This window comes from Pseudomonas baltica (assembly GCF_014235765.1).
In the GTDB taxonomy this organism is placed as follows: domain Bacteria; phylum Pseudomonadota; class Gammaproteobacteria; order Pseudomonadales; family Pseudomonadaceae; genus Aquipseudomonas; species Aquipseudomonas baltica.
On record NZ_JACMYH010000001.1, the window covers coordinates 627,005 to 683,340 of the forward strand.

The following is a 56,336-nucleotide window of genomic DNA, read 5'->3' on the forward strand; positions in this document are numbered from 1 at the left end:
CGTGGGTGTAGAGCGGCCAGCCGTAATTGGCGCCGCGCTCGATGATGTTCAGCTCGTCACCGCCACGGGCGCCGTGCTCATGGGTCCAGAGGGTGCCGGTCCACGGGTTCAGCGCAGCGCCTTGCTGGTTGCGATGCCCGAATGACCAGATTTCCGGACGCACGCCCTTCTGCCCCACGAACGGGTTGTCCTTGGGCACCTTGCCGTCGGCGAAGATGCGCACGACCTTGCCCTGCAGCTTGTCCAGGTCCTGAGAAGTGGCACGCTCGTTGTTTTCGCCCAGGGCGATGAACAGGTAGCCGTCGCGGTCGAAGACCAGACGGGAACCGAAGTGATTGCCGACCGACAGCTTCGGCTCCTGGCGGAAGATCGTGGTGAAGTTTTCCAGATGAGTCAGGTCTTCGGACAACCGTCCACGACCCACGGCGGTGCCGCCCTTGCCATCCTGGCCCTGTTCGGCATACGACAGGTAGACCATGCGGTCGGCCTTGAAGTCGGGTGACAGCACCACGTCGAGCAATCCGCCTTGATTCTTCGCCCATACCTGCGGTACACCGCTGATGGGTGAAGAGATTTTGCCCTCGGCGCTGACCACGCGCAGATCACCCGGTTTTTCAGTGACCAGCATGCCCTTGTTGTCCGGCAGGAAGGCCAAACCCCAAGGGTATTTGAGGCCTTCGGCCACGGTTGTCACGGTGATCTGGCCCAGTTCGCTCGGGTAAGTGGTCACCGTTGCCGCCGAAGCGGCCAGTCCGTAAAGCGCAAGGCCGGCGCAAGCCGAGGCCAAAAGGGTTTTCTGCAGCATGGGCTTATCCTTCAGCAAGAATGGAGTGATCAACGCGTGCCAGGGGCGGTGCGGGGTTGTTGGGTGCCGTTGGCCGGGCGGCGCAGGTTCTCGCCGTTGCCGATGCCGCGGTTTTCGAGCGTCGGCGGTCGCGGATTGTCGGTGCGCGGCGTCGGCTGGCGCAGTTGCGGATTGGGCGCGGTAGTGCCCTGGCGGCTGTTCGGATTGATCCGTCGAGTGGGGCTGTTGTAGGGATTGGACGTATCGTTGGCGGCTACGGTGATTGGCTGACGCGGTTGCTCGGTGGTGATCGACACGTGGGCCATCGCCGAATGAGACAGAATCGTGCCAAACATCAGAGACGCCAGTAGGGACAACTTCATGGGTATCTCGCCCTCGATCACGGTGGATTCAGGGATTTGAGGATGAATTGTCCCTGACGTTCGCCGCGGCATGGCCCGGCGAGCTCGTCGAGGTGATTCACCATGTTTCAAATATCGACCTGCACCACTCAAGGTTGGGTCAGGCCGAGCCTCTCGTGCCACTGCGCAAGCGACTCGTCCGGGTACTGTTGAAACTGCCGATCGTGCTTGCCGGACTGCACCTCGACCCAGCTCGCCTTGGAATCGAGCAGCAGGTGGGTGTGTTCGGGCGGCACCGGCAACTCGCTGTCGATGGCACTGGCGAATGGATGCACCAGCTCCGGCCAGGCCGGATCGAACAACCACAAGGCGCTACCGCACAGATGACAGAAATGCCGCTCGGCAGTGCTGGGGTGAGTGCCTCCGCCACTCTCGTCGGGCAACCTGGCATGGTAGACGGTGATATGACTGCGACCCTGCACATTGAGACTGGCCGCCTCGCCGCCCAGGTTTATGGCATAACCGCCGCCGCCCTGGGTCTTGCGGCAGATCGAACAGTAGCACCGCTGATAAGGGTATGGATGGGCGCTGTGCAGGCTGAAAGTGACGGCACCGCAGTGACAGGATCCGTGCAGTTGCATGGCTGAACTCCGTATCGAGTGGCGATCAATGAGCGGTTGATGAACGTTCAGCGTAGACCCTGCACGGGCCGTTCAGTTTCGCAGGTAGCGCCCGCTGGCCGCGACGAACAAGAGCAGAACGATCAGCACGCCCAGGGCAATCGACAGGCTGCTGGCGTGGGCCACGAAGCCGATGAAAGCCGGGCCTACCAGGATGCCCGCATACCCCAGGGACGTCATGGCAGGAATGGCGGCGCTCTGCGGCATGGTGGTCTGGCGCCCGACCGCGGTGAACAGCACCGGGACGATGTTCGAGCAGCCTGCGCCGATCAAGGCATAGCCCAGCAATGCCGCCGGCCACGCCGGAACGGCCAGCGACAAGGCCAGACCGATTGCCGCGCAGAGCCCCCCGTACAACGTGACCCGGGCGCCACCGAAACGCGAGACGATGGCATCGCCGGTCAGGCGCCCGATGGTCATGGTCGTGGCGAAGGCAGCGTAGCCAAGCCCTGCGTAGGCAGGTTGCATGTCGCGCTCGGAAACCAAGAATACAGCACTCCAGTCGAGCATGGCCCCCTCGGTGAGAAAGACGATGAAACACAGCGCCCCGAGGAACAGCACGATCCCACGTGGTACGGCGAACAGCGGGCCATCGCTTTCATTGCCATAGGGCAACAGATGCGGCGCCGCCTTGAATACCGCGACAAGGGTCAGCGCTACCACGCAGGCCACCGCCAGCAGCGGCGTCAGGCCGAGCGCAAGCAAAGCGGTCATGCCGCCCGCTCCGAGGATGCCACCCACACTGAACAAACCGTGGAAGCCGGACATCATCGGCCGGCCACTGGCCTTCTCCACCAGCACCGCCTGGATGTTCATGGCGCAATCGATGGCGCCCATTCCGGCGCCGAACACCAGGATTGCGGCAATCAACAGCGGCAGGGTCGCCACGCTGGCCAGCAGCGGCAACGTCAGGCAGATGAGCAAGGCTGCACCGACGATGACGCGTCTGCAGCCCCAGCGCGCGCAGAAATAACCCGCCAACGGCATGGCCAGGATGGAACCTGCGCCCAGCCCAAGCAGCAGCAGGCCCAGGCTGCCGTCGCTGAGTTGGGCCCGCGCCTTGGCCAGCGGCACCAGCGGCGCCCAGGCGGCCATGGCGAAGCCGGCGATGAAGAAAGCGATACGGGTGGAAAACTGCTCTTGCCGACCCGGCGTGGCGGTGGCGAAGGTGCTGCTCGACGACATGATCAAAGCCTTGGATAAAGAGTTTCATGCAGCCGCGCGCACCGCTCGAGCGACACGCGACTACCTTGAATGCAAGATGAACAATCGCGACAAATGCCGTGGATCGGCGAACTTGCAGGTAAAAATTCACTCAACGACTGGTGTACCGATCAATAGAGCGACCCGCATTGTGTTCAGTTCCCCGGCGAAAATCCTCCTCCCCCTGCTGTTCCTGCTGCTGACTTCCACCTTGCAGGCCGCTGAAGCCCCGGCGGCCGATGCGCCTGTCGAAGAACCAGCACCGCTGGTGCAAGGCGGCTTGCTGGGTGCCATCAGTACCGGCATCGACGACGTGCAGAAGAAGCTCGATCTCGACGAACATCTGCTCGACACCTGGCGCCTGCGCACCGACCGCGCCGCCAGCGAGGTCGATAAGTTGATCAATCGACACGCCCACTCGGCACTCGACCTGGCAACGGATTTCATTCTGCTGTCGGTGTGCTGGATGGCAGCGTTTCTGCTCGCGCATTTTCTCGGGCGCTTCATCGTTGCCCGCAGCGGCCACCGTCGTTTCGTCCGCGAGCGTCCGCGCCTGCACAACCTGTTGGGCTACATCCTGCCGTTCACCTTGCCAGCTATCATTGCCCTGCCGGTGACGCTGTATGCCAGTCACTCGCTGGACGCATCCATCGCCAGGGCCATCGGCATGTCGCTGGCCTACGCCACCAGCAGCGGCATTTTCTCCACCTCGGTGATCATGTGCGTGATCACGTTGTTCGACAGCGGTCACAAGCGGGCTGCGGTTACGGTGCTGCGTCGCTACGCGCCGCGCCCGCTGTTCATGATCGGCTTTCTGGCAGCCCTGAGCGACGCCCTCACCAGCCCGCAGATCGCCCGCCAGCTGGGCACCAACTTCACCGCCAGCCTGGCGGTGGTCGCGGGCCTGTTCGCCACCTTGTCCTTCGCGGTGCTGGTGGTGCGCATGCGTCGGCCGGTGGCCCATCTGATCCGCAATCGGCCACTGGCGCAGCGCCTGCAGCACCGCGGAGTGCAAGAGTCGCTGCGGCTGTTTTCGGCGCTGTGGTACCTGCCCATCCTGCTGATGATTCTGGTCTCGGCGGTGCATCTGATCGGCGCCGGCGAGGAAAGCCAGAAAGCCTTGCAGAACGCCCTGCTCACCACCGTGCTGCTGATCGCTACGGTGTTCCTCAGCACTGTCATGCAACACCTGTTCAAACCCGCCGCTGCCGCCACTGCCGCACCCCGCCTGCGGCCCTATAAAGAGTTGCTGCGCAACCTGGGCCACGCCGTGGTGCGCATCGTCATGGCCATCGCCTTCATCGAACTGCTGGGACGCATCTGGGGCGTGTCGATGCTCGAATTCGCCGCCAGCAACAGCATGGGCCGGGCGATCAGCGATTCACTGAGCAGCATCGGCTTGATCCTGCTGGTCACCTGGCTGTTGTGGGTGGTCCTGGACACAGCCATTCAGGAGGCACTGAAGCCGTCGGTCGGCAAACGCGCCTCGCGCCAGCCGAGCACGCGGGTGCTGACCATCCTGCCGATGCTGCGCAACGCCATCAAGATCATCCTGCTGGTGATCTGCACCATCACCACCATGGCTAACCTGGGCATCAACGTTGCGCCGCTTCTGGCCGGTGCCGGCGTAGTCGGCCTGGCCATCGGCTTTGGTTCGCAACAGCTGGTGCAGGACGTGATCACCGGCCTGTTCATCCTCATCGAAGACACCATCGCCATCGGCGACTGGGTGGTACTCGACTCCGGCCACGCCGGCACGGTGGAAAGCCTGACCATCCGCACCCTGCGCCTGCGCGACGGCAAGGGCTTCGTGCATTCGGTGCCGTTCGGGCAGATCAAGGCAGTCACCAATCAATCCCGGCAATTCGCCTACGCGTTCTTCTCGGTGCAGTTCACCTACGACAGCGACATCGACACCGCCCTGGACCTGATCAGGCAGGCGGGGCAATCCATCGTCGAGGACGTGATGCTCAAGCACAACCTGCAGGGTCCGTTGCAGGTGTTCGGGGTGGACAAGATGGACCTCAATGGCATCGTCCTGACCTCGCAATTCCGCACCGTGTCCGGCGGTCAGTATGGCGTGGGCCGGGCATTCAACGAGCGCCTGAAGAAGCTGGTCGACCAGCATGACAACGTGCGTTTCGCCCAGTACTACCCTGCCCTAGGCCTGCCCGCCCCGACTCCGACCTGAATCACCCGCCGCAAAAAAACCTCGGCACCGACGTTCACAGGGTGCGTGAACGTCGGTGCCGAGGTGTGCGTCGATGGTGAGGGAGCGGGCGGATCAGCTACCGGCGCCGCCGTGGGCTTCTTCGAAGAAGTAGTCTTTCCAGTTGTCTGCCTTGTTCTTCAGCACACCCAGCTCATGCAGGCGCTGGGCGTAAATGAAGGTGCGTTGCGGCACCACTGTGAAGTCGATCTCCGGGTCCTGGACGATCTTTTCCACGAACGCCTCGCTCAAGGTCGATTTCTCCACGCGAATATAGGTCTTGGCTGCGGCGACCTTGTCGGCCTTGACGATCTGCGCGGCTTCCACCAATGCGTCATAGAACGCCTTGTAGGTCTTCGGGTTGTCGTCGTGGAATTTCTGCGTGGTGTACAGCACATTGAAGGTCGCCGGGCCGCCGAGGATGTCGTAGCTGCTGAGCACCTTGTGCACCTTGGGGTTTTCCAGGGCCTGGTACTGGAACGGCGGGCTGGAGAAATGCGCGCTGATTTCCGAACCGCCTGCCATCAGCGCCGAGGTGGCGTCCGGGTGGGGAATGCTCACCGAGATGTTATCGAATTTCTTGAATTCCTTGTCGCCATAGAGTTTGGCCGTCTCCAACTGCAAGGTGCGAGACTGGAAGCCAACCCCTGCGGCGGGCACCGCGATGCGGTCCTTGTCGGTGAAGTCCTGCAAGGTCTTGACGTCAGGATTGTTACTGAGCAGGTAGTTGGGCATCGAGCCCAGCGACGCGATGGCCTTGACGTTCTGCCGACCCTTGGTGCGGTCCCAGACGGTGAGCATCGGCGGCACGCCGGCCGATACCACATCCAACGCACCGGCGAGCAATGCCTCGTTCATCGCGGTGGCTCCGGAAATGCTGTTCCAGTCCACTTCGATGTCCACGCCTTGCTGCTTGCCGTGTTTCTCGATCAGCTGCTGGTCACGCACGACATCGAGGATCAGGTAGCCGATGCCGAACTGCTGGGCGATGCTGATTTTGCCTTCGGCGCTGGCGCCGCTGGCCAGCAGTGCGCCGGCCAGGCCGCAGGCCAGGGATAGCTTGCTTGCAAATACCATGATGAAGTCTCTGGACTAAAGGAAATGGACTCAGCGCTGCATGCCCCAGCGCTTGATGGTGAGGCGTTCGAACGTGTTGAACAGCAGGTTTTCCACCAGCAGGCCGATCAGGATCACCGCAGCCAGGCCGGCGAACACCTTGTCGGTGTACAGCTCGTTGCGATTCTGGAAGATGTACCAGCCCAGGCCACCCTTGCCCGACGAGGCGCCGAACACCAGCTCGGCGGCGATCAAGGTGCGCCAGGCGAACGCCCAGCCGATCTTCAGGCCTGCCAGGATCGACGGCAGCGCGGCCGGAATGAGGATGTACCAGACGAATCGCAGCCCTCTCAGGCCGTAGTTGCGACCTGCCATGCGCTGGGTTTCCGACACGCCGAGGAAGCCTGCGTAGGTGTTCAGTGCCAATGCCCACAGCACCGAATGCACCAGCACGAAAATCAGGCTGTTCTCGCCCAGGCCGAACCACAGCAGGGACAGGGGCAACAGCGCGATGGCCGGCAAGGGGTTGAACATTGCCGTCAAAGTGCTGAGCAGGTCGCGCCCCAGCTGGGTCGACACTGCCAGCGTGGTCAGGCCGAAGGCCAGGACGATGCCGATCAGGTAGCCCTTGATCAGTACCGTCAGCGATATCCAGACCTTGCTCAACAGCTCGCCACTGGCCACACCGTCGATGAAGGCATGGGCGGTCTGCATGAAGCTGGGCAGCAGCAAGTCGTTGTTCTGCCAACGCGCGGCCAGTTCCCAGATAACCGCCAGGGCGAGCAGGATCACGCCCTTGCGCACCCAGGCCTGTTGCCAGATCCGCTGCGCCAAGGAGATGTCGCGCACCAGTTCGGCTTGGGTGAACGGCTCCAGGACGACTTCGTACTCCTGGCGTGCGGGTGGGGAAAGGCTCATGTCGTTGCTCCGAATGCGGCGAGATCAGTAGGCGATGCGCAGGCGCTGGAAATCCACCGGACGGTCCAGCTCAGGCGCTTCGCCCTCGTCGAACAGCAGGCGATGGATGCGCTGGGCGCTGGCCTGGAAATCGACGCCGCCCAGGCTGCTCAGGTCGAACTGGTGGCTGTTGATTTCCGCCCGCACCCGGCCCGGGTGCGGCGACAGCAGCAGGATGCGGTTGCCCACCACTAATGCTTCCTCGATGGAGTGGGTGACGAAGAGCAAGGTGAAGCGCACTTCCTGCCAAAGTTCCAGCAGTTCTTCCTGCATCTTGCGCCGCGTCAGTGCGTCGAGCGCCGCGAACGGTTCGTCCATCAGCAGGATCTTCGGCTGCATGGCCAGCGCGCGAGCGATGGCGACCCGCGCCTTCATGCCGCCAGACAACGTATGCGGGTAGGCATCGGCGAAAGCACTGAGGCCGACCTTCTCCAGGTAGTGACGGGCGCGCTCGTTGGCTTCGGCGCGTTTCAAGGTGCGCGACGCCAGCAGCGGGAACATCACGTTCTCGATCACGGTTTTCCAGGCGGGCAGTTGATCGAACTCCTGGAACACCACGATACGGTCCGGGCCTGGCTCTTCTATGCGCTCACCGGCGAGGCGAATCTGCCCTTCGCTGGGCTTGATGAAGCCTGCCACGGCTTTGAGCAGGGTCGATTTCCCGCACCCGGAGGGCCCCAGCAGGACAAAGCGATCGGCACGGTCCACTTCGAAGCTGACCTGATGCGTTGCGCGCACCACCCGTTCGGAGGTGCGGTATTCGAGGCTGACGTTGTCCACCTGCAGCAGGGTCTCGGCACTCGGCCGTTGCCCGGGTACACCTGCGATATCAGCGCTGGCCGTGTGGCCTGGCAGTGCAGCGTTCATGCAAGACTCCCTATCAAAACGGCGCATCGCCCTGGATGGTGGTGCGGTACAACTTGCGCCGCAGGTGGTCCGGACAGCCGGCCGCGAGGTGTACCAACGAGCGGTTGTCCCAGAACACCATGTCGTGTGGCTGCCACTGATGACGGTACACATGCTCATCGCGCACGCTGTGGGCATAGAGCTGTTGCAACAGGTCGCGGCTTTCATCTTCGGGCAGGCCCACGATGTGCGTGGTGAAGCCTTCGCTGACGAACAAAGCCTTGCGCCCGTTCTCTGGATGGGTGCGAACCACCGGATGGGTCACGGTGACCACCTGGGCCAGCTGTTCGGCACTCAGGGTCGGTCGCCAGTTGGCGGCGTTCTTGCCCTCGCTGTAGCGCGCGGTATAGGAATGCACGGCGTGCTTGCCCTCAACGGCCTGGCGCAGTGCTGTGGGAAGAGTGTCCCAAGCCCTGTGCATGTCGGCGAACAAGGTGTCACCGCCTTCGCTGGGTAATTCCTGCGCATGCAGCATGGAGCCCAGGCTCGGCAGTTCTTTATAGGACAGGTCCGAATGCCAGTATTTGCCGGCGTCACCCAGCCCGACCGGCTGGCCGTTCTCGACAATGTTGGAAACGATGAGGATCTCTGGGTGCCCTGCGAGCAGGAACTGCTTGAGCACATGGATTTGCAGCACACCGAAACGACGGCTGAAGTCGATCTGTTGCTCAGGGGTGATGCGCTGATCGCGAAACACCACGACATGATGGTCGAGATGGGCGCGGTGAATGCGGGTGAAGTCTTCGTCACTCAACGCCAGGCGCAGGTCCAGGCCGACGATTTCGGCACCGACATGGCCGGCCAGCGGACGAACTTCGAATGCTTGACGTGAGGTTTCAGGAAGGACGGCGGCCATGATGTGCTCCGACTCTGGCTATTGAGTACGAGGGGATAGCCAGACTGTAGAGCTATAAGAATAGAATTTTAAATATCGTTATCGCATAACGATATCGCTGTCGGGACTTTCAGCTGGTGGAGTCTCGTCGGATGTCTCTGATCCGCTTGAAGTTTTTTTAAACGCCGTGAAGAAAACAACAGGATTGGCTGTCAGAAACCCGCTATTGACCCTGCGCTATTGCGAAACGTCTTACAGTCAAATACTGTACGCACGTACAGCCAATAAGGAATTCTGTCGTGACCACTGCCACCCCTGCCGCGCCGAGCGCCTATGAGCGTCTTGGCGTGCGCGTCCAGAAGATCATCAATTCGCCCACCGCGCAGAAGTCTCGCGCCGCCCTCATATTCCGCCTCGAGCACGAAAGCGAGGACGATTGGGCACAAATGCTCGAGGAAATCGCCGAGAACGACAACGTCACCCTCGCCCACCGCGACGACGGTGGCGTGCAGATTTTCTGGGTCGTGCCGAAGGAAGATTGATTCGATGATGGTCCGCAGTTTTTTCATCAGCTTGATGTTGTTCAGCTTTACCGCGTATGCCGATGCCCCACGCACGTTCAGCGAAGCCAAGAAAGTCGCCTGGAAGCTGTACGCTCCGCAGTCCACCGAGTTTTACTGCGGCTGCAAGTACACCGGCAATCGGGTCAACCTTGCGGCGTGCGGCTATGTACCGCGCAAGAACGCCAACCGCGCTGCGCGCATCGAATGGGAGCATATCGTGCCGGCCTGGCAGATCGGCCACCAGCGCCAATGCTGGCAGAACGGCGGGCGCAAGAACTGCACCCGCAACGACAAGGTCTACCAGACTGCCGAAGCCGATCTGCACAACCTGGTACCGAGCATTGGCGAGGTGAATGGCGACCGCAGCAACTTCAGCTTCGGCTGGCTGCCCGAACAACGCGGGCAGTACGGTTCATGCCTGACCCAGGTCGACTTCAAGGCCAAGAAGGTCATGCCACGGCCTTCGATCCGCGGGATGATCGCGCGCACCTATATGTACATGAGCAAGCAGTACGGATTGCGCCTGTCGCGCCAGGACACCCAGCTGTACCAGGCCTGGGACAAGACCTACCCGGTGCAGGTCTGGGAGCGCCAGCGCAACCAGCAGGTGGCGTGCGTGATGGGCCACGGCAACGCCTTCGTCGGGCCGGTAGACCTCAAGGCCTGCGGCTGAAGCCAGAGAGCCCTGGCGTGCAACCGCGCTTCAGGGCTTGTCGGCCTCGCTGAAAGGCATCACCACCGATTCGATACCGCGCGAGCCCATGAGGCGAGCGCGCTCCTTGTCGGCTTCGGCCCGGCTGTCGAACGGGCCAAGGTAGACCAGGGTCTGGCCATCACGCTGGACGAAGCTGGCAACGAAGCCGTTTTCCACCAGACGCGCCGCCATGTCAGTCACCGAGCCCATGTTGCGACCCGAAACGATACGCACCTCCCAACGCTGCCCTGGCTGTTCGGCTACATCGACGGGCGCCAGCAGTTCCTCGGCGCTGCCACACACTTCGCGCACGCGAGGGTCGTTGCCATCGTTGTCGATGACCACTTCGAACCGGTCGCCATGGGGGACGGCCGCGTAGCTGCGGTAGGGTCCGTAGACGCCCTGGGCGTTCTTGCCCTTCACCTGGCCACAGTAGTTGCCTTGATCGGTGGTGCGAACATTGGTGAAGCGCGCCGTCTTGGGGTTCTCCAACAGCTGCGACACCGCCTCATGGGCTTTTTCGAACGCGGTACCGCAACCGGCCAACGTCAGCATTGCCATCACCATCATCAACTTGCGCACACGCCTACCTCCAGAATTCGAGGCGCCGATTTTATCACTATCCACCCGGCCGGCGCCCGTTCACGCGTCGACCGCCGCTGACGCCGCGGCAACGCCGTGGCATCATGCAAGCCTTACCTTTTCGAATAGCCAGCAGGGCCCCGACATGATCGCCAAAGAAGACCGCAACTCAGCCGCACTGGCGATATTCCTCGACGCCCACCCCGACTTGCGCGAGGAGATCCAGGTGCTGGACAGCCGCGAGCAGGCCGAACAGGTGCAGTGGGCCTTCGAGGACGAGGCACAGGCCCAGGGCCTGGAACCTTGGGAGCTGGCGCTGCAATTGATTGCGCAAAGCCCGGAAGAACTCAAGACCATGCGCCTCGAGGTTCACCAGGAAGTGGCCGGCGCGCTCGGGCTGAGCTGGGAAGACTATTGCGAATTCAATGCCGTCGAACTGTGACATGACCGACGGTCTCAAGCTGAATCGAACCCTGCTCGCCCATCGTCTCTCGAAAGCATGACACCCACGTCAACTTGCGAGGCATGCCATGACTATTGATCTCGATCCCATCCCGCTTATCGGCCAGGCCGGGGAATCACCTCTCGACGATGAGGTGCACAGCGATGGCGCCGCGCTGAACGACGCCGATGCAGACGAGCCCGAAGCAGACCCGGACGATCTGGACATCGACGGTGCTGACGCGTCCACCGAACCCAGCTGGGCATTGGGCATCGGTCCTGTGATTCGCCAGGGTGACATCAAGCTTGCCTTGGCGACCCTTCACGCAAGCGATCAATAGTAGTTTTTTGCCATCACCACGGAACTGGCCAATGGCCTGCATGTCTGATGCCCGGTAACACGGGAGTAAACTATGACAAGCCGGTTCACGGACTACGAGATTCGCTACGTCCTCAACGGTGAGGCCAGGCGCTTTCAGCAGCGCGATACCCACATGAGCGATGCCGATGCGTTGTACTACGCCGCGCTGCACTCGGGCATCGGGCTGGTCTATGGCGGCACCAACGCGGCAGAACACGCAGCGCAACTCAGAAGGCATGTCGAACGCCGCGGGCTGCGTGACGTACAGTGGCGACCATTGAACTGAATCTGCGCGATCGGGCGGGCGGCATTGATAGACTGCAGCAACCCGTAGCGAGGTGGCCGCGATGTTCGATCACGATCTATTGGCTTTGCATTTGATGCGCCTTCATCAGCATCAGCAGGCATACGCTGGTGCCTTGGCCGACGTGCGACGCTGCCTGCAGCGGCCCGGCGCAGGTGCGGAGGTTCACCAGGTGCTGGCTGACCTCGAACGGCGCAGTGCGGAACTGGCCACCCTTATCGAAAGGCTCGAGCACATCACCCAGTGAACGCAAAAAGGGCCCACCTTTCGGTGAGCCCTTCCAGACCGCCCAGCAGAGCGGATTTTGTTTGGTAGGCGCGATTGGACTCGAACCAACGACCCCCACCATGTCAAGGTGGTGCTCTAACCAACTGAGCTACGTGCCTGCTGTGAGGCGGCATTCTACGGATTCAGGGTTGCCTGTCAACCCCTTTCTGCGCGCTAACCCTATGAAATGCGGAATTATTTTTGGCGCGGGTGAATTCGGCATGCTGGTGAGGCAAGGGCAACTGCGATAGCATCCCGGCACAGGCGAAATCCCATCGAGCCGAGGTTGCCGGATGTCCAGCATGCAATATCCCCCGTCCTTCTACGCCGCATCTGCCAATGCAGCGCCGTCTCGCCCTGCCCTCCAGGATGATATCGAAACGGACGTGTGCATCATTGGCGCAGGCTACACCGGGCTGTCCAGTGCGCTGTTCCTGCTCGAGCGCGGTTTCAGCGTCTGCGTGCTGGAGGCGGCCAAGGTCGGCTTCGGTGCTTCGGGGCGCAACGGTGGGCAGATCGTCAACAGCTACAGCCGGGATCTGGATGTGATCGAACGCAGCGTCGGTGCCGGACAGGCGCGGTTGCTCGGCGACATGGCTTTCGAGGGCGCGCGGATCATTCGTGACCGGGTCACTCGCTACGGCATCAATTGCGACTTGAAGAACGGTGGCGTATTCGCTGCACTGACGGTCAAACAGATGAAGCACCTGGAGGGTCAACAGCGCCTGTGGGAACGTTATGGGCACACCCAGCTGGAGCTGATGGACCAGACGCGCATCCGCCAGGTCGTCGATTGCGATCAATACATGGGTGGTCTGCTGGATGTCAGCGGCGGGCATATCCACCCTCTGAACCTGGCGTTGGGCGAAGCGGCCGCGGTCGAATCGCTGGGCGGGCGCATCCATGAACAGTCGCCGGCCCTGCGCATCGAGCGCGGCGCCAATCCTGTCGTGCACACAGCTCAGGGCCGGGTGCGGGCAAAATTCGTGATCGTTGCCGGCAATGCCTACCTTGGCGAGTTGGTGCCGGAACTGGCGGCCAAGTCCATGCCCTGCGGCACTCAGGTGATCGCCACGGAGCCCTTGGGCGAGGCGCTGGCGCGCAGCCTGCTGCCGCAGGACTACTGTGTGGAAGACTGCAACTATCTGCTCGACTACTACCGCCTGACGGCCGACAAGCGCCTGATTTTCGGCGGTGGCGTGGTGTATGGCGCGCGGGATCCAGCCAATATCGAGGCGATCATCCGACCGAAGATGCTCAAGGCGTTCCCGCAGTTGGCGCAGGTAAAGATCGACTATGCCTGGACAGGCAATTTCCTGCTGACCTTGTCGAGGCTGCCGCAGATGGGCCGCCTGGGCGACAACATCTATTATTCCCAGGGTTGCAGCGGGCATGGGGTGACCTACACCCACCTGGCGGGCAAGGTGCTCGCCGAGGCGCTCAGCGGCCAGGCCGAGCGTTTCGACGCTTTCGCCGACCTGCCCCATTACCCTTTCCCTGGTGGCCGCACCTTCGGCGCGCCGCTGACCCAACTGGGCGCCTGGTATTACAGCCTGCGCGATCGCCTGGGGTTTTGATCGGAGCGCGAGCAGCCTGAAACCCTGCGGCGTCCCCGGACGCGGCTCGCGCCGCTGCTACAGGCACCGCGTTCCCCTGTAGCAGCGGCGCAAGCCGCGTCAGGGAGCGCTGTGGTGGGTCAGGCAGAACGCATACACCGCCGACGCGGCTCGCGCCGCTGCTACAGGCACCGCGTTCCCCTGTAGCAGCGGCGCAAGCCGCGTCGGCGGTATAGGCGCTTTGCCTGTCACACCGCGGCGTCCCTTTCGCGGCCAATGACCGCTCCTACAGGGGAAGCGCTCAGGAGCCGAGCGCTTTGCGGGCGCGGGCTGCGGCGGGTTCCTGGCCGGCGGCGGCGGTTTCGCCAGCGGCGTCCAGCCAGCGCTGGCGGTCGACCTTGGCCGGCAACTGGTTGGGTTGCTGAACCAGAATGGCCCAGGCACCGGCGCTCTTCCACGCCGAATCGAAGCTGTCGAAATCCATCGGCAGACGTCGGTTCATCCCCGAGCGCAGCAAAACGTGCCGTTTGAATCGGTCATAGCCCACCAACAAGGCATACCGCGGTTGCGACCAGAACGCCGAGCCCTCGCTGTAGCGCAGCAACACCGGGTTACCCGCCGCCACCTGAGTCAGCAACGCATTGAGCTGCGGATCGAGCGCATACACCAGCAAGCCATACTCGCGGGCGACCTGCGTGATGTTCTGCTGCAGGCGATCGGTTTCACCGGGCAGTTTCAGCGCCGGATCGAGCAACCCAGGTGTAATGGTAATGCCTTGTTGCGAGAGCATGCTGGCCAGCACCATCGAACCGCTTTGATTGGCGTTGCCCCGATAGAACGGTACGCCGTTGAGCTCCACTCGGTCCGCCAGGCCAGGCAGTGCCGGGCCGTTGTTGCTTGCGCAACCGGCCAGACCTGCTACCAGGCTGCACATCAGCAGTAGACCGGCCACGACGTTAGATCTGGGCTGCATCGTATTCCCTTGCTCCGTGGCGACACACACTGTGACGCCGGAACGGCCATCATAGATTTCCCGCAGCCAGCGGTATAGCGGCTGAACAATGGACGGCCGCACAGGCCCGGCCGATGCACGCAAATGACCTTTCGTCAATAGGTTGAAACGCCCGCAAACCCTCAAGGTCATCTATTACGTGACCTAGAAGACGCGAAAGCAATGGAGGTAGTGATGAGCCTTGCAATGATAATCTTCAGCCTGATTGCCGGCTGGATGGCCGTAGCGGCCGCCATGCTCTGGGGGGTGCTGCGAATCGCTCGCCGCCACCAGCACGCGCAGCCGCAGCCACGAGCAGCCAAGCGCTCTGCGCCGGCCGCACCCCGTCGCACCGGGACGCCTCAGCACGTCTGACCCGTCCGTCCGGAACGTCAAGCCAGCGAAAAATCCAAGGCGAACAAAAAGGGGGCATCCATGCCCCCTCGCTTTGTCTGCCGCCTTTACGCTTCGCGATTGGCCGCCAGCTTGCGCTGCTTGGACCTGCGCGACCACATGTTCAAGCCCTCGATCGTCGCCGAGAACGCCATCGCTGCGTAGATATAGCCTTTAGGCACGTGTGCACCGAAGCCTTCCGCGATCAGCGTCATGCCAATCATGATCAAGAAGCCCAAGGCCAGCATGACCACTGTAGGGTTGTCGTTGATGAACTTGGCCAGAGGCTCTGCGGCCACCAGCATCACGATGACGGCGCTGACCACGGCGATGATCATGATCGGCAAGTGCTCGGTCATGCCCACGGCGGTGATGATGCTGTCGATGGAGAACACCAGGTCCAGCACCAGGATCTGACCGATCGCCGAGGCGAAGCTCATGCTTACCTTGTCGCCGATTTTCGCCTCTTCCTGATCGACCGGATCCACGGTGTGGTGGATCTCCTTGGTCGCTTTCCACAGCAGGAACAAGCCACCGGCGATCAGGATGACGTCCTTCCACGAGAACCAGTGATCCAGCACGGAGAAAACCGGCTCGGTCAGTTGCACGATGTACGCCACGGTACTCAGCAGGCCCAGGCGCAGGATCAGCGCCATGCTGATACCGATACGGCGTGCCTTGGCCTGAATTTCCTTGGGCAGCTTGTTGGTCAGAATCGAGATGAATATCAGGTTGTCGATGCCCAGCACGACTTCCATGATCACCAGGGTCACCAATGCCACCCAGGCGGTGGGGCTTGAAGCCAGTTCCAGTAGGTATTCCATGTATCGTTCCTGCCCTTATCACGGTTCGCTGAATGTCTGGAGAGGCTCGGCTGGTGCCGCGCACGCTAGCAAGCCCCAACTACTGGCTCTTTGCTAGCGAGGCATTCTAGAGACACGGACACCTCTGGAAAATTCGTATTTTTACCAGTTACACTTCGGTTTTTACGAAGTGTAGGTCGCCGTGCTCAATTATCGTCAGCTTCACTATTTCTGGGTCGTTGCGCGCACCGGGAGCATCGTGCGTGCCAGTGAGCAACTCAACCTCACCGCACAAACCATTAGCGGTCAGATCAGCCTGCTTGAAGAAACGTTCTGTGTGAAATTGTTTCGGCGTGTTGGCAGGCACCTTGAGCTCACCGAGGCCGGTCGCCAGGCCCTGCCCTACGCCGAACGCATGTTCCAGATTGGCGGAGAACTGGAGGCGGTGCTGCGGACCCAACCCGATGAGGAACAGATTCCTTTTCGGGTGGGCGTAGCCGACGTGGTGCCCAAGTCGATCGTGTATCGGCTGATTGCACCGACCATGGAACTGAGCGAACCCCTGCGCATCAGCTGCCGGGAAGACAAGCTGGAGCGGCTGCTGGCCGATCTGGCGATCCAGCGTCTGGACATGGTCATCTCCGACAGTCCGATGCCATCACACCTGGACATCAAGGGCTACAGCCAGAAGCTTGGCGAATGCGGCATCAGCTTCTTCGCTACCGAGCAGCTGGCCGCACGCCATGGCGGCGATTTCCCGCAGTGCCTGCACGGCGCACCGCTGCTGATTCCCGGCCAGGAGAGCGTGCTGCGCAGCCGGCTGATGCGCTGGTTCGGCGATCAAGGGCTGCTGCCACGGGTCGTCGGCGAGTTCGACGACAGCGCACTGATGCAGGCCTTCGGGCAGTCGGGCAGCGGCATCTTCATCGCGCCCAGTGTGATTGCCGATGAAATCATGACCCAGTACCAAGTGCGGCTGATCGGGCAGACCGAAGCCGTCACCGAGTCTTTCTACGTGATTTCGGTAGAGCGCAAGGTCAAGCACCCTGGCATCGTGGCCATCACCGAAGGTGCACGCCGCGAGCTGTTCACCGCGCCGGCCTGACTCGCGGCCGCACATCGCCCCGAGGTTTTTCCCGGGGCTTGCGGACAACTATGGCAACATTGGTCATCGGCTTTTACACAAAGGGTGCCCCCATGAAGATCATCAACGCCAGGTTGCGCAAGACCGAAGGCCTGCACACCGTCACCTGCAGCGGTGCCCGCATAGCGGCGATCCAGGCACAAATCGACAGGGTCCAGGCTCATGGGGATGACATCGACGCACAGGGGCAATTGTTGATAGCGCCGCTGGTCGAGCCGCACATTCACCTGGACGCCACCCTCACGGCCGGTGATCCGCAATGGAACATGAGCGGCACCCTGTTCGAAGGCATCGAACGCTGGGGCCAACGCAAGGCGAGCATCACCCACGAAGACACCAAGCAGCGCGCCCTGACCACCATCGGCATGCTCGCCGAACACGGCATCCAGCACGTACGCACGCACATCGATGTGACCGACCCGACCCTGGGCGCGCTCAAGGCCATGCTCGAAGTGCGCGAAGAAGCGCGCCACCTGATCGATCTGCAGATCGTGGCGTTTCCCCAGGAAGGTATCGAGTCCTACCCCGATGGCCGCCAGCTGATGGAGCGCGCAGTTGCCATGGGGGCCGACGTAGTGGGCGGAATTCCGCACTTCGAGAATACTCGAGAGCAGGGTGTCAGCTCGATCAGCTTCCTCATGGACCTGGCCGAGCGCACCGGTTGCCTGGTGGACGTGCATTGCGACGAGACCGATGATCCGCATTCACGATTTCTCGAAGTACTCGCCGAACAAGCTCGCGTGCGTGGCATGGGCAGCCGGGTCACGGCCAGCCACACCACGGCGATGGGCTCGTACGACAACGCCTATTGCTCGAAGCTGTTCCGCCTGCTCAAACAGTCGGGGATCAGCTTCGTGTCCTGCCCGACCGAAAGCATTCACCTGCAGGGGCGTTTCGATACCTTTCCCAAGCGCCGCGGCGTGACCCGCGTTGCCGAGCTGGATCGGGCGGGCATGAATGTCTGCTTCGGCCAGGACTCCATCAAGGACCCGTGGTACCCGCTGGGCAACGGCAATATCCTGCGGGTCCTGGATGCGGGCCTGCACATCTGTCACATGATGGGCTTCGAAGACCTGCAGCGCTCGCTCGATCTGGTCACCGACAACAGCGCCCGCGCGCTGAACCTGGGCGAACGCTATGGCATCGCCGTGGGCCGCCCGGCCAACATGGTGATCCTGGGCGCCGAGAGCGACTATGAGGCGGTGCGCCAACAGGCCAAGGCGCGGGTGTCGATTCGCGGCGGCCGGGTATTGATGAATCGGGTACCGGAGCGGGTGGAGTTCAATCTCGGCTGACGGGCTGGACCCTGCTCGGTGCCGGTCCCGAGCCAACTGGCACCGTCGGCCGCTGACGTTGTATCTGACAGACACGTCCTACAGCACAAGGATCCTTCCTGCACTCATTACCGGACCCCCTCCTCTCTAGAGTGGCCGACGGCGGATTCTTCCCGCCGCTTGCCCATGTTTCCCAGCCCCCGAGAGGAGCATCCACGTGCAACCAGCAGCCTGCAGCACCCCTTCCTTGACCCGACACACGCTCGGCATGGCCATCTCCATGGCCCTGCTGACGGCCCTCGAACCTGCCATGGCCGATGGATTGGTGGCAATCGATGGCCCTATGGGCACCGCGTTGGTCGACAGCCAAACGCCTGCACCGGTGATTGCCATCGTTGCGCCCAATGCCCAGGGTCTTTCCCACAACCGTTGGCAGGACTACAACGTTGGCGCGGCCGGTGTGGTATTGAACAACAGCCTGTCTGCGGGACAAACCAGTGTTGGCGGGCGTGATATCACGGTTGCGGCCAACCCGCAGTTGGTCGATGTCGCCGCTCGCACCATTCTCAACGAAGTGGTGGGCACGCGCGGCTCCCGTATCGACGGCGAGCAAGTCATCTTCGGCCAGGCCGCCGACTACGTGTTGAGCAACCCCAATGGCATCGAGCTCAATGGCGCCCGCCTGGCCCTGGGTCAAGCCGACACGGCGACTTACGTGGTGGGCACAGCGGTGCTGGCAGACGGCGCGATCGCGCGCTACGACACGCGTGATTCGCAACAGCGCCTGGTGGTCGGCCAAGCTGGCGTGAACGCTGGCGCCGGCTCCGTGCAATTGATCGCGCCCAGCGTGATGGTCAGCGGCGACATGACGGCGGGTGGCGATTTGAGCTTGCTGATGGGTCGCCAGCAGGTCGATGCGCGAACGCTGGCCAGCACCGACACTACCCCGACGCAGACGGCGGTCGACGCCAACCTGCTGGGCGCCATGCACGCCCGGCGCATCAAGGTCATCAGCACCCAGGCCGGTGCCGGCGTGAACATGGGCATCACCGGCATGCACGCCGCCCAAGGTATCCAGATCGCGTCGGCCGGGGCGCTGGCGATCAGTTCCACCGCCCGCCAGAACGGCGAGCCCGCCCAGGCCACGCTCGACGCGGGTGACGAGGACGTGAGCCTGTCTGCCGCAAGTGACTTGACGCTGACGTCGCTGGCAGTCACGGGTCGACACATCGACGCACGTTCAGGTGCGCGCCTGAAGCTGGACGCCCTCGCTCACCAGACCGAAACACAGCGACCGGCGCTTGCCGAGGATCACTGGTTCACCTTGGCGCAGGGGGAATCCGACGCTCACGTCACCGAACGCACGCTGCGGCATGTGGGCAATAGCCTGATCGCTCAGGGGCGGGTGCGCCTGGACGGGGTCAACGGCATCGACATCGCTGCCAGCCGTATCGCTGGACCGGAGCACGTCGGGATCTACACGGTGCGCGGAGGCGTCGAGGTCGGGGCGAAGCTGGACACACAAGCGCGCAGTGTTCGGCTCGCTTCGTCCGAAAGCCCTGAAGACAACGCCTCTACCTACGTCGAGCAAGCCAACACCAGCCATATCAGCGGCGGCTCGGTCACACTCCCCAGCGCCAGGCTGGTGGGTGCAACAATCGATGCGAGCCATTCGCTGCACATCGGCGGGTCGGGGGCCACGGAGATCGCTGGACTGGATCTGCGCAGCACCTTGAGCCAAGGTGCCGACGTGCGGCGCGTGACCTTGACCGAGACCCGCGCCCATGAGGCCGTGCGCACCCATGCGTATCAGTTGCCGACGCAGCTGAATGCCCTCGACGGCGAGCTGTCGATCCGGGGCACGGACATCTCCATCAGCGGCAGCAGGCTGTCGGCAGCAAGTGTGGGTCTGCACAGCCAGGGCAACATCGCCATCGAGGGTTCCAGCGCGCGCATGCATCTCGAAGGTGCGCGTCCGAGCGCGGCACAGGCAGCGCGCGGCTTCGATCGCACGTCTACAGCTGTCAGCCCCAGCGTGCTGGCAGCCAGCGGCACAGTTGCACTGCGCGCGCGTCGGTCGACCTTTAGAGACGGTGACATTTCCATCGCGGGCTCCCACCTGTTGGCAGGCACTGCCCTGACCCTCGACGCCCAGGACAGCGTCTGGATAAGCGGCATCGGCGAAACGGAAGGCTTCACCCTCAGCGGGTCGCATTGGGGCCCAATGGCCGGTGCATCGCAAGGCTCCTGGAACCGTACGGGCTTCAAGGAATCCCAGGCGCGCAGCACGCTGGCCGGTGGCACCGTGCAGGTCACTGCGGGCACGATGCTCGACGTGGCTGGCTCGGAGCTGGACAGCAAGGGGGACATCAAGCTGCAGGCCAGCGATATCCAGCTTACCGCCAGCCTGGAGCCTGCGGGACCGCGCAACTGGGCGATATGGTTGGACAACGATCTGCCTGAGTATCATTTCGTGTCAACCGACGGTAATGCTCGTACGCCCGTGACGGACCGTGTGCATAACGGCTTCGCCATGAAAGCGGGCGGCGATATAGACATCTCGGCGGTGCGATTGGCCACCCATGCCGCTTCGGTCAACGCAGCGGGTCGTTTGACGATTGCCGGCAGCCTGGCATCGTTCAAGGACACCCCGGTGTTGGACAGCGATGCAATACGCAGACATTACCATGGCTACATTCCGCCGCGACGGTCGAGCTGGCAAGCCCCGACGGGTTTGCCACTGGCAGCCCTGGACGTGCAAGCGCCCAGTAAAAACGGCACGACCCGCGAGTCGGCGTTCGTGGCCGGCACGGTCGGTGCCGATACCGCCCAGCGCATCAGCGATCTGAACATCCCGCTGAGTTTGCGCTGACCCACGCAGGCGAATCCAGAACCCGACCCTGTATCCGTGTGGACGGTCAGTGACTGCGAAGCGTGCATCGCAGATCAGGGCCGGGTGCTTTGTACCAGCAGCATGATGGCGTCGCGCTTTTCCAGCAAATGCTGGCGCAGGATCGCGCTCAGGCGCTTGCCGTCGCGGGCCTGAAGGGCTTCGATCATCTGTTCATGGTCGTGCAGGGCGCGATCCCACTTGGGTGCCTGCTGGTTGGACAGGAACCGCAACGCCTGCAGGCGGCGGTTCACCGTGAGGTACATCTGGCGCAGCGCCGAGTTACGTGACGCCAGGTTGATCAGGTCGTGGATGGCGCGGTTGCGCTGATAGTAACCCACCAGGTCATGCTGGCTCTTGCTCACCACCATGGCATTGTGCAAAGCCTTGATCTGCTCCAGCTCCGCTTCGGTGATGCGCTCGCACGCCAGCTCTCCGGCAAAGGCTTCCAGGCCACTCATCAGCTCGAATGCCTCGCGAATTTCCAATTCGCTCATGCGCGCGACGCTGGCTCCGCGGTTCGGATTGATTTCGATCAGGCCTTCCCCGGCCAGCACTTTCAGCGCCTCGCGCAGAGGCGTGCGTGAAATACCCAACGTCTCACACAACTCGCGCTCGTTCAGCTTGGTCCCGGGCGGCAGCACCCCCTCGGTGATGAACCCACGCAAGTGCTCTACCACGGTGTCGTGCAGACGCTGCCGTTCGAGACGTGGCAATTGCAGCGCGGGCGTGGCCGGGGCGGCCATTGACGAAGACTGCATGCAAACTCCTTGTACCGATGGGTTAACGCGAGCTTTTCTTATTCTAAAAAGCGCGAATTTGAGCCGATATTAGCGCAATTCAGTGGTTTGACACAGCGGGCCAAACTGCTAATGTGATTTTGCATTCAAAATACAACAACAAAGGGTTGACCCATGCTCAAGCTCGACTTCCATCCTGCCGGCCGCCATTTTCTGCAGATCCCGGGCCCCAGCCCGGTACCCGATCGTATCCTGCGCGCCATGAGCTACCCGACCATCGATCACCGCGGTCCCGAGTTCGGTGAACTGGGGCTCAAGGTGCTCGAAGGCATTCAGCAGATCTTCAAGACCCGCCACCCGGTGATCATCTACCCCGCTTCAGGCACCGGTGCGTGGGAAGCGGCACTGTGCAACACGTTGAGCGCAGGCGACGAGGTGCTGATGTTCGAAACAGGCCATTTCGCCAGCCTGTGGCAGAAGATGGCCATCAGCCTGGGGCTCAAGCCCGAATTCATCGGCCTGCCAGGCATCGAAGGCTGGCGCGGCGGCGTGCGTGCAGACATGATCCAGGCGCGCCTGGAACAGGACAGCGAGCACCGGATCAAGGCGGTGTGCGTAGTGCACAACGAAACCAGCACCGGAGTGACCTCCGACATTCCCGCCGTACGACGGGCCATCGATGCCGCCGGGCACCCTGCCCTGTTGCTGGTGGACACCATCTCCGGGCTCGCCTCGGCTGATTATCGCCATGACGAATGGGGCGTGGACGTGACCATCTCCGGCTCGCAGAAAGGCCTCATGCTGCCTCCCGGCATAAGCTTCAACGCGCTGTCGCCCAAGGCCATCGAAGCCAGCCAGCGCGGTGGCCTGCCGCGCAGCTTCTGGGCCTGGGATGACATCATCGAGATGAACAAGACCGGCTACTGGCCCTACACGCCCAATACCAACCTGCTCTATGGGCTTTCCGAGGCACTGGACATGATTCTCGGCGAAGGCCTGGACAACGTCTTCGCCCGCCACCAACGCCTGGCCCAGGCCTGCCGTACCGCCGTGCAGGCCTGGGGCCTGCCCATCCAGTGCGCCGATCCCAGTGTGTACAGCCCGGTACTCACGGGTGTGATGACGCCCGAAGGCGTCGACGCCGACCAGGTGCGCAAGACCATCTACGAGCGCTTCGACATGTCGCTGGGCACCGGCCTGGGCAAGCTCAAGGGGCGCATGTTCCGCATCGGCCACTTGGGCGACTGCAACGACCTGACCTTGATGGCCACCCTGAGTGGTTGCGAAATGGGCTTGCAGATGGCCGGGGTCAAACTGGACGCCAGCGGCGTGCTGGCCGCCATGGATTACCTGGGCGGGCAGCACGTGCCCCTGCGCCGCGAGTGAACCACCGGCGCTGCCCCTGGCTGCGCCCGATGCGACTGACTATCCCGAATCAACGCCTGCGGGCGTAAACAATAAGAAACTGGAGATAGAACATGAAGCGGTTATATCTGCGCCCCACTACCATGGTGCTGGTCATGCTGTGCGCCATGTATTTCATCACGTACCTGGACCGGGTCAACGTCAGTACCGCTGCGGTCGGTTTTGGCAAGGAATTCAACCTCACCAAGACCGAGATCGGCATCGTCTTCTCGGCCTTCGCCTACCCCTACCTGGTGTTCCAGATCATCGGCGGCTGGGTCAGCGACCGTTTCGGCGCCAAGCGCACCCTGGTGGTGTGCGGGCTGATCTGGGCCAGCGCCACGGTGCTCACCGGCATGGCCGGCGGCTTCGTTTCCCTGATCGTGGCGCGGGTGTTGCTGGGGTTGGGTGAAGGCGCCACCTTCCCCGCTGCCACTGCGGCCATGTCGCGCTGGGTCGGCAAGGAGAACCGCGGCTTCGCCCAAGGCATCACCCACGCCTTCGCCCGCCTGGGCAACGCGCTGGCGCCGGCTGCGATGGTCGCGGTAATGGCAGCCTACGGCTGGCGCGAGTCGTTCTATGTCTGCGCCGGTATCAGTTTCGTCTGGGTCGCGCTGTGGGCGCTGGTGTTCACCGAACAACCCAAGGATCACCCGCGCATCACCCAGCAGGAGCTGGACGCCCTGCCTGCGCCCAAGCCCAAGAACACCATCAAGCTGCCTTGGGGACGACTGTTCCGGCGCATGGCCCCGGTCACCATCGTCTACTTCTGCTATGGCTGGACTCTGTGGCTGCTGCTGAGCTGGGTCCCCATGTACTTCATGAACATGGGCCTGGACCTGAAAGGCACCGCTATATTCGCCTCGACCGTGTTCTTCGGCGGCGTGGTCGGCGACACCCTGGGCGGCATCGTCAGCGACCGCATCTACAAACGCACCGGCAACCTCAACCGGGCGCGCAGCCTGATGGTTGCGATCTGTCTGTCGTTGACCCTGGTAGCCTTGCTGCCACTGATGTTCACCCACGACATGTACGTCTCGCTGGCCTGCCTGGCCATCGCGTTCTTCTTCTCGGAGATGACCATCGGGCCGATGTGGGCGATTCCCATGGACATCGCCCCGGACCATTGCGGTACCGCCAGTGGCATGATGAACACCGGATCGGCCATGGCCGCGATCATCAGCCCGGTGGCCGCCGGACTGCTGATCGACAAGTTCGGCAACTGGCAGCTGCCGTTCATGGTCAGCATCGTGCTGCTGGCCATTGGCGTGGTGCTGTCGTTCCGCATGCGCCCACAGAACCGCTTCGTCTACGAGCTTCCCGCAGCCGCCACGCCGGTGGCTGTCGCGGTGCCCAAGTGACTGTTGGCGCATTGACATCAGGCGCGAAACAATCCTGAGCAAGGAGTACGATAACCTGGACCGGTGAGGCGGCGGGCCGGCCTGTGTCACGCGCCCGTCGCCACGCCTCCTGCCTGGAGAAGCCTGCCATGCCTCGTTTGTGTGCCAACCTTTCGATGCTGTTCACCGAACATCAATTCCTGCAACGCTTCGCCCGCGCCGCCAAGGCCGGGTTCAGGGGTGTGGAATTCCTCTTTCCCTACGACTTCGACAGCGCCGAGATCAAGGCGCGACTGCAGCAGCACGGCCTGACCCAAGTGTTGTTCAACCTGCCACCCGGCGATTGGGATAGCGGTGAGCGCGGGATCGCCTGCCTGCCGGACCGGCGCGAGGAGTTTCGCGCCGGCGTGGCCACGGCCATCGAGTATGCCAAGGTGCTGGGCAATACCCGGATCAACTGCCTGGCCGGTATCACCCCGCCCGGCGACGACCCGCAACTGGCGCAACGGACCCTCGTCGACAATCTGCGCTACGCCAGCGACGCGCTGGCGAGTCATGGCATTCGCCTGGTGATGGAGATGATCAACACCCGCGACATGCCCGGCTTCTACCTGAACGGCACACAGCAAGCATTGGCGATTCGCGAACAGGTGGGCCACGACAATCTGTTTCTGCAGTACGACATCTATCATATGCAGGTGATGGAGGGTGATCTGGCGCGCACGTTGCAGTCGCACCTGCAGGCTATCGGCCACGTGCAGCTGGCGGACAACCCCGGCCGCCACGAACCGGGCACCGGGGAAATCAATTTCCGTTTCCTGTTCCAGCATCTGGACCGGATCGGCTATCAGGGCTGGGTGGGGTGCGAGTACAAACCGCTGAATGGAACCGAGGCCGGGCTGGGCTGGATGAAGAGCCACAACCTGGCCTGAGCCGCCGGTGCGCTACAGAGGCTGGCGTTCGTAGGCGCGGTATTCCGGCTTCCAGAAATGCACGTCGATTGCCTCGCGCAACGCGGCCTCATCCATCGGTGCAGCCACGCCGTCCTTCTGCGCTGCCAGGCCTACCGCCAGGGCAATGCGTTTGCTGACCGCCTGCACGTCGCGCAACGGAGGCAGCATCTGCCCCGCTGCTGCGCTGTCGGCCAGCGCTTGTGCCGAAGCCATGAGCATGCCGTCGGTAACGCGCGTGGCCCGGCTGGCAATGGCGCCCAGACCCACACCGGGGAAGATGTAGGAGTTGTTGCACTGCGCGATGGGGAAAGTACGGCCCAACACTTCGATCGGCAGGAATGGACTGCCGGTGGCAACCAGCGCGTTGCCTTCGGTCCACTGCAGGATGTCCTTGGGGTGGGCTTCGATCTGCGAGGTGGGGTTGGACAACGGCATGACGATCGGCGCCGGGCAATGCTGGTACAGGGTTTTCACCACTTCCTCGGTGAACAGACCGGCTTTGCCGGAAACGCCGATGAGCACACTTGGCCTGGCGTTGGCCACGACTTCCAGAAGGGTCGGCCACTGCCCGGCGAACGACCAGGACGCCAACGTCTGGCTGTCGTGGGCCAGGCGTTGCTGGAAATCGTACAGGTCGGACTGGCGGTCGGTCAGCAGGCCCTTGCTGTTGAGCAGATAGACACGGCTGCGCGCCTCTTTGTCGCTCAACCCTTCCAGTTGCATGGCAGTGATGATCTGCTCGGCGATGCCGCACCCGGCGGAACCGGCGCCGACGAATGCCACGGTCTGCTCGGAAAGCTTCTGGCCCTTGACCTTGCACGCGGCCAGCAAGGTGCCCACAGTGACGGCGGCGGTGCCCTGGATATCGTCGTTGAAGCAGCACAGCTGGTCACGGAACCGCTCGAGCAGTGGCATGGCATTGCTCAGGGCGAAATCCTCGAACTGCAGGATCGCCTCCGGCCAGCGCCGCTGCACGCCCTCGACGAACGCCTGCACGAAAGCTTCGTAGCGTTCACCGCGCACACGCTCTTCGCGACGCCCGAAATACAGCGGGTCGGCAAGTCGCTCGGGGTTGTTGGTACCCACATCGAGCACCACCGGCAGGGTGTAGGCCGGGCTGATGCCACCGCAGGCGGTGTACAGCGACAACTTGCCGATGGGGATGCCCATGCCGCCCACGCCCTGGTCGCCCAGGCCGAGGATTCGCTCGCAGTCACTGACGACGATGACCTTGACGTTGTCCTTGGTCACGTTGTTGAGGATTTCGTCCATGCGCTCGACATCGTCGATGCTGATGAACAAGCCGCGATGGCTGCGGTAGATGCGCGAGAATTCCTGGCACGCCTTGCCGACCGTGGGGGTATAGATGATCGGCAGCATCTCGTCGATGTGGTCGTCGACCAGGCGGTAGAACAGGGTTTCGTTGGAGTCCTGGATCGAGCGCAGCAGCACGTGGCGCTCGAGGTCGGTCGAGCATGCCTGGAACTGGTGATAGGCCCGCGCGCATTGCTGGTCGATGGTCTCGATCTGCTGGGGCAGCAAGCCTTGCAAATGCAAGGTGTCGCGCTCTTGCGCGGTGAAAGCGGTGCCCTTGTTCAGCAACGGCGTGGCAAGCAGTGCCGGGCCGGTGAACGGGACCTTGATCGGGCGTTTGGCGGAGCTGGTCATGCTGTCTCTCCCTTGCTTTTTGTATTTTGCATTCAAAATAGACGCCTTTGCCAAAGGGTGCCATCGGTTTTAGCGCAATCGCCGCTGCGGCGCCAGCGCTGACCGAGGGGCCGTGCCGGATAAAGTGCGCGAGAACAGCCTGCAGGCAGCGCCGCGTAAAGCTCTTCGAACCTTTGCCGATTACGGGCCGTCGTAAATGCAGGCCTCATGCACCGAGGCATCCGCATCCGAGGATCCAGACCATGCAGATCATTCACCCCAAAGCGCGCTATCAACCCTACACCTCTTCTTCCGGAGGCTGGGGATCGGCGTTTTCGGTGATGAATATCCTTTGGCGCCAGCAAGCCCTGGGCAAGGGCCCTGCCGCGCTGTTGCGGCAAAACAAGCCCGACGGGTTCGCCTGCGTCAGCTGTGCCTGGGCAAAGCCAGGCAATCCTCACGCCCTGGAATTCTGCGAGAACGGCGCCAAAGCGACCGCCTGGGAGCTGACCGCGCTGCGCACCGGTCCCGAGCTGTTTGCCAGGCATAGCCTCAGCGAGCTGCGCACCTGGAGCGACTACGAACTCGAGCGCAACGGGCGCCTGACTCATCCGATGCGCTACGACGCGCCCAGTGATCGTTATGTGACCACCACGTGGGAGGAAGCCTACCAAGGCATCGGCGAGCAACTGCGCGGGCTGGAACCGGACAGTGTGGTGTTCTACGCCTCGGGACGTGCCTCGCTGGAAACTTCGTTCATGTACCAATTGCTGGCTCGCGCCTATGGCACCAACAACCTGCCGGACAGCTCGAACATGTGCCACGAAAGCACGTCGGTGGGCCTGCAGGAAAGCATCGGGGTGCCCGTGGGTACGGTGAACCTGAAGGATTTCGAGCTGACCGACTGCATCTTTTTCTTCGGTCAGAACGTGGGCAGCAACAGCCCGCGCATGCTTCATCCACTGCAGGAGGCGCGCAAGCGCCAGGTGCCGATCATCAGCTTCAACCCGCTGCGCGAGCGAGGTCTGGAACGTTTCGTCAATCCGCAATCGCCGGTGGAAATGCTGGGCCCGGACTCCACGGTGATCAGTACGCAATACCACCAGGTAGCTATCGGTGGTGACACGGCGGCGGTAATGGGCATCGCCAAGGCCCTGCTGGCGATGGACCGCGCGGCGCATGCCGACGGCCGGCCGGCGGTGATCGACCATGATTTCATCGCCAAGCACACCGAGGGGGTCGATGACTTCCTGGCGCAGGTGGACGAGCACGAATGGGCCGCGCTGGAACAGCGCAGCGGCCTGGATCGCGCGGCGCTGGAGGCCGCTGCCACCGTGTATGCCCGCAGCAACCGGGTGATGATCATCTATGGCATGGGGCTGACCCAGCATCGCCATGGCGTCCAGAACGTGCAGATGCTGGTCAACCTGCTGCTGTTGCGCGGCAACATCGGCAAGCCGGGCGCCGGCATCTGCCCCGTGCGCGGGCACTCCAACGTGCAGGGGCAACGCACGGTGGGCATCACCGAGGATCCGGCCAAGGTGCCGGTGGACAAGATCGAAGCATTGTTCGGCATTCAGGTGCCGAAGAAGATGGGCATGGCCACGGTGGATGCCTGCGAGGGCATCGTGGCCGGCAAGGTGAAGGGCTTCATCGGCCTGGGCGGCAATTTCCTGCGCGCAGTGCCGGACACCGATCGGATGGAGCCGGCATGGTCGGGCCTGGCCCTCAATGTGCAGATCGCCACCAAGCTTAATCGCACCCACCTGTTCCCCGGCCAGCATGGCTGGCTGCTGCCGTGCCTGGGGCGCATCGAGCGCGATGTGCAGGACGGCCGCCGCCAGGTGTACACCACCGAAGACAGCACCGGCTGCATCCGCGCCTGGGAAGGTCGCGCCGAGCCTGCCAGCGAGCACTTGCGCGCGGAGTTGGCGATCATCGCCGGCCTGGCCCAGGCGACGCTGAGCGGCAACGAGCAGATTCCGTGGGAGCTGTGGCGCCAGGATTATGCCCGCGTGCGGGAGGCCATCGCCCAGACCTATCCGGAGATCTTCCATGACATGGAGACGCGAATGTGGGAGCCCGGTGGTTTCCACCGGCCGCTGGGCGCTTGCGAGCGCCACTGGACCACACCCACGGGCAAGGCGCAGTTCGTCACCGCCAAGACGCTTGACGAGGACGACGACGTCTCGCAGAACGCCGGACAGCGCGATGTGCTGCAACTGATGACGCTGCGCAGCAACGATCAGTTCAACACCACGGTGTATGGCTACGAGGACCGTTTCCGCGGGGTCAAGGGCACGCGCAGCGTGATCTTCCTGAACCGCAACGACATCGTCCGGCTGGGTTTCAATCCGGGCGACTGGGTCACGATTCGTACCGCCATCGAGCCGCAGGTGCGCCGCGAGGTGGGGCCGATGCAGATCATCGCCTACGATATCCCGATCAATTGCGCGGGCGCCTACTACCCCGAATGCAATGCATTGGTGCCCTTGTGGCATTACGCGAGCAAGAGCAAGGTGCCCGCCGCCAAGTCGATCCCGGTCACCCTGCACAAGGCCCAGGCCCGCGCCGAAGACATGGCCCACGCCGTTCCACTGGCCGACCAGGTGATCTAGCACCCTGTAGGAGCGGTCATCGGCCGCGAAAGGCACACCGCGGCGTGCCTGACACACCGCGGCGCCGGATTCGCGGCCACGGACCGCTCCTACAGTTTGTCCGCACACTACCTGTGCCAGACGGGATCTCGGTACCCCTGTAGGAGCGGTCATCGGCCGCGAAAGGCACACCGCGGAGTGCCTGATGCACCGAGGCGCGATTCGCGGGCAGAGCCCGCTCCCACAGATAACCGCGGACCTGCAGGTGGGCTACGGGGATTTGGTCAGGTGCTGGTAATGGGCTTTGAGGGTGTCTATGAAATCCTCGGCCAACAGGGTGCGGTTCTGCGCATGGGGCCAGATCACGTAAGTCGGCAAGGGAATATCCGGGCGGAAGGGTCGAACCACGATCTGGCGGTGCAGGTAATCCCTGGCCACCAGCGGATGAGCCAGGGTTATGCCCATGCCGTGCGCAACCATTTCGCAATTGATCGCGCTGTATTGCGCTTCCAGGGCCATGATTCGCTCCACACCGGCCTGTTCGAACAGCCCGTCGACCAGCGCCCGCGTGCCGTCTCCGTGGCACAGCGACACGAACGGCTGCCCCTGCAGGTCCGCGAAGGTAATGCTCTGGCGCTCTGCCAGGGGATGCGCCGCCGGCAACACGCAGACTGCGGCCATCTCGGCCAGCAACTCGACCTGATGGTTCGCCACATCGCCCGGATGCACCACGATGCCAATGTCGCAGAACTGCGATTTCACCCACTGTTCAACGGTGGGCGACGAGTTCACGTGCAGCGATACGGTCAGCTCCGGACGGGTCGACGTGAAGGTCTTGAGCACCTCGGGAATGACGCTCATGCCCGTCGACGGCACGGCCGCGACACGCAGGCGCCCGGTGCCCAGGTTGCGAATGTTCTTCGCCGAATGCTTGAGGCTGTCGAGCCCGACGAATGCGCGCTCCACCTCTTGAAAGAACGCGCGACCCTCCTGCGTCGGGATCAGCCGTACCCCGGCGCGCTTGAACAAGGTCAGCCCGGTGCTTAGCTCGAGTTGGGCGATCAGCCGACTGACATTGGGTTGCGAGGTGTACAGGACGTCGGCCGCCGCGGTCATGGAGCCCATGCGCATCACACTGCGGAACGCTTCGATCTGCCTCAGGTTCACTGACGCCTCCATATCAAATATGCATGACTAGGCCCGATATCCGTATTTGACCATATACCGTCACGCTCGCAATACTCAAGTCCAGCAGCACATACACATAGCGCACACCAAGATGCGTTACCCGGCGCCGCCCATGGCCGGGAGCATGCACAGCGCATGCGTGGCCCCGGTTCGCCGGAGCGACCGACGCATTGTTCGATCTGCCCCCTGCACTTCGGAGATAGTCTGTGAATAGCCAACAACCGTCCTTTCGCCTCACTTCCCTGCGCGTCGCCCTCGCTTTCGCCGCTCTGAGCGGCGCCTGCGCCCACGCCGCCCCGACCCTCTACGTTGCCGGTGTCGGCGGCTCTACCGAGCAGATGTACAAGAGCAAGATCATTCCCGCCTTCGAGAAGCTGCACGACGTCAAAGTGGTCTACGTAGCCGGCAACTCCACTGAAACTCTGGCCAAGCTGCAGGCGCAGAAGGGCCGCCAGCAGATCAACGTCGCCATGATGGACGACGGGCCCATGTACCAGGCACTTCAGCAGGGCCTGTGCGGCGACCTCAGCGATGCGCCGGTGTACAAGGACCTTTACCCGCTGGCTCGCCTCAGCCCACAGGCCACTGGTATCGGCATGGTCGCTACCGGAATCGGCTACAACGAAGAAGCCTTCAAGAAGCGTGGCTGGGACGCCCCCGACTCCTGGGAAGACCTGGCCGACCCACGCTACAAGCAACTGCTCGGCATGCCCCCGGTGACCAACACCTACGGCCTGCACACACTGGTGGAGATGGCTCGCCTGCGCGGCGGCAGCGAAAAGAACATCGACCCCGGCTTCAAGGCGCTCAAGGACGAGATTGGTCCGAACGTGCTGGCCTGGGTGTCGGCGCCCGGTGAAATGGACGGCATGATGCAGAACGGCGATGTGGTCATGGCGGTCTACGGCAGCGGTCGCGCCGTGGCCTTGCAGGGCACCGGTTTCCCGCTCAAGTTCATCTACCCGAAGGAAGGTGGTGTGGCCTTGCAACTGGCCGCCTGCGGGGTGACACCCAATGCCCAGCCGGAACTGTCACAGACGTTCATCCAGTACGTGCTGTCGCCCGAAGTGCAAACCATCCAGGCCCACGAGAACGGTTTTGCGCCGGTCAACAAGACCGTCGAGCTGAGCCCCGAGATCGCCGCGCGCATGCCCTATGGCCCGGACAAAGTCAGTGCCCTGATCAAAGTCGACTGGGAGACCATCAACCAGCAGCGCAGTGAGTGGACCACACGCTGGAACCGTACCGTCGAGCGCTGATCCGCGCGCCCGTCCGAACTTTCCCGACCTTTTCCTGGAGCCGCAGGCGCATGCCTGCGTGGCAAAGCCATGGCATTTTTGACACTGGAAGGCCTCGTCAAGAACTACGGTACGTTCAAGGCCATCGACGGCCTGAGCCTGGAGGTACAGCACGGCGAGTTCGTCGCCCTGCTCGGCCCTTCCGGGTGCGGCAAGACCACCACCTTGCAGTCGATCGCCGGGTTCGTGCAACCCACCGAAGGCCGGATCGTGCTCGACGGTCGCGACATCACTCACGTACGCCCGGAAGATCGCGGCCTTGGCATCGTTTTTCAGAGCTACGCGCTGTTCCCGCACATGACGGTGGCGCAGAACATCAGCTTCGGCCTGGAGATGCGCGGCGTGGCCAAGGCCGAACGTGCCAAGCGCGTGGTCGAGGCGCTGGACCTGGTCCGTCTTGGCGGGCTTGGCGAGCGTTATCCCAAGGCGCTTTCCGGCGGGCAGCGCCAGCGGGTGGCGATTGCCCGCGCCCTGGCCATCCGCCCCAACCTGTTGCTGCTCGACGAACCCATGTCGAACCTGGATGCCAAGCTGCGCGAGGAAATGCACATCGAGCTGCGCGCCATCCAGCGCGAACTGGGTATCACGACCATCCTGGTCACCCACGATCAGGTCGAAGCGATGACCATGAGCGACCGCATCGCAGTCATGCAGCGCGGGCGCATCGTGCAGATCGATACACCATTCGAAGCCTACGAACGACCCCATTCGCCCTTCGCCTCGGCGTTTCTGGGCAAGACCAACGCCTTCGCCGGAGCCGTGCAGCTGCGCAACGAGCGCTGCTGCCACGTGCAGGTGCGCGACACCTTGCTGCATGTGCCCCACGAGGACCGCTCCCTGGGTCAGGACGTCAACGTGTACATCCGCCCCGAGAAAATCCGCCTGACCGAACCTGGCCTGGGCCGCATCAACGGTCGGATCGCCCTGCGGGTGTTCCTAGGCAACCTGTGGTTGCTTGCCGTGGACAGCCACTTTGGCCTGGTCCACCTGACCCAGCCGAATCTGGGGCATGTACCGCCCCCCGAGGGCAACGAAGTCGGCCTGGACTGGTCGGACGACGACCTGCGCCTGCTCGACCGGGAGGCTGCCCATGGCCAGGTATGACGCCGAACACGTAGGCGCGGCGCCTTGGCTGCTCAGCGGCCCGGCACTGCTGGTATTCATCGCCCTGCTGCTGGCACCGTTGCTGCTGACCGCGCTGTTGTCGCTCAACCTGTTCAGCGACACCGAAGGCGTGCTGCCGGTGTACAGCCTGGCTAACTATATCGAGGTGTTCAAAGACGACTATTTCCACGAGATCTTCTTGCGCACCGGCGCGATGGCCCTGGCAGTGACGGTGCTGTGCATACTGCTTGGCGTCCCGGAAACCATAATCATTGCGCGCATGGCGCCACGCTGGCGCTCGACCTTCCTGCTGGTGGTGCTTGGCCCGCTGTTGATTTCAGTGGTGGTGCGGACCCTCGGCTGGGCGATTTTGCTGGGCAACAACGGCTTGATCAACGATGCCCTGCAAGCCCTGGGCATCACCGACGAACCGGTTAAGATCCTGTTCACCCAAGTGGGCGTGATCATTGCCCTGACCCATGTGCTGGTGCCCTTCATGGTGATCGCGGTGTGGGCCACCCTGCAGCGACTGGACCTGCAGGTGGAGTGGGCCGGCCTGTCCCTGGGCGCGTCGCGGCTGACGGTGTTCCGGCGCATCATCGTGCCGCAGATCATGCCGGGCATTCTTTCCGGCTCGATCATCGTCTTCGCCCTCGCCGCCTCGGCCTTCGCCACCCCGGCAATCATCGGCGGACGCCGGCTTAAAGTGGTCGCCACTGCGGCCTACGACGAATTCCTCGGCACCCTCAACTGGCCCCTGGGCGCGGCGATCGCCATGCTCCTGCTAGTGGCCAATCTGATCATCATTCTGGGTTGCAGCAAGCTGGCCGAGCGCCGCTTCAAGCAAGTCTTCGAGTAGGCCGCCATGCACAAGAACGGTTTTTTCTCGCTGCTGTTCCATACCCTGTTCATCGGCTTCATCGTCGCGCCGCTGCTGGTGGTGATGGCGATGGCATTCACCGACAAGGGGTATCTTTCACTGCCCACCAATGGCTTGTCGCTGCGCTGGTTCAGGGCCCTGCTGGACAATCAGGAAATGCTCGACGCGTTAATGCTGTCGATCAAGCTGGGCCTGGCGTCGGCCACCATCGCCACGCTGCTGGCCATCCCGGCGGCCTTGGCCATCAGCCGCTACGATTTCCCCGGCCGCGGCACATTGACCGGTTTTCTGCTCTCGCCGCTGATGATTCCTTCCGTGGTGCTGGGGATCGCCTTCCTGCGTTTCTTCTCCATCGCGCAGATTGGCGGCTCGTTCTGGGCGCTGTGCCTGACTCACGTGATCGTCGTGCTGCCCTATGCATTGCGCCTGACCCTGGCCTCCACTATCGGCCTGGAGAAAGACATCGAGCAGGCCGCGCTGTCGCTGGGCGCCAAACGCTGGACGGCGTTCCACCGGGTCATCCTGCCGCGCATCCGCACCGGCGTGGTCGGCGGCTGGATGCTGGCTTTCATCCAGAGTTTCGATGAGCTGACCATGACCGTGTTCGTTGCCACGCCCGGCACCACGACCTTGCCAGTGGCCATGTACAACCAGATTTCCCAGACCATCGACCCGTTGATCACGGCGGTCTCTACGGTGCTGATCGTTGGCACGTTGATCTTGATGCTGGTGCTGGATCGCCTGGTAGGCCTGGACCGCGTGCTCATAGGAGAAGGCAAATGAAGCGCTCGACGGCAGCGATCAAGGCCGACGTGATCGTCGTCGGTGGCGGGCTGGTGGGTACGGCGGTGGCCTACGGCCTGGCGCGCAACGGCGCCGACACCGTGGTGCTCGACCAAGGCGACGATGCGTTCCGCGCTTCGCGTGGCAATTTCGGCCTGGTCTGGGTTCAGGGCAAAGGCTACAACCTGCCCGACTATGCGCGTTGGACACGTTCTTCGGCGCAACGCTGGGCCGACCTGCGCGATACGCTGCTGGCCGACAGTGGCGTGGATGTCAGCCTCAAGCAGCCGGGTGGCTTTCACATGTGCTTCAGCGACGAGGAACTGCTGGAGCGCGAGGCGCGCCTGCGCCAATTGCAGGCGGCGGTCGGTGACTACCCCTTCGAGATGCTCGATGCCGGCGAACTCAAGGCGCGCCTGCCGCTGATCGGCAAGGCCGTGATCGGCGCCAGTTATACCCCCCAGGACGGCCATGTGAACCCGCTGAAGCTGCTGCGCGCCCTGCATGCGTCCGCGCAACGCCATGGCGCGCGTTTCGCAGGCGGCCAGCACATCCAGCGCATCGAGGGCAGTGCCGGCGACTTCCGTATCTGGGCCGGGGAGCAGGCCTACTGTGCGCCGCGCGTGGTACTCGCAGCCGGCCTGGGCAACCCCGGACTGGCCGCGCAGGTCGGGCTGCATGCACCGGTCGCACCCAACCGCGGGCAGGTACTGGTCAGCGAGCGGGTCCAGCCGTTTCTCGACTATCCCACCATCAATGTCCGCCAGACCGACGAAGGCACGGTGCAACTGGGCGATTCGATGGAAGAAGTCGGCTTCGACGACAGTACCTCCACCGGTGTGCTCTCGGCGATCGCCCAGCGTGGCGTAGCGACCTTTCCGCTGCTGCGCGATGTGCGCCTGATCCGTGCCTGGGGTGCCTTGCGGGTAATGAGCCCGGACGGTTTCCCGATCTACCAGCAGTCATCGACCCACCCCGGGGCCTTCGTCATCACCTGCCACAGCGGTGTAACCCTGGCCGCCGCCCACGCCCTGCGCATTGCGCCCTGGGTGATGGGGGCGGCGCAGCCCGACGAATTGGCCGTGTTCAACGGCGAACGTTTTCTCAGCGACAAGGTGCTTGCCCATGCCCATTGAAGCCCCCCGCCGCGCCCCGCTGTTCCAGTCGGTGGCCGGCGAATCCCGCAGCAGCCGCAGTGTGACCTTCAGCTTCAACGGCGAGGCGTTGAGCGTACCGCCAGGCATCAGCGTGGCGGCGGCGTTGTTGATGTCCGGAATCGAGCGCTTCCGGGCCACGCCGGTGAGCGAATCGCCGCGCGCGCCCTACTGCATGATGGGCGTGTGTTTCGAATGCCTGGTCAGCATCGATGGCGTGCCCAATCGGCAGAGTTGCCTGATCGATGTGGTCGACGGCATGCAGGTGCGCTCCCAGGAAGGCGCTCGCGATTTGCAGTTCGAGGTTCCCTCGGTCAGCGTCCTGGAGGTGCAGCCATGAACCCCGAATCCGTCGACGTCGTCGTCGTGGGCGCCGGCCCGGCAGGCATGGCCGGTGCCACCGAGCTGGCCGGGCTGGGCCTCGCCGTGGTCTTGCTGGACGAGCAAGGCAGCCCTGGCGGGCAGATCTATCGCGGTATCACCCTGGCGCCGCTGAGCCGGCGCGACCTGCTGGGACCGGACTATGCCCACGGCAACGTGCTGGCCAGAGCCCTGGAGGACACTCCGGTGCGGCACATCAAGGAAGCTGCAGTGTGGCAGGTGGGTCGTGATCATCAGGTCAGCTATCTGCAGGGTGGGCGTATGCACACGTTGCAGGCCCGCGCGGTCCTGCTGGCCACCGGCGCCATGGAGCGGCCCTTCCCCATCCGTGGCTGGACCCTTCCGGGAGTGATGACTGCGGGCGCGGCGCAGATCCTGCTCAAGAGCGCTGGCGCAGTACCCACCGAGCCGGTGGTGCTGGCCGGTTGCGGACCTTTGCTGTACCTGCTGGGCTGGCAGTATTTGCGTGCCGGAGTGCCGATCAAGGCCTTGGTCGATACCACGCACCGCGACGACTACTGGCGCGCGCGGCGTCATCTGGTCTCGGCCCTGCGTGCCTGGCCTTACCTGCGCAAGGGCCTGGAGCTGATGCGCAGTCTGCGCCAGGCGCGCATCGCCCATTTCACCGGTGCCTCGCAGCTGGCGATCGAGGGTACCGATTCGGCCCAGGCGCTGAGCTTCACCGCCAACGGCAAGGCGCAGCGCATCGCCAGTCGTTGCGTGCTGCTGCACCAGGGGGTGGTACCCAATATTCAATTCAGCCAATCGCTGCGTGCGACCCACGCCTGGGATCCGCAGCAGCTGTGCTTCAGCCCGCTCAGGGACAGCTGGGGCGAACTGGACGTGCCAGGGGTGTTTGTCGCCGGTGACGGAGGCGGTATCGGCGGTGCACAGGCGGCGGCACTGCAGGGCCGGCTGGCCGCCCTGGGCATCGCCGCTCGGCTGGGCGCGCTGGGCGCTCCGCAGCGCGATCGGCGTGGCGTCGAGCTGCGCCGGGCGTTGAGCGACAATTTGCGCATCAGACCGTTTCTCGACGCGCTGTACCGGCCCCGCGACGAGCATCGGATCCCGGCTGACGACGTCATTGTCTGCCGCTGCGAGGAAGTCACCGCCGGCCAGTTGCGCCAGTTCGTCGCCATGGGCTGCGCCGGTCCGAACCAGGCGAAGTCATTCGGCCGTTGCGGCATGGGGCCCTGCCAGGGACGCCTGTGCGGCCTGACCGTCACCGAAGTGATCGCCGATGCGCGCCAGGTGCCCGCAGGCGACGTCGGTTACTACCGGATTCGTCCGCCGATCAAGCCCATCACACTCGGGGAGCTGGCCGGTGACTGAGCGCCTGCGCTCGGGCGCTGATGTATTGGTGATCGGCGGCGGCATCCACGGCCTCAGCACCGCCCTGCACCTGGCTCGCGCCGGCGTCCGGGTGACCGTGCTGGAGGCCGAGTATTGCGGTCGCCATGCTTCCGGGGTGAACGCCGGTGGCGTGCGCACCCTGGGCCGCCATGTGGCGGAAATCCCCTTGGCCCTCGCTTCGCGAACGCTTTGGCATGGCTTGCAGGACGTGCTCGGCGAGGACGGTGGCTTCGTCGCCAGCGGCCAGCTGAAACTGGCCGAGAACGACGCTGAACTGCAGGAATGCCAGCGCCGTGTGGAGCAGTTGCATGCCTTGGGCTTCACCCATGAAGTTTTGATCGATCGGCAGCAGGTGCTCGAATTGGTACCTACGGTGGCACCCCATGTGGTGGGTGGTATCTGGGTCGGCGGCGACGGCTATGCCGTGCCGTACCACACCGTTACCGCGTTTCGCCTGGCTGCGCAGCGGCTGGGAGTACGGGTCCTGGAGCAGACGCCGGCACTGCGCATCGAGCGCAGCGCCACTCATTGGCGGGTCGAGACGCGGTCGGGCGTGCTTCAAGCGGAGCACCTGGTGGTCACCGCAGGGGCCTGGGCGGCGCAACTGGCGGCACAGGTCGGCGAGCCGGTGCCGGTGCATCCGCAGGGCTTGATGCTGATGGTCACTCACCGGGTCGCCCCATTCTGTGCGCCGGTACTGGGCGCTACGGGGCGGGCGCTGTCATTCAAACAGTTCGCCAACGGTACCGTAGTGATCGGCGGCAAGCTGGTGGGCTCGGTGGAGTTCGCCGCGCGCCATGGCGAGGTTCAAATGGACCGCCTGAGCACCAGCGCGCGTACGGTAACCGACCTGTTTCCCCATTTGCGCAACCTGGGTGTGAATCGGGTCTGGGCCGGTGTCGAGGCGTTTACCGCCGATGACATTCCAGTGATCGGCGCCAGCTGCAAGACGGACAAGCTGAGCTATTCCTTCGGTTTCTGCGGCAGTGGTTTCCAGATGGGTCCCGGGACCGGTCAGCGCCTGGCCCAGCAGATTCTCGGCGAGCCCTCGCCGATCAGTCTCGACCCGTTTTCCATAGGGCGTTTCGCGCAATCGGCGACGACGCTCGAACAACCTGCAACATCCCTTATCCACTCGTGAGGAAATACACCATGCTGGACATCAAGCGCATCGAAACCAACCAACGCATGAGCCGTGTCGTGCAGTGCAACGGCTTCACGTTCCTCGGCGGGCAGACCGCCACCGACCGTAGCCTGGACATCAAGGGCCAGACTGCCCAGGTGCTGGCCAAGATCGACAGCTTCCTGGAGCAGGCTGGCCTGGACAAGACCCGTATCGTCACCGCCCAAGTGTGGCTGTCGGACATCCAGGCCAATTTCGCCGGAATGAACGAAGTGTGGGACGCCTGGGCACCCGAAGGCCACGCCCCGGCGCGCGCTACCGTGGAATCCCGCCTGGCCGCGCCCGATCTGCTGGTGGAAATCACCGTCGTCGCCGCTGGCTGACCCGCGTCGCCTGATTCGCGGGCAGAGCCCGCTCCCACAGGAGTAGCCCGATCCCCTGTGGGAGCGAGCTCTGCCCGCGAAGGCCGCGCTGCGGTTCCAGCCGTGAAATGCACCACCCTCGTGCCCCGATCGCCTACGCAAAAATCCATCTTCCCCCGTTGACGGCCACTTCGATTTGGTGTTTCCTGAAACCGGTTTCAACCACTGATCGCCTGCCCATAACATCCATAAAAGGACTCAGGCCGTGACCCGTCTTTCCGTTCCTGTGCGCCCTCGCGTGACCATGCTCGACGTAGCCGAGCGCGCAGGTGTATCCAAGGCCAGTGTCTCGCGCTTCATCGGTGAAGATCGCGGTCTGCTGTCCGACGTCATCGCCACACGCATCGCCCGCGCCATCGACGACCTCGGCTATCGCCCCAATCAGATGGCCCGCGGCCTCAAGCGCGGTCGTACGCGCCTGATCGGCATGCTCATGGCCGATATCCGCAACCCCTACTCGGTGGCCGTCATGCATGGCGTGGAAACCGCCTGCCGCCGCCATGGCTACAGCCTGGTGGTATGCAACACCGACCGCGACCCGGAACAGGAACGCCAGCAGTTGCAGGCCATGCGTGCCTACAACGTCGAAGGCGTGATCGTGAACACCCTCGGCCACCACCTGGATGAGCTGCGCGAACTGCAACGGGAACTGCCCATGGTGCTGGTCGACCGCAAGGTGGCCGACCTGCCCAGCGACCTTGTCGGGCTGGACAACCGGAGGGCCGTCGACATGGCCCTCGACCACCTCCACGAGCGCGGCTATCGCCATCTGGCGCTGGTCAGTGAGGCGGTCGATGGCACTAGCTCCCGTACCGAACGCATCGAGGCCTTCGCGCAACGCACCGGCGGACCGGTGTTCTACACCGGTGCCGGCCTCGGCGAGCAACTGCGCACGTTCCTTGCCGGCGCCGACGTCGGGCCCAAGGCCTTGTTCTGCGCCAATGGCGTGGCGGCACTGGCCTGCACTCTGGCCCTGCGGGAGTTTGGCAATCAGGCATGCGAAGACGTGGGGCTGATCGCGCTCGATGATCTCGACTGGTACCCACTGGTAGGCAACGGTATTACCGCCCTCGCCCAACCCACCCATGCCATCGGCGTGCAAGCCTTGGAATGCCTGTTGCGGCGGCTGCAGGGTGCGCAAGGTCCAGCCCAGACGTTCCACTTCACCCCTGACCTGATCGTTCGAGGTTCCACCCCGCTCCGCTGAAAAAGCGCTGCGGCGTGCGCTGTACCCATGCTTAAAACTGAAACCGGTTTCAGAGGACAATAACAATGCATCCCTATCCCGTCTCCATCAGCCTTTCCAGCTTCGGCGCGGACCATGTTCGTACACAGGGTCAGGCCAGCCTGGCACCGCTGGTTGCCCAGACCGGCGCCAGCCATATCGAACTGCGCGAGGAGCTGTTCGATGACTTCGATGCGCCCTCCCTGCGCAGTGCGATCGCCGCGCAAGAACTTACCTGCGTCTATTCCTCGCCGCTCGAACTGTGGCAGCCCGGCCAGGCCGCGCCCAATCCGCAGCTGCAACTGGCGCTCGCTCGCGCGTCTGCGTGCAGCGCGATCTGGCTCAAGGTCTCGCTGGGTTTTCACTCCACTGCCAGCGACTTGCACCTGCTGCATGACCAGTTGCGCGATCAACCCGTGCGCCTGCTGATCGAGAACGACCAGACTGCCCACGGTGGGCGGATCGAGCCGCTGGTCGACTTCTTCACTGCGATAGCCAGGCAAGGCGTGCCGGTGGGCATGACCTTCGACATCGGCAACTGGCAATGGCAGCAACAGTCGGTTTCGAGCGCTGCGCAGCAGTTGGGCCGTTTCGTCGAATACATTCACTGCAAGGCCGTACAACGCACCACGACCGGCAAGCTGGTCGCCACGCCGCCCGAGTTGACCGACCTGCATCAGTGGGCGCGCCTGCTCGGGCACATGGCACCAGGCCTGGTGCGGGCCATCGAGTACCCGTTGCAGGGCAGCGACCTGCTGGCTGTCGCCAAGGCACAGGTGGCCACCCTCGCCCGCCTTGGCCAGGCCGCGCAGGAGGTGGCCCATGGCTGAGTTCGATGTGCTGAGTTTCGGCGAAACCATGGCCATGTTCGTCGCCGAGCAGACCGGCGAACTGGCCGAAGTCGAGCGCTTCCGCAAACGCATTGCCGGTGCCGACAACAACGTCGCCATCGGCCTGTCGCGGCTGGGCTTCAACGTCGCCTGGCTGAGCCGAGTGGGCAACGACTCGCTTGGTCGCTTCATCGTCGCCGCGTTGCAACGCGAAGGGCTGGATTGCAGCCATGTCGGCGTGGATTCACAGCACCCCACCGGGTTCCAGTTCAAGTCGCTGCAGGACGATGGCCGCGACCCCACGGTCGAATACTTTCGCCGCGGATCGGCGGCCAGCCATATGGGCATTGGCGATGTGCCTGAACGCCTGCTCGATGCCCGTCACCTGCATGCCACCGGCATCGCCCCGGCGCTGTCGCCGAGCATGAATGCGTTGACCCGTGGCTTGATGGCCGCCATGCGTTCGGCAGGCCGAAGCGTCTCGTTCGACCCCAACCTGCGCCCGTCGCTGTGGCCCAGCCAGGCGCACATGATCGAGCAGATTAACAGCTTCGCCGCGCTGGCCGACTGGGTATTGCCGGGCCTGGCCGAAGGGCAGCTGCTGACCGGACACGAACGCTGCGAAGACATTGCCCGTTTCTATCTCGACCAGGGTGTGCAGGCGGTGGTGATCAAGTTGGGCGCGGACGGCGCGTTCTATTGCAGCGCCGAGCAACAAGGCTACGTAGCCAGCCGCCCCGTGGCCAAGGTGGTGGATACGGTCGGCGCGGGTGACGGCTTCGCCGTCGGCGTCATCAGTGCCCTGCTCGAAGGCCGCGACCTGGCCCAGGCCGCCGCCCGCGGCAACTGGATCGGCAGCCTGGCGGTACAGAACCCGGGCGACATGGAAGGCCTGCCGACGCGCGCCGCGCTGATCGAGGACGAAAGCCACTGACGCACGCAAAAAAGACCCACGCAAAAAGCTGCGCCCTGTACCCATGAATCAAAACGCCCTACCTGTTGCGACAATTACAAAATGCTCAGGAGTCAGACCATGCACAGCCACACCGTGAAACTCGCCAGCCGTCGCTGGTGGTACATCATGCCGATCGTCTTCATCACCTACAGCCTTGCCTACCTGGACCGGGCCAACTACGGTTTCGCCGCAGCCTCGGGCATGGCCGCCGACCTGAACATAACGCCGGGGCTGTCCTCGCTGCTCGGCGCCCTGTTCTTCCTGGGTTACTTCTTCTTCCAGGTCCCCGGCGCGATCTATGCGCAGAAGCACAGTGTCAAGCAGTTGATCTTCGTCAGCCTGATCCTCTGGGGCAGCCTGGCGACCTTGACCGGTGTCGTCTCCAGCGCCTACTGGCTGATCGTGATCCGCTTCATGCTCGGCGTCGTCGAAGCCGTGGTCATGCCCGCGATGCTGGTGTACCTGTGCCATTGGTTCACCCGCGCGGAACGCTCGCGGGCCAACACTTTCCTGATACTGGGCAACCCGGTGACGATGCTGTGGATGTCGGTGGTGTCCGGCTACCTGATCCAGCATTACAGCTGGCGCTGGATGTTCATCATCGAAGGGTTGCCCGCCGTCATCTGGGCATTCATCTGGTGGCGCCTGGCCGATGATCGACCCGCCCAGGCGAAGTGGCTCAGCCAGCAGGAAAAAGACGACCTGCAACAGGCCCTGGCCGCCGAACAGGTGGGCATGAAGCCGGTGAAGAACTACGCCGAAGCCTTCCGTTCGGGCAAGGTCATCACCCTGTCGTTGCAGTTCTTCCTGTGGAGCGTGGGCGTGTACGGCTTCGTGCTGTGGCTGCCGTCGATTCTCAAGCAGGGCGCGCAGATGGACATGATCGAGGCTGGCTGGCTGTCTTCCCTGCCCTACCTGGCGGCGGTGATCGGCATGCTGGTGGTGAGCTGGTTTTCCGACCGTATGCAACGGCGCAAGCGCTTCGTCTGGCCACCGCTGCTGCTGGCGGCACTGGCGTTCTACGGTTCGTACGCGCTGGGCAGCGAGCACTTCTGGTGGTCCTATGCACTGCTGGTGATCGCCGGAGCGTGCATGTACGCGCCCTATGGTCCGTTCTTTGCCATCGTGCCGGAGATCCTTCCCGCCAACGTGGCCGGAGGTGCCATGGCGCTGATCAACAGCATGGGCGCCCTGGGCTCATTTGCCGGGTCCTACCTGGTTGGCTATCTCAACGCCAGCACCGGCAACCCGGGCGCTTCCTACCTGTTGATGAGCGGGGCGCTGCTGCTCTCGGCGCTGCTGACCATCATGCTCAAGCCCGGAGGCTGCGATGCGGTGGTCGGCAAAGCGGACGCCACGGGGCTTGCGTCCTGCAAAAACTGACGCAGATCATGAAACTTCATGAAATCGCCCGGTATTCGTGGCAAAGCGCACAGCTGTCATCCAGGTGGTGCTACTTTTAATACTCCACAGGCTATCCATTCCGATGGCCTGCCCTGCCACGTGCGGCTGCAACAGGTGGGCGCGATGAACAAGATGACATTTCCGAACGCTTGCCAGGTCATGCGCTGGCACTTTCACCCCATGGGCTTCGAGGGCAATATGGATGCGCCCAGCAGCATGGTGGCCAGGCTGTTCGACCGCAGCAGCGGCGAAACCCTGTTGGCCATCGCCGGGCTGCCTTGTGCAACGGTCATGAATGCCGCGGACGTCGAGCGCATCATCGAGGCAGTGGAAGCCGAGCTCGAGGCGTTCATTCCGCCGCTGGCGCTCAAGGCAGGCTGAGCGCGCCAGCCCTCCATCAGCTCGATCCGAAATGACTGTGCAGCGTACCCACAACGATCCGAGCGGCGTCGGCTGCGGCATTGTCGTTGAGCAATGCCTGCCAGCCGCGGCGACCGGGCAGGTGCCGAGCCCTCTGCAGTAGAGCCGGCCACTGATCTGCAGCCGGCACACCGAGCACACCCAGTGCCACGCCCAACCTTTCAAGCTGCAACGCCTGCAGGCGTTGCTCATCGAACGGGCGCTGCTCGGCGATGGCGATCAAACGCCCGCCCATATGCGCGACCTCGGCGACCACATTGTCCCCGGCACTGCCTACCACGATCTCGGCACGCAGCAGTTCCGGCAAGGGGTCGACCAGGTGCCCCAGCAGCGTCAGGTTTCCCGGCAGCGGCAGGTCACTGGCGGGCAGCGGTCCGGCTACACGAAATTGATCTTCGGGGCAGCGTCTGGCAATGGCGATCAGTGAATCGACGGTGAAGGCCGTGCCACCCTGCCCGGTGATCACCAGCACCGCGCCATGCTCAGGCGCCACGTGAGCGCTGCTTTGCTGGCTGTAGCGGGACACCCAACCGCAGTGGTCGGTCTTGGCCAGCACCCAGTCGGGCATCTGGCTGCACTCCATCGAGGCCGGGTATGGCGCAAGCAAGCGTGAGGCCGATGCATAGGCCTGCAGATGGGCCGGGTCGGTACGTTCGCCGTGCTGGCGCATGTACACGCACGGTACGCCGAACAGGCGCGCCAGCATCGCCACTTCCACGGATACATCGACCACCAGCAGACACGGCCAGGCGCTACGCATCCAGTCGGCCAGAAGCCCCATGCGTTCGCGCAGCCCGTCCACGGCCAAGGGCGCGTAATGCAGCGCGGGAAAGCTCTCCACATGCATGCCGGGCGCAGTGTCGCCGGGCAACTGCAGGGCCTTGATCGTCGAGGAGTAGTCGGCGTCGGGCAACCGCGAGCCGATCAACGTGACGTCGCAGTCCATGTGCCGGGCGATGGCCAGGGCGCGCATGCCATGGCCGGAGCCGTGGTGATGCACGTAGTAGCCGACCTGTGCGCGCTCAGGCACCGGCGTCGGCCACTTGCCGCAACAGCGCGTCGTAGCGGTCGAGCATGACCTCGTGGCTCCATTGGCTCTCGGCGTGCAGGCGGCAGGCCAGGCGTGACTTGCGCCGGGCCAGGCGCAAAGCGTGTGCCAGGCCTTCAACGTCGCCGCCTGCGGCCAGCGCACCGGTTGCGTCGGTCAGCAGATCGCCCACCGCGCCGCGGGCGAAGGCCGCTACCGGTGTGCCGCAGGCCAGGGCTTCTGCCACGACCAGGCCGAAGGGCTCTTCCCAGCACGGGGTGACCAAGGCGGCGGACGCGCTGGCCAGCTCGATGGCCAGTTCGTCACGGCCCAAGTGGCCAAGGTACTGGCACTGGTCATTCAAGCGCGGCTGGATCTGCTCCTTGAAGTAACGCGGGTCGACCGCCTGACCGGCCAGGCGCAGCGGTACGCCGGCCAGTTTCGCGGCGTCCATGGCCAGGTGCGCGCCCTTGTCCGGCACCAGCCGCCCGAACCAGATGGCATGCTCGAGCGGTGCCGCGCGCGGCGACCACAGCTGCAGGTCGATGCCGTTGGGGATGACACGGCACTCGGGAACGACCTCTTTCCACTGCCGTGCGTTGGCCTCGGAGATGGTCGCGAAGTGCCCGGCGCGGCGCTCGCCGCTGTAGGCGTTGATCAATTCGAAGAAAGGTGGGGTGTGCAGCACCGTCAGCATCGGCGTGCGAATCATCGAGGCCATGGTCGCAGGCACATAGTGCAGGCTGTTGTTGAAGATGACGTCGAAGCGGCGGTCGTCGATGTTCTGCATCGCTTTGAGGTAGGCGTGATGCTCCTCGATGTACTCGGAGCTCAGGCAGGCCCGTCGACCGTCCTTGTAGGTGGTGTCATCCCACACCGGGACAATGTTGAGCGCCGGATCGCTGGACGAGCTGGCGAACAGCGTGACGTCATGGCCGCGTTGCATCAGCCCGGATGTCACATCGTGGGTGAACGCTTCCAGGCCGCCGGCGAACGGTTGGCGAATGGGGTGTTTGATGTGCGTCAGCACACCGATGCGCAACGGGCGGGCGGAAGATGAAGACATCGGGGATGTTCCTGGCACGGATTGCAGCTTTGAGGCTGGCGCGCAGGAATGGTTGCATAAAGTAGCAGCGCGATACCGCAGCGCCCGGTTCGCGGCATCAGGCCGCTCCTACAGGTGACCTCGTATCCGTAGGAGCGGTCAGCGGCCGCGAAAAGCACACCGCGGATTGACTGACACGCCGCAGCGCCCGGTTCGCGGCCTCAGGCCGCTCCTACAGGTGACCTCGTATCCGTAGGAGCGGTCAGCGGCCGCGAAAAGCACACCGCGGATTGACCGACACACCGCAGCGCCCGGTTCGCGGCCATGGACCGCTCCTACAGGTAACCGCGTACCCGTAGGAGCGGTCAGCGGCCGCGAAAAGCACACCGCGGATTGACTGACACACCGCAGCGCCCGGTTCGCGGCATCAGGCCGCTCCTGCACAGGTTATACCCTGCCGCATCAGGCCTTGAGGGTGGCCATGTCGATCACGAAGCGGTACTTCACGTCACCGGCGTGCATGCGCTCGAACGCCTCGTTAATGTTCTTGATGTCCAGCATCTCGATATCGCAGGTGATGTCGTGCTCGGCGCAGAAATCCAGGACTTCCTGGGTTTCCTTGATACCACCGATCAACGAACCGGCCAGAACGCGGCGCTTGAGCACCAGGTTGGCCGCATGCAGGGCAGGATCTACCGGCTGGATCAGCCCGACCAGAATGTGCACACCGTCGAAACGCAGGGTTTCCAGGTAGGGGTTCAGGTCGTGCGGCACCGGAATGGTGTCGAGCAGGAAGTCGAAGGTCTCGGCGGCGGCCTTCATCTGCTCGGCATCGGTCGATACGATCACATGGTCCGCACCTTGGCGACGGCCCTCGGCAGCCTTGCTCGCCGAACGGGTGAACAGGGTCACTTCGGCGCCCAGCGCCTTGGCGAACTTGATGCCCATGTGGCCCAGGCCACCCATGCCCAGAATGCCGACCTTGTCACCCGGCTTGACGCCGTAATGCTTGAGCGGCGAATAGGTGGTGATCCCGGCGCACAGGATCGGCGCGGCGTTGGCCGGGTCGAGGCCGTCGGGAATGCGCACCACGAAATTCTCGCTGACCACGATACTGTCGGAATAACCGCCCATGGTGTTGCTGCCGTCCACGCGATCAGGCGTGGCGTAGGTCATGGTCGGGCCTTCCAGGCAGTACTGCTCCAGGTCCGCGTGGCAGGCATCGCAATGCTGGCACGAGTCGACCATGCAGCCCACGCCGACGCGGTCGCCCACGGCGTACTTCTGCACCTGGGAACCGACGGCAACCACGCGGCCAACGATTTCGTGGCCCGGTACCAGTGGGTACACCGCAATGCCCCAGTCGTTGCGGGCCTGGTGCAAGTCAGAGTGGCAGACGCCGCAATACTGGATTTCGATGCTGACATCGTCAGGGCGCAAGGCGCGACGTTCGAAGCTCAAGGGCGCCAGGGGCGTGGTGGGCGAAAGCGCGGCGTAGCCGAGTGCCTTGGACATGGTAAACCTCTCGAAACGAAAAATGATCAGGCTTAGATTGTGGCTTTCCCGCGCGCCTGCGGCCATGTCCGATCCTGCGCAATGAATGCCCATTCCTCCGAGCACCCCGCAAACGGGGCCCGAACGTGCGATGATCCACGACTGATTTCATGCCTGATCTGTGGTATCCCATGAGCCTGACCAAACACCTCGACGCCAACGCCCGCCTGGTACAGCTGATTCGCCCGCTGGCCATTGCCGATGACTGGATCCCGACGGCCATCGACGGCCTGCGCGTGGTTTCGTGCCGCAGCCACGTCGCGCGGACCGCGCAGATCTACGAACCGAGCCTGATGGTGATCGCCCAGGGCAGCAAACTGGCGTACCTGGGCGAGCGCACCCTGGAATACGGTGCGGGCCACTACCTGATACAGGCACTGCCAGTGCCGTTCGAGTGCGAGACCTTCGCCAGCGAGCAGTTGCCCCTGCTCGGTGTATCTATCCCGATCGATCGAACGCTGTTGGGTGAACTGGTGCTGGCCATGGAGCCCGGCCCGAGCCAGGCACAGACCACCGAGTCGATGACTGCCGTAGCGCTGGACGACGCCATGCGCGGCGCGGTGGAACGGCTGCTGCAGTGCCTGCATGATCCCCAGGAGCGCCTGGCCATGGCGCAGGCCCGGTTGCGCGAGGTGCTTTACACCGCACTGCGCGGTCCCAATGGGCATGTGCTGCGCGCGCTGGTCGAACAGCAAGGGCAATTCGCACGTATCGCCGGCGCGCTGTCCTGGCTGCACGCGCATTACGAGCAGCCGCTGCAAGTCGACGACCTGGCGCGACGGGCGAACATGAGTGCTTCGACGTTTCACGAGCATTTCAAGCGCAATACGCTGGCCTCGCCCGTGCAGTACATCAAGCGCCTGCGCCTGCTCAAGGCGCGCGCGCTGCTGGTCGCGGATGCAATGAACGTCAACCAGGTCGCGTTGCGCGTGGGTTACCAGAGCACCTCGCAGTTCAGCCGGGAATACAAACGCCTGTTCAACCACAGCCCTGGCCAGGAACGAGTAACGCGCTGAACCCCGACGCGGCTCGCGCCGCTGCTACAGAAGCACCGCGATCCCCTGTAGCAGCGGCGCAAGCCGCGTCCGGCATCACCGCGTGGCATCAGGCACACTGCTCCCACCGCCGACGCGGCTCGCGCCGCTGCTACAGAAGCACCGCGATCCCCTTTAGCAGCGGCGCAAGCCGCGTCCGGCATCACCGCGTGGCATCAGACACACCGCGCCCACCGCCGACGCGGCTCGCGCCGCTGCTACAGAAGCACCGCGATCCCCTGTAGCAGCGGCGCAAGCCGCGTCCGGCATCACCGCGTGGCATCAGGGACGCCCGGTCAGGTTTCGCGTACGACCAGCTCGAAGCCGAGGTCGATTGCCTGGGCGCTGTTACTCTTGCCAGCCATGCTGTCGAGTAACATCTGCGCGGCCTTGCGGCCGATCTCGGCGCGCGGGGTACGGATCGAGGTCAGGCGCGGTACCAGATGCGCCGAACCCGGCAGATCGTTGAAGCCCACCATGCCCACTCGTCCCGGAATGGCGATGCCCAAGCGCTGGGCCTCGTAGATGGCGCCCTGGGCCAGGTCGTCATTGCAGAAGAACACCCCGTCGACATCTGGGTGACGCTGCATCAGGTCAGCGAACAACTCGCCACCCAAGCCGATCGACGAAGGCTGCGGGCACAGCACCTCGAGTTGGGGATCATGCACCCCCGCCCTCTCAAGCGCCGCCCTGAATCCTTCGGCGCGCTGCATCACACGCGGGTCGAGCTGCGCGGCCACATAGCCCAGGCGTCGGCGCCCGGCGTCCAGCAGATGCTGCGCCGCCACGCTTCCGGCCTGCTCCTGGGAAAAGCCGACACAGGCACGCCCGCCGCTGGCGCCCAACTCCATCATGTGCACGCACGGCACACCACTGTTGTGCAACATGGCATGCGCACGCTCGGTGCGGCTCATGCCCGTCAGCAGGATGCCGCCCGGCTTGTAGGCCAGGTAGTTGCGAATGAGGTTTTCTTCTTCGTCGACATCGTAGTGGTAGTTACCGATCAGTACTTCCAGCCCGCGCGGGCGCATCACTTCATGGATGGCTTCCAGCGTGTCGATGAACAAATGGTTGGACAACGAGGGAATGAGCACCACGACCGACTGGCTCTGCGCCGAGGCCAGCGCGCGTGCCGCCGGGTTGACCACATAGCCCAGGGTCTGCGCGGCCTCCAGCACCTTGGTGGCCAATTGTGGAGCGACCGTCGACACCCCGCGCAATGCGCGTGAAGCCGTAATGGGGGAAACACCTGAAAGTTTGGCAACTTCGGCCAGGGTGGGCAGGCCAGTTGCGCGTGAACCGATTCGCGCCATGATTCTTGTTGTTATCTACTTGCAATGAAAAAGAGTTGAGGTAAGGTAGCGCTGTCTCGAATCCAGAGCAATAATGATTTGTGCCTTGCTATTACCGCAGGCTGCACCAGACTGCTTTGACAAGATCAATAAGATGAGGGCGCCGTATCCACGAACGGCCGGCCCCAGCAGGAGTGACTTGATGAATGCCCCTCTGAACGCTTTGGTGGTGATGGGAGTATCCGGCTGCGGCAAGAGCAGCGTCGGTGCCGCCATCGTTGGCCGCAGCGGCGGCCGCCTGATCGAAGGCGACAGCTTTCATCCCGAGGCCAACATCGCCAAGATGAGCGCCGGCCACCCCCTCGACGACAACGACCGCGCCGGTTGGCTGGTGCGTCTGGGCGAGGAAATGCGTGCCTGCATCGAGTCCGGGCAACGCCCCGTGCTGACCTGCTCGGCGCTCAAGCTCAAGTATCGCAAGACCCTGCGCGAAGCCGTGCCTGGCCTGGGCTTCGTGTTTCTCGCATTGACCCGCGAAGAAGCCGCCAACCGCGTCGCCCATCGGCCCGGTCACTTCATGCCGGCCAGCCTCATCGACAGCCAGTTCGCTGCACTGGAACCGCCGACCGGCGAACCCCTGACCCTGGACCTGGACGCCACCACTCCCATCGTGGACCTGGCGCAGCAGGTGGAACACTGGCTGGTCGAGCACGGCACTTCCACGCTGGCTTGATCGGCACTTGAAGACAGCGCTGTCTGAGCATCCCGCGCAGCAGTGCCTGATGTCCCCAACCACAACCGTTGCGCCCACAACAACGACAACACGAGGCAAACCTTTATGTTTGGCTTAGCTCACGACACTTACTTGCTGCTCGATGCACTGGTCACCATCATTGGTCTGATCGTGCTTATCACCCAGTTCAAGGTCCACCCCTTCGTCGCACTCACCATTGCGGCGATCTTCCTCGGCCTGACGTCCGGTTTGCCGGTGGTCAAGGTCATGAAGTCCTTCCAGGACGGCTTCGGCGGGGTGCTTGGATTCGTCGGCATCATCCTTGCGCTGGGCACCATGCTCGGCAAACTGATGGCCGATTCGGGCGGCGCCGACCAGATCGCGCAAACCCTGATCCGCAAGTTCGGGGTCAAGCGCATCCACTGGGCAATGATGTTCTCCGCGTTCCTGGTGGGCATCCCGCTGTTCTTCGAGATCGGCTTCGTGCTGCTGATCCCGCTGGTGTTCATCGTCGCCCGCCGTTCCGGCGTGTCGCTGGTGAAGATCGGCATCCCGCTGCTTGCCGGTCTTTCGGTGGTCCACGGCCTGGTGCCGCCACATCCGGGTCCGCTGCTGGCCATCGGCATCTTCAACGCCGATATCGGCAAGACCATTCTCTACGGCCTGATCGTCGGCCTGCCCACTGCGATGATCGCCGGCCCGATCTTCGGCTCGTTCATCTCCAAGTACATTCCGGGCAATCCTTCCAAGGAGCTGATGGACCAGATTGCCAAGGAGTCGGACAACCAGAACCTGCCCAGCTTCGCGGTGACCCTGATCACCATCCTGCTGCCCGTGTTCCTGATGATGCTCAAGACCTTCGCCGACGTGGCCTTGCCGGCAGAGAACCTGTTCCGCCAGTGGATGGACTTCATCGGCCACCCGATCACCGCGCTGCTCGCGGCCCTGTTGCTGGCCTTCTACACCTTTGGTGTGGCGCGCGGTTTCGACCGTTCGAAGATCATGAAACTGTTGGACCAGAGCCTGGCCCCGACTGCGGCCATCGTGCTGATCGTCGGCGCTGGCGGTGGTTTCAAGCAGATGCTGGTGGATACCGGTGTGGGCAACATCATCGGCCAGATGGCCGTGCAGGCCGAGGTCAATCCGATTCTGCTGGCGTGGCTGGTGGCTGCGGTGATTCGCGTTGCAACAGGCTCGGCAACGGTCGCGACCATCACCGGTGCCGGTATCGTCGCCCCGGTCATCGGCATGATGCCCGGCGTCAACCGTGAGCTGCTGGTGCTGGCCACCGGCGCCGGCTCGGTGATCCTGTCCCACGTCAACGACGCGGGTTTCTGGCTGGTCAAGCAGTACTTCAACATGACCGTGACCGAAACCCTGAAGACCTGGACCGTGATGGAAACCATCCTGTCCGTTGTCGGCCTGATCTTCATCCTGCTGTTGTCGATGGTGGTCTGAACCCGATCACATATGCAATTGGGTAGCGCCTATTCGCGGCCGATGACCGCTCCTACAGATGTGCATTCCCCTGTAGGAGCGGTCATCGGCCGCGAAAGCCCCCCGCAGATCAGCGCCGCTTCAAGCGATCGATGATCACCGCGATCAGCAGAATCGTCCCGCGAATCACGTACTGATAGAAGGTGTCGATATTCTTCAGGTTCATCGCGTTCTCGATGATCGCCAGAATCAGCACGCCGGCGATCACGTGGCGAATCATGCCAATGCCCCCGGCCAGCGACACCCCGCCCAGCACACACGCCGAGATCACCGTCAATTCGAAGCCCTGGCCGATCATCGGCTGGCCCGAGGTCATCCGCGACGCCAGTACCACACCGGCCAGCGCACCGATCACACCGTGCACGGCAAAGATGATGATCTTGGTGCGATCCACGTGCACACCCGCCAGCAGCGCCGCTTCCTGGTTGCCACCGATGGCCATGGTGTTGCGTCCATAGGTGGTGTAGTTGAGCAACCAACCGAAGAAGATGAAGCAGACGATGGTGATCAGGATCGGCACCGGCACGCCCATCAACTGGCCATTGCCGAAGATGAAGAAGTCCTCCTGCATGACCCCGACCGCCTTGCCATTGGAAAAGATATAGGCCAGGCCGCGCACGATCTGCATCGTCGCCAGGGTCGCGATCAAGGCATTGATGCGCAACTTGGCGATGACGATGCCGTTGATCAGGCCAACCACCAGCCCCATCAGCAAGGCCGCGCCCACGCCCAGCAGCACGCTTTCGGTGTCGCGCATCACCACCGCCGCAATGACCCCGGCGCACGCAATCACCGAACCCACGGACAGGTCGAAATGCCCGGACGCCAGGCAGTAAAGCATGGTGCAGGCCGCAATGCCGGTGGTCGAAATGGCCAGGCCCAGCCCGCGCATGTTCAATGGCGAGAGGAAGTTGTCGATGAACATCGTGCACAGCACGAAGATCGCCAGCGCGGCGAGCAGCATCACCCACTCGTCCAGAAAGCGACGCAGGTTGAGACCCTGGCGGGGGGCCGGCAGCGTGTTTTGCGTAGACATAAGCACCTCTGTTGTTATTGTTCAGCCGCGAGTGCGCGGCAGTGCCAATTGCAGCAACCTGGATTCCTGCGCCTGCTCGCGCAGCACTTCGCCGGTCAACGCACCTTCACTCATGACCAGGATTCGATCGCTGATGCCGATCACTTCCATCAGGTCGCTGGACACGACGATCACCGCGATACCATCGGCGGCCAGGCCGTGAATGATCTGGTAGATCTCGGCCTTGGCACCGATGTCGATGCCTCGTGTGGGTTCGTCGAGCAACAGGACCTTCATCGGCATCGACAGCCAGCGACCGAGGATGGCCTTCTGCTGGTTGCCGCCGGAGAGGTACATGATCGGCTGCTCGGCGGACGGGGTCTTGATGTTCAGCGTCTTGATCTGGCGCGCGGCGTTCTCCTTTTCCCACGGGCCCTGCACCAGGCAGCCCAGGGTGAGGTGGCGGTCGCGGGCGCCGATGTTGATGTTTTCGGCCACGCTGGCCAGGGGTACGATGCCTTCCTTCTTGCGATCCTCGGGGCACAATAGAATGCCCGCGGCGATGGCGTCGCGCGGGTTGGCCAGGGTCAGCGAACGCCCATCGAGGGTGAGGCTGCCTGCCTTGCTGGCGGCCAATCCGGACAGCAGGCGCAACAGCTCGGTGCGGCCTGCGCCCACCAGCCCGAAGAAGCCCAGCACTTCACCCTTGGCGACGCTGAAACTGACCGCCTCGTGCAGGCCCGGCCCCAGCAGGCCATCGACGCGCAGTGCCTGGCCCTGATGAGGGCGAGGACGGTAGTTGTAGATGTCCTGGATATCGCGGCCGACCATGCAGGTCACCAGCTGGTCGTGGGTCAACTCGGCCATGTCGTCGAAAGTGCGCACGTAGCGACCATCCTTGAACACCGTGACGGCGTCGCAGATGCGGAATATCTCTTCCATGCGGTGGGAGACATAGAGGACCACCCTGCCCTCGTCGCGCAGCTTGGCAATGATCGTCATCAGCCGGTCGATTTCCCGTGCCGACAAGCTACTGGTCGGCTCGTCGAAGGCGATCACATGGGCATTGCGCGACATCGCCTTGGCAATCTCGACCAACTGCCGCTGGCCCAGGGACAGACTGCCCAAGCGCTGGCGCGGATCGATCTCGTCGGCCAGACCGGCGAGCAGCTCGCCGGCACGGCGCAGCATGGCGCTGCGATCGATCAGGCCGAAACGCGCTGGCATGTGGCCCAGCAGCAGGTTTTCCGCCACGCTCATTTCCGGCACCAGGTGCAGCTCCTGGTGAATCACGGCCACGCCGCTGCCGATGCTTTCGGCAGCGGACTTGAACACCAGGCTCTGGCTGCCAATCTGCAGGCTGCCCGTGCTGGGCTGGTAGGCACCGCCCAGGATCTTCAACAAGGTGGACTTGCCGGCACCGTTTTCGCCCATCAGGGCATGCACGCTGCCCGGGCGAACTTCGAAGCTGATGTCCGACAGTGCGCGCACGCCCGGAAAATTCTTGCCGATACCGTTGAAACGCAATGACTCTACACGCATGGATACAACTCCAGAGCAGGCATCACGGCACGCCGTGAAGAATCTGCCTCTGCCGGGGCAGAGGCCATGGGTCAGATCAGTTCCACAAACCGATCTTTTCCAGTTCCTGCTTGAAGTTCTCGCGGGTGATCAGGGTCACGTCATCCATGGCGGTGTATTTGGGCGGCTCCTTGCCGGTGGTGACCCACTCGAACATCATGCTTGCCGTGTTGTAGCCCTCGGTATGGGGGCTGGGCAGCATGGAGCCGAAGAAGCCGCTGTTGGCTTTCTTCAGCTCGCCGATGGCATCGGTGCCGTTGATGCCGATGCCGATCACGTTGGCTGCAGCGAACCCCGCACTTTCGGTGGCGCGCACGCCACCCAGCACGGTGTTGTCGTTCATGCCGCCGATGATCAGATTCTTGGCGCCTGACGGCAGCTTGACCAGCGTGGAGTTGGTAGCGTCCATGCTGCCGGGTACGTCGAGGGTCTTCTGCGCGGCGAACAGAATGTGCTCGGTCGGCAGGCCCGCAGCCTTCAGCGCCTTGACCGAGCCGTCGGTGCGCTTCTTGCCGGTATCCAGCTCGTTGTAGGTATTGATGATGGCGTAGGTGTCTTTCCAGTCCCAGCCACGCTTCTTGGCTTCGCCGGCCATGGCCATGCCCTGCTTCTCGCCGACTTCGAAGGCGGCCATGCCCAGGTACGGCACGTCCTCCATGAAGTTGCCCTTGGCATCGACGAAGCGATCGTCGACGGCCATTACTTTCATGTCATTGAGTTTGGCCTTGGCCACGATGGCCGGACCTAGCGCAACGTCAGGGGGGCAGATGACGAAGCCCTTGACCCCATTGGCGGCCAGGCTGTCGATAGCGGAAAGAGTTTTCTCGCCGTCGGGCACGGCGATCTTGATGACCTTGAAGCCTTTGTCCTTGCCGGCCTTCTCGGCAAAGGCCCACTCGGTCTGGAACCAGGGCTCTTCAGCCTGCTTGACCAGAAAACCGATCTTGACCTCTTCGGCCCACGAAGCCGACGAGCCTGCGAACATCGCGGCGGTCAGGGCGGCACAGCACAGGGAACGGATCCCATGACGACTCAACATAGCTAACTCCTTATTTTTATTGAATAGCTACAGCGTCCAGCAACATCAGCGAATAGTCATACC

At 63.4% G+C, this 56,336-nt stretch carries 54 protein-coding genes and 1 tRNA gene (1 of these 55 cut by a window edge); 33 read left to right on the forward strand and 22 right to left on the reverse strand.

Features of this window, described 5'->3' with window-relative positions; translation table 11 throughout:
- From H7993_RS02875 to H7993_RS02890, 4 genes are all read right to left on the reverse strand, one after another.
- Window positions 1-805, reverse strand: the 5' portion of a protein-coding gene (locus tag H7993_RS02875) for a PQQ-dependent sugar dehydrogenase (RefSeq protein ID WP_122478163.1). Its footprint begins 341 nt before the window's first position; the window shows 805 of its 1,146 coding nt (coding positions 1-805); it begins with the start codon at window positions 803-805; its stop codon lies beyond the left edge, outside the window.
- Window positions 806-834: 29 nt separating this feature from the next.
- Window positions 835-1,167 carry a hypothetical protein gene (locus H7993_RS02880; RefSeq protein WP_425311962.1) on the reverse strand — a complete coding sequence of 111 codons (333 nt, stop codon included), beginning with the start codon at window positions 1,165-1,167 and terminating at the stop codon, window positions 835-837.
- A 128-nt stretch (window positions 1,168-1,295) separates the two neighbouring features.
- Complete coding sequence (locus tag H7993_RS02885; protein ID WP_185793374.1) at window positions 1,296-1,787, reverse strand: GFA family protein; 492 nt, start codon at window positions 1,785-1,787, stop codon at window positions 1,296-1,298.
- A 72-nt stretch (window positions 1,788-1,859) separates the two neighbouring features.
- The gene (locus H7993_RS02890; RefSeq protein WP_122478165.1) at window positions 1,860-3,011 is read right to left on the reverse strand and encodes an MFS transporter; all 1,152 of its coding nucleotides are present in this window, start codon (window positions 3,009-3,011) and stop codon (window positions 1,860-1,862) included.
- A 169-nt stretch (window positions 3,012-3,180) separates the two neighbouring features.
- On the opposite strand from H7993_RS02890, the gene H7993_RS02895 reads away from it, so the two are divergent.
- The gene (locus H7993_RS02895; RefSeq protein ID WP_425311963.1) at window positions 3,181-5,220 is read left to right on the forward strand and encodes a mechanosensitive ion channel family protein; all 2,040 of its coding nucleotides are present in this window, start codon (window positions 3,181-3,183) and stop codon (window positions 5,218-5,220) included.
- A gap of 93 nt (window positions 5,221-5,313) precedes the next feature.
- Here H7993_RS02895 and H7993_RS02900 read toward each other — a convergent pair whose 3' ends face one another.
- The 4 genes from H7993_RS02900 to H7993_RS02915 are packed head-to-tail and all read right to left on the reverse strand — an operon-like array spanning window position 5,314 to window position 9,013.
- Window positions 5,314-6,315, reverse strand: a complete 1,002-nt coding sequence (locus H7993_RS02900; protein WP_185793376.1) for an ABC transporter substrate-binding protein — start codon at window positions 6,313-6,315, stop codon at window positions 5,314-5,316.
- Window positions 6,316-6,345: 30 nt separating this feature from the next.
- Window positions 6,346-7,212 carry an ABC transporter permease gene (locus tag H7993_RS02905; protein WP_185793377.1) on the reverse strand — a complete coding sequence of 289 codons (867 nt, stop codon included), beginning with the start codon at window positions 7,210-7,212 and terminating at the stop codon, window positions 6,346-6,348.
- A 24-nt stretch (window positions 7,213-7,236) separates the two neighbouring features.
- Window positions 7,237-8,118 carry an ABC transporter ATP-binding protein gene (locus H7993_RS02910; RefSeq protein ID WP_185793378.1) on the reverse strand — a complete coding sequence of 294 codons (882 nt, stop codon included), beginning with the start codon at window positions 8,116-8,118 and terminating at the stop codon, window positions 7,237-7,239.
- A 13-nt stretch (window positions 8,119-8,131) separates the two neighbouring features.
- Window positions 8,132-9,013, reverse strand: a complete 882-nt coding sequence (locus H7993_RS02915) for a TauD/TfdA dioxygenase family protein (protein WP_185793379.1) — start codon at window positions 9,011-9,013, stop codon at window positions 8,132-8,134.
- A 278-nt stretch (window positions 9,014-9,291) separates the two neighbouring features.
- Between H7993_RS02915 and H7993_RS02920 the strand changes: the two genes are divergently transcribed.
- Entirely contained in the window at window positions 9,292-9,534 is a 243-nt protein-coding gene (locus tag H7993_RS02920; RefSeq protein ID WP_122478175.1) for a DUF1654 domain-containing protein, read from the forward strand.
- 4 nt (window positions 9,535-9,538) lie between these two features.
- The gene (locus H7993_RS02925; protein ID WP_122478176.1) at window positions 9,539-10,228 is read left to right on the forward strand and encodes an endonuclease; all 690 of its coding nucleotides are present in this window, start codon (window positions 9,539-9,541) and stop codon (window positions 10,226-10,228) included.
- Between the two features lie 30 nt (window positions 10,229-10,258).
- Here the strand turns inward: H7993_RS02925 and H7993_RS02930 are convergent, their stop codons facing one another.
- Entirely contained in the window at window positions 10,259-10,831 is a 573-nt protein-coding gene (locus H7993_RS02930; protein ID WP_185793380.1) for an SPOR domain-containing protein, read from the reverse strand.
- A gap of 145 nt (window positions 10,832-10,976) precedes the next feature.
- Between H7993_RS02930 and H7993_RS02935 the strand changes: the two genes are divergently transcribed.
- From H7993_RS02935 to H7993_RS02950, 4 genes are all read left to right on the forward strand, one after another.
- Window positions 10,977-11,273: a DUF6388 family protein gene (locus H7993_RS02935; RefSeq protein WP_185793381.1), complete on the forward strand. Its 297-nt coding sequence runs from the start codon at window positions 10,977-10,979 to the stop codon at window positions 11,271-11,273.
- A gap of 88 nt (window positions 11,274-11,361) precedes the next feature.
- A complete protein-coding gene (locus tag H7993_RS02940; RefSeq protein ID WP_185793382.1) occupies window positions 11,362-11,613 on the forward strand; it encodes a hypothetical protein in 252 nt (83 codons plus the stop codon).
- 72 nt (window positions 11,614-11,685) lie between these two features.
- Window positions 11,686-11,919, forward strand: a complete 234-nt coding sequence (locus H7993_RS02945; protein WP_122478181.1) for a DUF6555 family protein — start codon at window positions 11,686-11,688, stop codon at window positions 11,917-11,919.
- Between the two features lie 61 nt (window positions 11,920-11,980).
- Complete coding sequence (locus H7993_RS02950; RefSeq protein WP_185793383.1) at window positions 11,981-12,184, forward strand: hypothetical protein; 204 nt, start codon at window positions 11,981-11,983, stop codon at window positions 12,182-12,184.
- 62 nt (window positions 12,185-12,246) lie between these two features.
- Here H7993_RS02950 and H7993_RS02955 read toward each other — a convergent pair.
- A tRNA-Val gene (locus H7993_RS02955) sits at window positions 12,247-12,323 on the reverse strand.
- Between the two features lie 174 nt (window positions 12,324-12,497).
- Between H7993_RS02955 and H7993_RS02960 the strand changes: the two genes are divergently transcribed.
- The gene (locus H7993_RS02960; RefSeq protein ID WP_185793384.1) at window positions 12,498-13,781 is read left to right on the forward strand and encodes an NAD(P)/FAD-dependent oxidoreductase; all 1,284 of its coding nucleotides are present in this window, start codon (window positions 12,498-12,500) and stop codon (window positions 13,779-13,781) included.
- 280 nt (window positions 13,782-14,061) lie between these two features.
- On the opposite strand, the gene H7993_RS02965 is transcribed toward H7993_RS02960, so the two are convergent.
- Window positions 14,062-14,733, reverse strand: coding sequence for a peptidase C39 family protein (locus H7993_RS02965; protein ID WP_185793385.1), 672 nt, complete (start codon window positions 14,731-14,733; stop codon window positions 14,062-14,064).
- Window positions 14,734-14,946: 213 nt separating this feature from the next.
- Between H7993_RS02965 and H7993_RS02970 the strand changes: the two genes are divergently transcribed.
- The gene (locus H7993_RS02970) at window positions 14,947-15,126 is read left to right on the forward strand and encodes a hypothetical protein (protein WP_122478187.1); all 180 of its coding nucleotides are present in this window, start codon (window positions 14,947-14,949) and stop codon (window positions 15,124-15,126) included.
- A gap of 86 nt (window positions 15,127-15,212) precedes the next feature.
- Here H7993_RS02970 and H7993_RS02975 read toward each other — a convergent pair whose 3' ends face one another.
- Entirely contained in the window at window positions 15,213-15,968 is a 756-nt protein-coding gene (locus tag H7993_RS02975; protein WP_122478189.1) for a TerC family protein, read from the reverse strand.
- Between the two features lie 181 nt (window positions 15,969-16,149).
- On the opposite strand from H7993_RS02975, the gene nhaR reads away from it, so the two are divergent.
- The 3 genes from nhaR (at window position 16,150) to H7993_RS02990 (ending at window position 21,237) form a co-directional block, all read left to right on the forward strand.
- Window positions 16,150-17,052 (forward strand): transcriptional activator NhaR, encoded by a 903-nt coding sequence (nhaR, locus tag H7993_RS02980; protein ID WP_185793386.1) that lies wholly within the window; start codon window positions 16,150-16,152, stop codon window positions 17,050-17,052.
- A 92-nt stretch (window positions 17,053-17,144) separates the two neighbouring features.
- Window positions 17,145-18,386: a cytosine deaminase gene (codA, locus tag H7993_RS02985; RefSeq protein ID WP_185793387.1), complete on the forward strand. Its 1,242-nt coding sequence runs from the start codon at window positions 17,145-17,147 to the stop codon at window positions 18,384-18,386.
- Window positions 18,387-18,582: 196 nt separating this feature from the next.
- Window positions 18,583-21,237, forward strand: a complete 2,655-nt coding sequence (locus tag H7993_RS02990) for a two-partner secretion domain-containing protein (protein WP_185793388.1) — start codon at window positions 18,583-18,585, stop codon at window positions 21,235-21,237.
- A 74-nt stretch (window positions 21,238-21,311) separates the two neighbouring features.
- Here H7993_RS02990 and H7993_RS02995 read toward each other — a convergent pair whose 3' ends face one another.
- Window positions 21,312-22,016, reverse strand: a complete 705-nt coding sequence (locus H7993_RS02995; protein WP_185793389.1) for a GntR family transcriptional regulator — start codon at window positions 22,014-22,016, stop codon at window positions 21,312-21,314.
- 153 nt (window positions 22,017-22,169) lie between these two features.
- On the opposite strand from H7993_RS02995, the gene H7993_RS03000 reads away from it, so the two are divergent.
- The 3 genes from H7993_RS03000 (at window position 22,170) to hyi (ending at window position 25,671) form a co-directional block, all read left to right on the forward strand.
- A complete protein-coding gene (locus H7993_RS03000; protein ID WP_122478197.1) occupies window positions 22,170-23,381 on the forward strand; it encodes a pyridoxal-phosphate-dependent aminotransferase family protein in 1,212 nt (403 codons plus the stop codon).
- Window positions 23,382-23,473: 92 nt separating this feature from the next.
- On the forward strand, window positions 23,474-24,760 hold the full coding sequence (locus tag H7993_RS03005; protein ID WP_185793390.1) for an MFS transporter: 1,287 nt from the start codon (window positions 23,474-23,476) through the stop codon (window positions 24,758-24,760).
- Between the two features lie 128 nt (window positions 24,761-24,888).
- Complete coding sequence (hyi, locus tag H7993_RS03010) at window positions 24,889-25,671, forward strand: hydroxypyruvate isomerase (protein WP_185793391.1); 783 nt, start codon at window positions 24,889-24,891, stop codon at window positions 25,669-25,671.
- 12 nt (window positions 25,672-25,683) lie between these two features.
- On the opposite strand, the gene H7993_RS03015 is transcribed toward hyi, so the two are convergent.
- Window positions 25,684-27,360 (reverse strand): NAD-dependent malic enzyme, encoded by a 1,677-nt coding sequence (locus tag H7993_RS03015; RefSeq protein WP_185793392.1) that lies wholly within the window; start codon window positions 27,358-27,360, stop codon window positions 25,684-25,686.
- A gap of 242 nt (window positions 27,361-27,602) precedes the next feature.
- Here H7993_RS03015 and H7993_RS03020 point away from each other — a divergent pair, with 242 nt between their 5' ends.
- A complete protein-coding gene (locus H7993_RS03020; protein ID WP_185793393.1) occupies window positions 27,603-29,957 on the forward strand; it encodes an FdhF/YdeP family oxidoreductase in 2,355 nt (784 codons plus the stop codon).
- 249 nt (window positions 29,958-30,206) lie between these two features.
- On the opposite strand, the gene H7993_RS03025 is transcribed toward H7993_RS03020, so the two are convergent.
- Window positions 30,207-31,103: a LysR substrate-binding domain-containing protein gene (locus H7993_RS03025; protein ID WP_185793394.1), complete on the reverse strand. Its 897-nt coding sequence runs from the start codon at window positions 31,101-31,103 to the stop codon at window positions 30,207-30,209.
- Window positions 31,104-31,330: 227 nt separating this feature from the next.
- On the opposite strand from H7993_RS03025, the gene H7993_RS03030 reads away from it, so the two are divergent.
- The 14 genes from H7993_RS03030 (at window position 31,331) to H7993_RS03095 (ending at window position 44,417) form a co-directional block, all read left to right on the forward strand.
- A complete protein-coding gene (locus H7993_RS03030; RefSeq protein ID WP_122478209.1) occupies window positions 31,331-32,383 on the forward strand; it encodes an ABC transporter substrate-binding protein in 1,053 nt (350 codons plus the stop codon).
- A 69-nt stretch (window positions 32,384-32,452) separates the two neighbouring features.
- Window positions 32,453-33,526, forward strand: a complete 1,074-nt coding sequence (locus H7993_RS03035; protein ID WP_185793395.1) for an ABC transporter ATP-binding protein — start codon at window positions 32,453-32,455, stop codon at window positions 33,524-33,526.
- The gene (locus H7993_RS03040) at window positions 33,513-34,385 is read left to right on the forward strand and encodes an ABC transporter permease (RefSeq protein ID WP_185793396.1); all 873 of its coding nucleotides are present in this window, start codon (window positions 33,513-33,515) and stop codon (window positions 34,383-34,385) included. The genes H7993_RS03035 and H7993_RS03040 overlap by 14 nt, the downstream gene beginning before the upstream one ends.
- Window positions 34,386-34,391: 6 nt before the next feature.
- A complete protein-coding gene (locus H7993_RS03045) occupies window positions 34,392-35,189 on the forward strand; it encodes an ABC transporter permease (RefSeq protein ID WP_185793397.1) in 798 nt (265 codons plus the stop codon).
- On the forward strand, window positions 35,186-36,325 hold the full coding sequence (locus H7993_RS03050) for an NAD(P)/FAD-dependent oxidoreductase (protein ID WP_185793398.1): 1,140 nt from the start codon (window positions 35,186-35,188) through the stop codon (window positions 36,323-36,325). Before H7993_RS03045 ends, H7993_RS03050 begins: the two co-directional genes overlap by 4 nt.
- The gene (locus H7993_RS03055; protein WP_185793399.1) at window positions 36,315-36,683 is read left to right on the forward strand and encodes a (2Fe-2S)-binding protein; all 369 of its coding nucleotides are present in this window, start codon (window positions 36,315-36,317) and stop codon (window positions 36,681-36,683) included. Before H7993_RS03050 ends, H7993_RS03055 begins: the two co-directional genes overlap by 11 nt.
- Window positions 36,680-38,056, forward strand: coding sequence for an FAD/NAD(P)-dependent oxidoreductase (locus H7993_RS03060; RefSeq protein WP_185793400.1), 1,377 nt, complete (start codon window positions 36,680-36,682; stop codon window positions 38,054-38,056). The genes H7993_RS03055 and H7993_RS03060 overlap by 4 nt, the downstream gene beginning before the upstream one ends.
- A complete protein-coding gene (locus H7993_RS03065; RefSeq protein WP_342345029.1) occupies window positions 38,049-39,218 on the forward strand; it encodes an NAD(P)/FAD-dependent oxidoreductase in 1,170 nt (389 codons plus the stop codon). The genes H7993_RS03060 and H7993_RS03065 overlap by 8 nt, the downstream gene beginning before the upstream one ends.
- Before the next feature lie 11 nt (window positions 39,219-39,229).
- Window positions 39,230-39,583 carry a RidA family protein gene (locus H7993_RS03070; protein WP_049859546.1) on the forward strand — a complete coding sequence of 118 codons (354 nt, stop codon included), beginning with the start codon at window positions 39,230-39,232 and terminating at the stop codon, window positions 39,581-39,583.
- 283 nt (window positions 39,584-39,866) lie between these two features.
- The gene (locus H7993_RS03075) at window positions 39,867-40,829 is read left to right on the forward strand and encodes a LacI family DNA-binding transcriptional regulator (protein WP_185794158.1); all 963 of its coding nucleotides are present in this window, start codon (window positions 39,867-39,869) and stop codon (window positions 40,827-40,829) included.
- A 65-nt stretch (window positions 40,830-40,894) separates the two neighbouring features.
- On the forward strand, window positions 40,895-41,677 hold the full coding sequence (locus H7993_RS03080; RefSeq protein WP_185793402.1) for a sugar phosphate isomerase/epimerase family protein: 783 nt from the start codon (window positions 40,895-40,897) through the stop codon (window positions 41,675-41,677).
- A complete protein-coding gene (locus tag H7993_RS03085; protein ID WP_185793403.1) occupies window positions 41,670-42,611 on the forward strand; it encodes a sugar kinase in 942 nt (313 codons plus the stop codon). The genes H7993_RS03080 and H7993_RS03085 overlap by 8 nt, the downstream gene beginning before the upstream one ends.
- A gap of 99 nt (window positions 42,612-42,710) precedes the next feature.
- Window positions 42,711-44,015, forward strand: coding sequence for an MFS transporter (locus tag H7993_RS03090; RefSeq protein WP_122478224.1), 1,305 nt, complete (start codon window positions 42,711-42,713; stop codon window positions 44,013-44,015).
- 126 nt (window positions 44,016-44,141) lie between these two features.
- A complete protein-coding gene (locus H7993_RS03095; protein WP_122478290.1) occupies window positions 44,142-44,417 on the forward strand; it encodes a DUF1652 domain-containing protein in 276 nt (91 codons plus the stop codon).
- A gap of 16 nt (window positions 44,418-44,433) precedes the next feature.
- Here H7993_RS03095 and H7993_RS03100 read toward each other — a convergent pair whose 3' ends face one another.
- From H7993_RS03100 to H7993_RS03110, 3 genes are all read right to left on the reverse strand, one after another.
- Window positions 44,434-45,486, reverse strand: coding sequence for a hypothetical protein (locus H7993_RS03100; RefSeq protein ID WP_185793404.1), 1,053 nt, complete (start codon window positions 45,484-45,486; stop codon window positions 44,434-44,436).
- Complete coding sequence (locus tag H7993_RS03105; protein WP_244646828.1) at window positions 45,479-46,549, reverse strand: glycosyltransferase family 4 protein; 1,071 nt, start codon at window positions 46,547-46,549, stop codon at window positions 45,479-45,481. The genes H7993_RS03100 and H7993_RS03105 overlap by 8 nt, the downstream gene beginning before the upstream one ends.
- Window positions 46,550-46,990: 441 nt before the next feature.
- Window positions 46,991-48,043 carry an NAD(P)-dependent alcohol dehydrogenase gene (locus H7993_RS03110; RefSeq protein ID WP_185793405.1) on the reverse strand — a complete coding sequence of 351 codons (1,053 nt, stop codon included), beginning with the start codon at window positions 48,041-48,043 and terminating at the stop codon, window positions 46,991-46,993.
- A 170-nt stretch (window positions 48,044-48,213) separates the two neighbouring features.
- Here H7993_RS03110 and H7993_RS03115 point away from each other — a divergent pair, with 170 nt between their 5' ends.
- On the forward strand, window positions 48,214-49,098 hold the full coding sequence (locus tag H7993_RS03115) for an AraC family transcriptional regulator (RefSeq protein WP_122478229.1): 885 nt from the start codon (window positions 48,214-48,216) through the stop codon (window positions 49,096-49,098).
- 314 nt (window positions 49,099-49,412) lie between these two features.
- Here H7993_RS03115 and gntR read toward each other — a convergent pair whose 3' ends face one another.
- Window positions 49,413-50,429 (reverse strand): HTH-type transcriptional regulator GntR, encoded by a 1,017-nt coding sequence (gene gntR, locus H7993_RS03120; RefSeq protein ID WP_185793406.1) that lies wholly within the window; start codon window positions 50,427-50,429, stop codon window positions 49,413-49,415.
- 181 nt (window positions 50,430-50,610) lie between these two features.
- Between gntR and H7993_RS03125 the strand changes: the two genes are divergently transcribed.
- On the forward strand, window positions 50,611-51,141 hold the full coding sequence (locus H7993_RS03125; RefSeq protein WP_185793407.1) for a gluconokinase: 531 nt from the start codon (window positions 50,611-50,613) through the stop codon (window positions 51,139-51,141).
- A 105-nt stretch (window positions 51,142-51,246) separates the two neighbouring features.
- The gene (locus tag H7993_RS03130) at window positions 51,247-52,599 is read left to right on the forward strand and encodes a GntP family permease (protein WP_122477027.1); all 1,353 of its coding nucleotides are present in this window, start codon (window positions 51,247-51,249) and stop codon (window positions 52,597-52,599) included.
- A 109-nt stretch (window positions 52,600-52,708) separates the two neighbouring features.
- On the opposite strand, the gene araH is transcribed toward H7993_RS03130, so the two are convergent.
- The 3 genes from araH to H7993_RS03145 all read right to left on the reverse strand — a co-directional run bounded on the left by araH (window position 52,709) and on the right by H7993_RS03145 (window position 56,273).
- Complete coding sequence (araH, locus tag H7993_RS03135; protein ID WP_122477025.1) at window positions 52,709-53,674, reverse strand: L-arabinose ABC transporter permease AraH; 966 nt, start codon at window positions 53,672-53,674, stop codon at window positions 52,709-52,711.
- A 21-nt stretch (window positions 53,675-53,695) separates the two neighbouring features.
- The gene (gene araG, locus H7993_RS03140) at window positions 53,696-55,195 is read right to left on the reverse strand and encodes an L-arabinose ABC transporter ATP-binding protein AraG (RefSeq protein WP_185793408.1); all 1,500 of its coding nucleotides are present in this window, start codon (window positions 55,193-55,195) and stop codon (window positions 53,696-53,698) included.
- A gap of 76 nt (window positions 55,196-55,271) precedes the next feature.
- Window positions 55,272-56,273, reverse strand: a complete 1,002-nt coding sequence (locus H7993_RS03145) for a substrate-binding domain-containing protein (protein ID WP_122477021.1) — start codon at window positions 56,271-56,273, stop codon at window positions 55,272-55,274.
- Between the last annotated feature and the right edge of the window lie 63 nt (window positions 56,274-56,336).

What these genes read in the sequence shown, in the direction of transcription:
- H7993_RS03130 (WP_122477027.1), top strand. Translation starts at nt 51,247, where the DNA reads ATGTTTGGCTTAGCTCACGACACTTACTTGCTGCTCGATGCACTGGTC.
- H7993_RS03085 (WP_185793403.1), top strand. Translation starts at nt 41,670, where the DNA reads ATGGCTGAGTTCGATGTGCTGAGTTTCGGCGAAACCATGGCCATGTTC.
- H7993_RS03080 (WP_185793402.1), top strand. Translation starts at nt 40,895, where the DNA reads ATGCATCCCTATCCCGTCTCCATCAGCCTTTCCAGCTTCGGCGCGGAC.
- H7993_RS02960 (WP_185793384.1), top strand. Translation starts at nt 12,498, where the DNA reads ATGTCCAGCATGCAATATCCCCCGTCCTTCTACGCCGCATCTGCCAAT.
- H7993_RS02950 (WP_185793383.1), top strand. Translation starts at nt 11,981, where the DNA reads ATGTTCGATCACGATCTATTGGCTTTGCATTTGATGCGCCTTCATCAG.
- H7993_RS03040 (WP_185793396.1), top strand. Translation starts at nt 33,513, where the DNA reads ATGGCCAGGTATGACGCCGAACACGTAGGCGCGGCGCCTTGGCTGCTC.
- H7993_RS02925 (WP_122478176.1), top strand. Translation starts at nt 9,539, where the DNA reads ATGATGGTCCGCAGTTTTTTCATCAGCTTGATGTTGTTCAGCTTTACC.
- H7993_RS03050 (WP_185793398.1), top strand. Translation starts at nt 35,186, where the DNA reads ATGAAGCGCTCGACGGCAGCGATCAAGGCCGACGTGATCGTCGTCGGT.
- araH (WP_122477025.1), bottom strand. Translation starts at nt 53,674, where the DNA reads ATGTCTACGCAAAACACGCTGCCGGCCCCCCGCCAGGGTCTCAACCTG.
- H7993_RS02890 (WP_122478165.1), bottom strand. Translation starts at nt 3,011, where the DNA reads ATGTCGTCGAGCAGCACCTTCGCCACCGCCACGCCGGGTCGGCAAGAG.
- H7993_RS02910 (WP_185793378.1), bottom strand. Translation starts at nt 8,118, where the DNA reads ATGAACGCTGCACTGCCAGGCCACACGGCCAGCGCTGATATCGCAGGT.
- H7993_RS03075 (WP_185794158.1), top strand. Translation starts at nt 39,867, where the DNA reads ATGCTCGACGTAGCCGAGCGCGCAGGTGTATCCAAGGCCAGTGTCTCG.
- H7993_RS02965 (WP_185793385.1), bottom strand. Translation starts at nt 14,733, where the DNA reads ATGCAGCCCAGATCTAACGTCGTGGCCGGTCTACTGCTGATGTGCAGC.
- H7993_RS02900 (WP_185793376.1), bottom strand. Translation starts at nt 6,315, where the DNA reads ATGGTATTTGCAAGCAAGCTATCCCTGGCCTGCGGCCTGGCCGGCGCA.
- H7993_RS03000 (WP_122478197.1), top strand. Translation starts at nt 22,170, where the DNA reads ATGCTCAAGCTCGACTTCCATCCTGCCGGCCGCCATTTTCTGCAGATC.
- H7993_RS03145 (WP_122477021.1), bottom strand. Translation starts at nt 56,273, where the DNA reads ATGTTGAGTCGTCATGGGATCCGTTCCCTGTGCTGTGCCGCCCTGACC.
- H7993_RS03105 (WP_244646828.1), bottom strand. Translation starts at nt 46,549, where the DNA reads ATGTCTTCATCTTCCGCCCGCCCGTTGCGCATCGGTGTGCTGACGCAC.
- H7993_RS03060 (WP_185793400.1), top strand. Translation starts at nt 36,680, where the DNA reads ATGAACCCCGAATCCGTCGACGTCGTCGTCGTGGGCGCCGGCCCGGCA.
- codA (WP_185793387.1), top strand. Translation starts at nt 17,145, where the DNA reads ATGAAGATCATCAACGCCAGGTTGCGCAAGACCGAAGGCCTGCACACC.
- hyi (WP_185793391.1), top strand. Translation starts at nt 24,889, where the DNA reads ATGCCTCGTTTGTGTGCCAACCTTTCGATGCTGTTCACCGAACATCAA.
- araG (WP_185793408.1), bottom strand. Translation starts at nt 55,195, where the DNA reads ATGCGTGTAGAGTCATTGCGTTTCAACGGTATCGGCAAGAATTTTCCG.
- H7993_RS02880 (WP_425311962.1), bottom strand. Translation starts at nt 1,167, where the DNA reads ATGAAGTTGTCCCTACTGGCGTCTCTGATGTTTGGCACGATTCTGTCT.
- H7993_RS02935 (WP_185793381.1), top strand. Translation starts at nt 10,977, where the DNA reads ATGATCGCCAAAGAAGACCGCAACTCAGCCGCACTGGCGATATTCCTC.
- H7993_RS02970 (WP_122478187.1), top strand. Translation starts at nt 14,947, where the DNA reads ATGAGCCTTGCAATGATAATCTTCAGCCTGATTGCCGGCTGGATGGCC.
- H7993_RS02915 (WP_185793379.1), bottom strand. Translation starts at nt 9,013, where the DNA reads ATGGCCGCCGTCCTTCCTGAAACCTCACGTCAAGCATTCGAAGTTCGT.
- H7993_RS03005 (WP_185793390.1), top strand. Translation starts at nt 23,474, where the DNA reads ATGAAGCGGTTATATCTGCGCCCCACTACCATGGTGCTGGTCATGCTG.
- H7993_RS02940 (WP_185793382.1), top strand. Translation starts at nt 11,362, where the DNA reads ATGACTATTGATCTCGATCCCATCCCGCTTATCGGCCAGGCCGGGGAA.
- H7993_RS02995 (WP_185793389.1), bottom strand. Translation starts at nt 22,016, where the DNA reads ATGCAGTCTTCGTCAATGGCCGCCCCGGCCACGCCCGCGCTGCAATTG.
- H7993_RS03055 (WP_185793399.1), top strand. Translation starts at nt 36,315, where the DNA reads ATGCCCATTGAAGCCCCCCGCCGCGCCCCGCTGTTCCAGTCGGTGGCC.
- H7993_RS02975 (WP_122478189.1), bottom strand. Translation starts at nt 15,968, where the DNA reads ATGGAATACCTACTGGAACTGGCTTCAAGCCCCACCGCCTGGGTGGCA.
- H7993_RS03110 (WP_185793405.1), bottom strand. Translation starts at nt 48,043, where the DNA reads ATGTCCAAGGCACTCGGCTACGCCGCGCTTTCGCCCACCACGCCCCTG.
- gntR (WP_185793406.1), bottom strand. Translation starts at nt 50,429, where the DNA reads ATGGCGCGAATCGGTTCACGCGCAACTGGCCTGCCCACCCTGGCCGAA.
- H7993_RS02905 (WP_185793377.1), bottom strand. Translation starts at nt 7,212, where the DNA reads ATGAGCCTTTCCCCACCCGCACGCCAGGAGTACGAAGTCGTCCTGGAG.
- H7993_RS02885 (WP_185793374.1), bottom strand. Translation starts at nt 1,787, where the DNA reads ATGCAACTGCACGGATCCTGTCACTGCGGTGCCGTCACTTTCAGCCTG.
- H7993_RS03015 (WP_185793392.1), bottom strand. Translation starts at nt 27,360, where the DNA reads ATGACCAGCTCCGCCAAACGCCCGATCAAGGTCCCGTTCACCGGCCCG.
- H7993_RS03070 (WP_049859546.1), top strand. Translation starts at nt 39,230, where the DNA reads ATGCTGGACATCAAGCGCATCGAAACCAACCAACGCATGAGCCGTGTC.
- H7993_RS03035 (WP_185793395.1), top strand. Translation starts at nt 32,453, where the DNA reads ATGGCATTTTTGACACTGGAAGGCCTCGTCAAGAACTACGGTACGTTC.
- H7993_RS03020 (WP_185793393.1), top strand. Translation starts at nt 27,603, where the DNA reads ATGCAGATCATTCACCCCAAAGCGCGCTATCAACCCTACACCTCTTCT.
- H7993_RS03045 (WP_185793397.1), top strand. Translation starts at nt 34,392, where the DNA reads ATGCACAAGAACGGTTTTTTCTCGCTGCTGTTCCATACCCTGTTCATC.
- H7993_RS03115 (WP_122478229.1), top strand. Translation starts at nt 48,214, where the DNA reads ATGAGCCTGACCAAACACCTCGACGCCAACGCCCGCCTGGTACAGCTG.
- H7993_RS03125 (WP_185793407.1), top strand. Translation starts at nt 50,611, where the DNA reads ATGAATGCCCCTCTGAACGCTTTGGTGGTGATGGGAGTATCCGGCTGC.
- H7993_RS02945 (WP_122478181.1), top strand. Translation starts at nt 11,686, where the DNA reads ATGACAAGCCGGTTCACGGACTACGAGATTCGCTACGTCCTCAACGGT.
- H7993_RS03090 (WP_122478224.1), top strand. Translation starts at nt 42,711, where the DNA reads ATGCACAGCCACACCGTGAAACTCGCCAGCCGTCGCTGGTGGTACATC.